General features: G+C 47.8%; 57 protein-coding genes and 1 riboswitch (1 of these 58 running past the window's edge). Of the genes, 48 read left to right on the top strand and 9 right to left on the bottom strand.

Features of this window, described 5'->3' with window-relative positions; translation table 11 throughout:
• Together NSQ39_RS11615 and NSQ39_RS11610 are read right to left on the bottom strand one after the other, a co-directional pair.
• Nucleotides 1–57, bottom strand: partial view of a YqhG family protein gene (locus NSQ39_RS11615; RefSeq protein WP_046129961.1) — the start only. It extends 738 nt beyond the left edge of the window; the window shows 57 of its 795 coding nt (coding positions 1–57); its start codon is at nt 55–57; its stop codon lies off the left edge, out of view.
• A gap of 3 nt (nt 58–60) precedes the next feature.
• The gene (locus NSQ39_RS11610) at nt 61–1,728 is read right to left on the bottom strand and encodes a DEAD/DEAH box helicase (protein WP_046129960.1); all 1,668 of its coding nucleotides are present in this window, start codon (nt 1,726–1,728) and stop codon (nt 61–63) included.
• A 242-nt stretch (nt 1,729–1,970) separates the two neighbouring features.
• Nucleotides 1,971–2,075, top strand: a riboswitch (glycine riboswitch).
• 232 nt (nt 2,076–2,307) lie between these two features.
• Between NSQ39_RS11610 and gcvT the strand changes: the two genes are divergently transcribed.
• From gcvT to NSQ39_RS11590, 4 genes are all read left to right on the top strand, one after another.
• On the top strand, nt 2,308–3,402 hold the full coding sequence (gene gcvT, locus NSQ39_RS11605; protein ID WP_175077035.1) for a glycine cleavage system aminomethyltransferase GcvT: 1,095 nt from the start codon (nt 2,308–2,310) through the stop codon (nt 3,400–3,402).
• A 31-nt stretch (nt 3,403–3,433) separates the two neighbouring features.
• On the top strand, nt 3,434–4,780 hold the full coding sequence (gene gcvPA / locus NSQ39_RS11600) for an aminomethyl-transferring glycine dehydrogenase subunit GcvPA (RefSeq protein WP_175077036.1): 1,347 nt from the start codon (nt 3,434–3,436) through the stop codon (nt 4,778–4,780).
• Entirely contained in the window at nt 4,773–6,233 is a 1,461-nt protein-coding gene (gene gcvPB, locus NSQ39_RS11595; protein ID WP_175077037.1) for an aminomethyl-transferring glycine dehydrogenase subunit GcvPB, read from the top strand. The genes gcvPA and gcvPB overlap by 8 nt, the downstream gene beginning before the upstream one ends.
• 88 nt (nt 6,234–6,321) lie before the next feature.
• A protein-coding gene (locus NSQ39_RS11590; protein WP_231947364.1) for an IS3 family transposase occupies nt 6,322–7,877 on the top strand; the annotation gives its coding sequence in 2 pieces (ribosomal slippage) (nt 6,322–6,979 and nt 6,979–7,877; 1,557 coding nt in all).
• A gap of 85 nt (nt 7,878–7,962) precedes the next feature.
• On the opposite strand, the gene NSQ39_RS11585 is transcribed toward NSQ39_RS11590, so the two are convergent.
• Nucleotides 7,963–8,439 (bottom strand): peptidyl-prolyl cis-trans isomerase, encoded by a 477-nt coding sequence (locus NSQ39_RS11585; RefSeq protein ID WP_175076866.1) that lies wholly within the window; start codon nt 8,437–8,439, stop codon nt 7,963–7,965.
• Between the two features lie 121 nt (nt 8,440–8,560).
• Here NSQ39_RS11585 and glsA point away from each other — a divergent pair, with 121 nt between their 5' ends.
• The 4 genes from glsA to pyc all read left to right on the top strand — a co-directional run bounded on the left by glsA (nt 8,561) and on the right by pyc (nt 14,874).
• Nucleotides 8,561–9,490 (top strand): glutaminase A, encoded by a 930-nt coding sequence (gene glsA, locus NSQ39_RS11580; protein ID WP_175076865.1) that lies wholly within the window; start codon nt 8,561–8,563, stop codon nt 9,488–9,490.
• A 117-nt stretch (nt 9,491–9,607) separates the two neighbouring features.
• The gene (locus NSQ39_RS11575; protein WP_046130768.1) at nt 9,608–9,889 is read left to right on the top strand and encodes a YlaN family protein; all 282 of its coding nucleotides are present in this window, start codon (nt 9,608–9,610) and stop codon (nt 9,887–9,889) included.
• Nucleotides 9,890–10,141: 252 nt separating this feature from the next.
• Nucleotides 10,142–11,353 (top strand): putative lipid II flippase FtsW, encoded by a 1,212-nt coding sequence (gene ftsW / locus NSQ39_RS11570; protein WP_046130767.1) that lies wholly within the window; start codon nt 10,142–10,144, stop codon nt 11,351–11,353.
• A gap of 77 nt (nt 11,354–11,430) precedes the next feature.
• Nucleotides 11,431–14,874 carry a pyruvate carboxylase gene (pyc, locus tag NSQ39_RS11565; RefSeq protein ID WP_175076864.1) on the top strand — a complete coding sequence of 1,148 codons (3,444 nt, stop codon included), beginning with the start codon at nt 11,431–11,433 and terminating at the stop codon, nt 14,872–14,874.
• Between the two features lie 91 nt (nt 14,875–14,965).
• Here pyc and NSQ39_RS11560 read toward each other — a convergent pair whose 3' ends face one another.
• Nucleotides 14,966–15,880, bottom strand: a complete 915-nt coding sequence (locus tag NSQ39_RS11560) for a COX15/CtaA family protein (RefSeq protein ID WP_175076863.1) — start codon at nt 15,878–15,880, stop codon at nt 14,966–14,968.
• A gap of 403 nt (nt 15,881–16,283) precedes the next feature.
• Between NSQ39_RS11560 and cyoE the strand changes: the two genes are divergently transcribed.
• The 6 genes from cyoE to ctaG all read left to right on the top strand — a co-directional run bounded on the left by cyoE (nt 16,284) and on the right by ctaG (nt 22,314).
• Entirely contained in the window at nt 16,284–17,210 is a 927-nt protein-coding gene (cyoE, locus tag NSQ39_RS11555) for a heme o synthase (RefSeq protein WP_048353091.1), read from the top strand.
• 272 nt (nt 17,211–17,482) lie between these two features.
• Nucleotides 17,483–18,550 (top strand): cytochrome c oxidase subunit II, encoded by a 1,068-nt coding sequence (coxB, locus tag NSQ39_RS11550; protein ID WP_046130763.1) that lies wholly within the window; start codon nt 17,483–17,485, stop codon nt 18,548–18,550.
• A gap of 31 nt (nt 18,551–18,581) precedes the next feature.
• Complete coding sequence (gene ctaD / locus NSQ39_RS11545; RefSeq protein ID WP_373688012.1) at nt 18,582–20,450, top strand: cytochrome c oxidase subunit I; 1,869 nt, start codon at nt 18,582–18,584, stop codon at nt 20,448–20,450.
• On the top strand, nt 20,450–21,073 hold the full coding sequence (gene ctaE, locus NSQ39_RS11540) for a cytochrome c oxidase subunit III (RefSeq protein ID WP_175076862.1): 624 nt from the start codon (nt 20,450–20,452) through the stop codon (nt 21,071–21,073). The genes ctaD and ctaE overlap by 1 nt, the downstream gene beginning before the upstream one ends.
• A gap of 1 nt (nt 21,074) precedes the next feature.
• Nucleotides 21,075–21,404 carry a cytochrome c oxidase subunit IVB gene (gene ctaF, locus NSQ39_RS11535; RefSeq protein ID WP_046130760.1) on the top strand — a complete coding sequence of 110 codons (330 nt, stop codon included), beginning with the start codon at nt 21,075–21,077 and terminating at the stop codon, nt 21,402–21,404.
• 19 nt (nt 21,405–21,423) lie between these two features.
• Entirely contained in the window at nt 21,424–22,314 is an 891-nt protein-coding gene (gene ctaG / locus NSQ39_RS11530; RefSeq protein ID WP_175076861.1) for a cytochrome c oxidase assembly factor CtaG, read from the top strand.
• A 47-nt stretch (nt 22,315–22,361) separates the two neighbouring features.
• Here ctaG and NSQ39_RS11525 read toward each other — a convergent pair whose 3' ends face one another.
• Entirely contained in the window at nt 22,362–22,721 is a 360-nt protein-coding gene (locus NSQ39_RS11525; protein WP_046130758.1) for a YugN family protein, read from the bottom strand.
• Nucleotides 22,722–22,883: 162 nt separating this feature from the next.
• On the opposite strand from NSQ39_RS11525, the gene NSQ39_RS11520 reads away from it, so the two are divergent.
• Both NSQ39_RS11520 and NSQ39_RS11515 read left to right on the top strand, forming a co-directional pair.
• A complete protein-coding gene (locus NSQ39_RS11520) occupies nt 22,884–23,330 on the top strand; it encodes a CBS domain-containing protein (protein WP_099047036.1) in 447 nt (148 codons plus the stop codon).
• A gap of 151 nt (nt 23,331–23,481) precedes the next feature.
• Nucleotides 23,482–24,525, top strand: coding sequence for a CAP domain-containing protein (locus NSQ39_RS11515; protein WP_175076860.1), 1,044 nt, complete (start codon nt 23,482–23,484; stop codon nt 24,523–24,525).
• A gap of 30 nt (nt 24,526–24,555) precedes the next feature.
• Here NSQ39_RS11515 and NSQ39_RS11510 read toward each other — a convergent pair whose 3' ends face one another.
• Nucleotides 24,556–25,434, bottom strand: coding sequence for a LysR family transcriptional regulator (locus tag NSQ39_RS11510; protein ID WP_175076859.1), 879 nt, complete (start codon nt 25,432–25,434; stop codon nt 24,556–24,558).
• Nucleotides 25,435–25,615: 181 nt separating this feature from the next.
• On the opposite strand from NSQ39_RS11510, the gene NSQ39_RS11505 reads away from it, so the two are divergent.
• The 11 genes from NSQ39_RS11505 (at nt 25,616) to coaD (ending at nt 32,397) form a co-directional block, all read left to right on the top strand.
• The gene (locus tag NSQ39_RS11505; protein ID WP_175076858.1) at nt 25,616–27,067 is read left to right on the top strand and encodes a sodium:solute symporter; all 1,452 of its coding nucleotides are present in this window, start codon (nt 25,616–25,618) and stop codon (nt 27,065–27,067) included.
• Nucleotides 27,049–27,813 carry a Zn-dependent hydrolase gene (locus NSQ39_RS11500; protein ID WP_175076857.1) on the top strand — a complete coding sequence of 255 codons (765 nt, stop codon included), beginning with the start codon at nt 27,049–27,051 and terminating at the stop codon, nt 27,811–27,813. The genes NSQ39_RS11505 and NSQ39_RS11500 overlap by 19 nt, the downstream gene beginning before the upstream one ends.
• An 8-nt stretch (nt 27,814–27,821) precedes the next feature.
• Complete coding sequence (locus NSQ39_RS11495; protein WP_175076856.1) at nt 27,822–28,292, top strand: M20/M25/M40 family metallo-hydrolase; 471 nt, start codon at nt 27,822–27,824, stop codon at nt 28,290–28,292.
• Nucleotides 28,293–28,294: 2 nt separating this feature from the next.
• The gene (locus NSQ39_RS11490; RefSeq protein WP_175076855.1) at nt 28,295–29,287 is read left to right on the top strand and encodes a dimethylarginine dimethylaminohydrolase family protein; all 993 of its coding nucleotides are present in this window, start codon (nt 28,295–28,297) and stop codon (nt 29,285–29,287) included.
• Between the two features lie 81 nt (nt 29,288–29,368).
• Nucleotides 29,369–29,767 carry a YlbD family protein gene (gene ylbD / locus NSQ39_RS11485; RefSeq protein ID WP_175076854.1) on the top strand — a complete coding sequence of 133 codons (399 nt, stop codon included), beginning with the start codon at nt 29,369–29,371 and terminating at the stop codon, nt 29,765–29,767.
• A gap of 14 nt (nt 29,768–29,781) precedes the next feature.
• On the top strand, nt 29,782–30,021 hold the full coding sequence (locus NSQ39_RS11480) for a YlbE-like family protein (protein ID WP_046130751.1): 240 nt from the start codon (nt 29,782–29,784) through the stop codon (nt 30,019–30,021).
• Between the two features lie 78 nt (nt 30,022–30,099).
• Entirely contained in the window at nt 30,100–30,252 is a 153-nt protein-coding gene (locus tag NSQ39_RS11475; RefSeq protein WP_175076853.1) for a hypothetical protein, read from the top strand.
• A gap of 27 nt (nt 30,253–30,279) precedes the next feature.
• Complete coding sequence (locus NSQ39_RS11470; protein WP_046130750.1) at nt 30,280–30,729, top strand: YlbF family regulator; 450 nt, start codon at nt 30,280–30,282, stop codon at nt 30,727–30,729.
• Between the two features lie 64 nt (nt 30,730–30,793).
• On the top strand, nt 30,794–31,066 hold the full coding sequence (locus tag NSQ39_RS11465) for a YlbG family protein (protein ID WP_046130749.1): 273 nt from the start codon (nt 30,794–30,796) through the stop codon (nt 31,064–31,066).
• 286 nt (nt 31,067–31,352) lie between these two features.
• Nucleotides 31,353–31,919 (top strand): 16S rRNA (guanine(966)-N(2))-methyltransferase RsmD, encoded by a 567-nt coding sequence (gene rsmD, locus NSQ39_RS11460; RefSeq protein ID WP_046130748.1) that lies wholly within the window; start codon nt 31,353–31,355, stop codon nt 31,917–31,919.
• Nucleotides 31,912–32,397, top strand: coding sequence for a pantetheine-phosphate adenylyltransferase (gene coaD / locus NSQ39_RS11455; protein ID WP_046130747.1), 486 nt, complete (start codon nt 31,912–31,914; stop codon nt 32,395–32,397). The genes rsmD and coaD overlap by 8 nt, the downstream gene beginning before the upstream one ends.
• Nucleotides 32,398–32,415: 18 nt before the next feature.
• Here the strand turns inward: coaD and ylbJ are convergent, their stop codons facing one another.
• Entirely contained in the window at nt 32,416–33,636 is a 1,221-nt protein-coding gene (ylbJ, locus tag NSQ39_RS11450; RefSeq protein ID WP_175076852.1) for a sporulation integral membrane protein YlbJ, read from the bottom strand.
• A gap of 298 nt (nt 33,637–33,934) precedes the next feature.
• Between ylbJ and NSQ39_RS11445 the strand changes: the two genes are divergently transcribed.
• On the top strand, nt 33,935–34,957 hold the full coding sequence (locus NSQ39_RS11445; protein ID WP_046130745.1) for a SepM family pheromone-processing serine protease: 1,023 nt from the start codon (nt 33,935–33,937) through the stop codon (nt 34,955–34,957).
• A gap of 19 nt (nt 34,958–34,976) precedes the next feature.
• Here NSQ39_RS11445 and NSQ39_RS11440 read toward each other — a convergent pair whose 3' ends face one another.
• On the bottom strand, nt 34,977–36,227 hold the full coding sequence (locus tag NSQ39_RS11440; protein WP_175076851.1) for a nucleotidyltransferase: 1,251 nt from the start codon (nt 36,225–36,227) through the stop codon (nt 34,977–34,979).
• Between the two features lie 218 nt (nt 36,228–36,445).
• Here NSQ39_RS11440 and NSQ39_RS11435 point away from each other — a divergent pair, with 218 nt between their 5' ends.
• The 3 genes from NSQ39_RS11435 (at nt 36,446) to gerR (ending at nt 37,904) form a co-directional block, all read left to right on the top strand.
• Nucleotides 36,446–36,961: a YceD family protein gene (locus NSQ39_RS11435; RefSeq protein WP_046130743.1), complete on the top strand. Its 516-nt coding sequence runs from the start codon at nt 36,446–36,448 to the stop codon at nt 36,959–36,961.
• A gap of 23 nt (nt 36,962–36,984) precedes the next feature.
• Complete coding sequence (gene rpmF, locus NSQ39_RS11430; RefSeq protein WP_046130742.1) at nt 36,985–37,158, top strand: 50S ribosomal protein L32; 174 nt, start codon at nt 36,985–36,987, stop codon at nt 37,156–37,158.
• Between the two features lie 140 nt (nt 37,159–37,298).
• Nucleotides 37,299–37,904: a sporulation-specific transcriptional regulator GerR gene (gene gerR / locus NSQ39_RS11425; RefSeq protein WP_046130741.1), complete on the top strand. Its 606-nt coding sequence runs from the start codon at nt 37,299–37,301 to the stop codon at nt 37,902–37,904.
• A 33-nt stretch (nt 37,905–37,937) separates the two neighbouring features.
• Here gerR and NSQ39_RS11420 read toward each other — a convergent pair whose 3' ends face one another.
• Nucleotides 37,938–38,417: an N-acetyltransferase gene (locus NSQ39_RS11420; protein WP_175076850.1), complete on the bottom strand. Its 480-nt coding sequence runs from the start codon at nt 38,415–38,417 to the stop codon at nt 37,938–37,940.
• Nucleotides 38,418–38,603: 186 nt separating this feature from the next.
• On the opposite strand from NSQ39_RS11420, the gene NSQ39_RS11415 reads away from it, so the two are divergent.
• The 17 genes from NSQ39_RS11415 to NSQ39_RS11335 all read left to right on the top strand — a co-directional run bounded on the left by NSQ39_RS11415 (nt 38,604) and on the right by NSQ39_RS11335 (nt 57,545).
• Nucleotides 38,604–39,488, top strand: a complete 885-nt coding sequence (locus NSQ39_RS11415) for a 2-dehydropantoate 2-reductase (protein WP_175076849.1) — start codon at nt 38,604–38,606, stop codon at nt 39,486–39,488.
• Between the two features lie 84 nt (nt 39,489–39,572).
• Complete coding sequence (bshC, locus tag NSQ39_RS11410; RefSeq protein WP_175076848.1) at nt 39,573–41,189, top strand: bacillithiol biosynthesis cysteine-adding enzyme BshC; 1,617 nt, start codon at nt 39,573–39,575, stop codon at nt 41,187–41,189.
• A gap of 125 nt (nt 41,190–41,314) precedes the next feature.
• Complete coding sequence (gene mraZ / locus NSQ39_RS11405) at nt 41,315–41,746, top strand: division/cell wall cluster transcriptional repressor MraZ (RefSeq protein ID WP_046130737.1); 432 nt, start codon at nt 41,315–41,317, stop codon at nt 41,744–41,746.
• 69 nt (nt 41,747–41,815) lie between these two features.
• The gene (gene rsmH, locus NSQ39_RS11400) at nt 41,816–42,754 is read left to right on the top strand and encodes a 16S rRNA (cytosine(1402)-N(4))-methyltransferase RsmH (RefSeq protein ID WP_175076847.1); all 939 of its coding nucleotides are present in this window, start codon (nt 41,816–41,818) and stop codon (nt 42,752–42,754) included.
• A gap of 29 nt (nt 42,755–42,783) precedes the next feature.
• The gene (ftsL, locus tag NSQ39_RS11395; RefSeq protein ID WP_175076846.1) at nt 42,784–43,140 is read left to right on the top strand and encodes a cell division protein FtsL; all 357 of its coding nucleotides are present in this window, start codon (nt 42,784–42,786) and stop codon (nt 43,138–43,140) included.
• Nucleotides 43,141–43,146: 6 nt separating this feature from the next.
• A complete protein-coding gene (locus NSQ39_RS11390) occupies nt 43,147–45,297 on the top strand; it encodes a penicillin-binding protein (RefSeq protein WP_175076845.1) in 2,151 nt (716 codons plus the stop codon).
• Between the two features lie 150 nt (nt 45,298–45,447).
• Nucleotides 45,448–47,370 (top strand): stage V sporulation protein D, encoded by a 1,923-nt coding sequence (locus tag NSQ39_RS11385; RefSeq protein ID WP_175076844.1) that lies wholly within the window; start codon nt 45,448–45,450, stop codon nt 47,368–47,370.
• 205 nt (nt 47,371–47,575) lie between these two features.
• On the top strand, nt 47,576–49,042 hold the full coding sequence (locus NSQ39_RS11380; RefSeq protein ID WP_175076843.1) for a UDP-N-acetylmuramoyl-L-alanyl-D-glutamate--2,6-diaminopimelate ligase: 1,467 nt from the start codon (nt 47,576–47,578) through the stop codon (nt 49,040–49,042).
• A 133-nt stretch (nt 49,043–49,175) separates the two neighbouring features.
• Nucleotides 49,176–50,150, top strand: coding sequence for a phospho-N-acetylmuramoyl-pentapeptide-transferase (mraY, locus tag NSQ39_RS11375; RefSeq protein WP_046130731.1), 975 nt, complete (start codon nt 49,176–49,178; stop codon nt 50,148–50,150).
• Nucleotides 50,151–51,506: a UDP-N-acetylmuramoyl-L-alanine--D-glutamate ligase gene (gene murD / locus NSQ39_RS11370; protein ID WP_175076842.1), complete on the top strand. Its 1,356-nt coding sequence runs from the start codon at nt 50,151–50,153 to the stop codon at nt 51,504–51,506.
• A 54-nt stretch (nt 51,507–51,560) separates the two neighbouring features.
• Nucleotides 51,561–52,661, top strand: a complete 1,101-nt coding sequence (gene spoVE / locus NSQ39_RS11365) for a stage V sporulation protein E (RefSeq protein ID WP_046130729.1) — start codon at nt 51,561–51,563, stop codon at nt 52,659–52,661.
• An 81-nt stretch (nt 52,662–52,742) separates the two neighbouring features.
• Nucleotides 52,743–53,840: an undecaprenyldiphospho-muramoylpentapeptide beta-N-acetylglucosaminyltransferase gene (gene murG, locus NSQ39_RS11360; RefSeq protein WP_175076841.1), complete on the top strand. Its 1,098-nt coding sequence runs from the start codon at nt 52,743–52,745 to the stop codon at nt 53,838–53,840.
• A 28-nt stretch (nt 53,841–53,868) separates the two neighbouring features.
• Nucleotides 53,869–54,780, top strand: coding sequence for a UDP-N-acetylmuramate dehydrogenase (murB, locus tag NSQ39_RS11355; RefSeq protein ID WP_046130727.1), 912 nt, complete (start codon nt 53,869–53,871; stop codon nt 54,778–54,780).
• Nucleotides 54,781–54,961: 181 nt separating this feature from the next.
• Nucleotides 54,962–55,753: a cell division protein FtsQ/DivIB gene (locus tag NSQ39_RS11350; protein ID WP_046130726.1), complete on the top strand. Its 792-nt coding sequence runs from the start codon at nt 54,962–54,964 to the stop codon at nt 55,751–55,753.
• A gap of 29 nt (nt 55,754–55,782) precedes the next feature.
• Nucleotides 55,783–56,442 carry a DUF881 domain-containing protein gene (locus NSQ39_RS11345; RefSeq protein ID WP_396335469.1) on the top strand — a complete coding sequence of 220 codons (660 nt, stop codon included), beginning with the start codon at nt 55,783–55,785 and terminating at the stop codon, nt 56,440–56,442.
• Nucleotides 56,443–56,466: 24 nt separating this feature from the next.
• Nucleotides 56,467–57,192, top strand: coding sequence for a DUF881 domain-containing protein (locus tag NSQ39_RS11340; RefSeq protein WP_175076839.1), 726 nt, complete (start codon nt 56,467–56,469; stop codon nt 57,190–57,192).
• Nucleotides 57,192–57,545, top strand: a complete 354-nt coding sequence (locus NSQ39_RS11335) for a small basic family protein (protein WP_046130723.1) — start codon at nt 57,192–57,194, stop codon at nt 57,543–57,545. The genes NSQ39_RS11340 and NSQ39_RS11335 overlap by 1 nt, the downstream gene beginning before the upstream one ends.
• Nucleotides 57,546–57,671: the final 126 nt, after the last annotated feature.

The following is a 57,671-nucleotide window of genomic DNA, read 5'->3' as shown; positions in this document are numbered from 1 at the left end:
GCACCCGTTTGCGGTGAAAAAACGTTCCAAAAACCTTTGAATTTCCTCCTGTCTCATGTATTAGCCTCCGATCTGTTTATGATCATGTCCGTAGGAGATGAACGATGCCAGATTTTCCATTTTAATTTTCATTTCCTCATCTGATGACGAATAAAAGAGAATGTCGTGCAGATGCTCTTCAAAATTGCCGACCTCTATTTTTGTTAAAATATCATCCAGGTCGCCGACGACTTTTTCGAATAAATGGATTTTTTCATAGAGAAGCTTCAAAATATGCTCTTCCACCGTGTGTTTTGTAGCCATATTGTAGATATACACATCGCGCTCCTGGCCGAGCCGGTGAATCCGTCCGATTCTTTGCTCAAGACGCATCGGGTTCCACGGAAGGTCATAGTTGATGATTTTGTTGCAAAATTGCAGGTTGATCCCTTCGCCGCCCGCTTCTGTGGCGATCAGCACCTGAACCTTGCCCCTGAACAAGTCTTTCATCCAGTCTTTTTTTCCTCTTTTAAAGCCGCCCCGAAACGGTACGGAACTGATTCCGTTTTGCTGGAGGAACCATTGGAGATAAATTTGCGTCGCTCTGTACTCCGTAAAGATAATGACTTTGTCATCCAGCTCTTCAATCAGCTCAACGACTTTAAGCGCCTTTGAGTTTTGCGTGACCTCATTGACCTTGTTGATCAGCCGGTGTATCGCGGCTTCTCCGATGACGGGCGCTTCGCGGTCTTTTTTGTCAAGCATGTTTTTTAAGGTCATGTAGACCGCTTCTCTGCTTGAGCAGCATTCGCGCTCCAATGTCATAATCGAAAACATGCCTGCAGAATGGCGATGATCTTTTTTTAGGCTTGTGATCTCGTCATATAAAGCCTGTTCGGTCGGAGAAAAGGAGATCGGCACCGTTTCGACGTGGCGCTTCGTCCATGTAATGCCGGTATCCTGCCGCCTGTTTCTGATCATCACTTTATTGATGAGCGATTTCAATCGTTCATGCGCCTCTTTCGAATCGATTTGTTTTGAATAATCTTTGTTGAAATTGCTTTCATTGCCCAAATGCCCCGGTTTTAACAGGGAGACGAGGTTGAAAATTTCGTCGATCTTGTTTTGGATCGGCGTCGCCGTCAGCATCAGGCAATATTTTTTCTTTAAATTGCGGACGAATTCGTAGTTTTTGGTTTTGCTGTTTTTTAGTTTGTGAGCCTCATCAATAATGACTACATCGTATTGAATCGATAATACGGTTTCCCGGTGCGGCGATCGTTTCGCCGTATCGAGAGAGGAGACGACAACGTCGCACTGCTCCCATACGTAGCTTTTTTTCTGTTCGACGGCCGGGATCAAAAATTTTTCGCGCAGCTCTTTGACCCATTGCGAGACAAGCGAAGCGGGCACGAGAATCAAAATTTTCTTTGCGAGTCCGCGAATCATGTATTCTTTTAAAATCAGGCCGGCTTCGACCGTTTTGCCGAGACCTACTTCATCGGCCAATATGGCTTTTCCGTTCATCTGTTCAACCACTTTTTGAGCGACCTCAAGCTGATGGGGAAGCGGAGTAAAGTCAGGCAGGTGATACGGCGCCTGCAGCCCTTCAAAGGTCGGTATGGCCAGCCTTTTTTGCACCTCGCATGAAAGCTGGTAAAGCTCCCAGTTTGCCCAGGGGCCGTCCTGGTCAAGGTGTTTTGCAAACTGTTCCGGCCACTCATGGTCAAAATGAATGTCTGGTATCATCGTAACGCCGCCTTTCCTCTCACACAAAATGTTCTTTTCTTCTGAAGATCACCATTTGTAAATCGGGCTGATGTGATAATCGGATTGATAAAATACGAACATTTTAGAGAAAAAATAATGGATTGTTAATGATTTTTCCTGTTGCCCAAACGCTTTGATGATGGTAGGATATTTGTAGATCATCAGCGAAAAAATCGAAAGTCCTTATGTAGTATGTCCAGAAATGAAGCGAATATGAGCGAATGACGGCAAGGGGAGAGACCGGTAAGGAATGCCTTATGACGGCGCCGAAGGAGCAAGCTCTTGAAACAAGCGAATCTCTCAGGCAAAAGAACTCTTGCTTGACGCAACTCTGGAGAGAGTTTGCACCATTATCATGTTTAGCAAACCACCAAAGGGGACATCTTTGCTTTCGTGCAAAGTAAACTTTCAGGTGCCAGGACAGAGAACCTCCGAACTGACAAAGGGGGTTCTCTGTCCTTTTTTGTGCCGTCTATAAAGAGCTTTTAATATTGGAATCTTTCGCGTTTTCTGATGATTGGCAAACTTATGGTGATAAAAAACGAAGGGGGAAAGAGGATGCTTAAACGAACGCCTTTATTTGACCTGTATAAGGAATACGGCGGAAAGACGATTGATTTCGGCGGCTGGGAGCTGCCTGTTCAATTTTCATCGATCAAAGAAGAACATGAAGCAGTGAGGACGAAAGCCGGATTGTTTGACGTCTCCCACATGGGGGAGGTCGAGGTCACGGGAGCCGGCAGCCTTCCGTTTTTGCAGAAGCTTTTAACAAACGATGTCGCCGCATTGAAAGAAGGCGGCGCCCAGTATACGGCGATGTGCGATGAAAACGGCGGGACGATCGACGACCTCCTTGTTTATCAAAAGGGAAGCGGCCGCTATTTGCTGGTCATTAATGCAGCTAACATTACGAAGGATATCGATTGGCTGAATCGGCACGCCGAAGGGGATGTCAAGATTCAAAACGTGTCTGGCGAGATCTCTCTGCTCGCCCTTCAGGGACCGAAAGCAGCACAGATTTTAAAGCAGGTGACAGATCTTGATCTCAATGCTCTAAAGCCGTTTACATTCCGCGATGAAGCCCCGGTAGGAAATGTACGGGCGCTTGTGTCAAGAACGGGGTATACCGGAGAGGACGGCTTTGAAATCTACTGCAGGAATGAAGATGCACCATACATTTGGAAGCTTCTTTTGGAAACAGGCAAGGATGACGGTCTCATTCCGTGCGGACTCGGCGCAAGGGACACGCTCCGCTTTGAAGCAAAACTGCCGTTATACGGGCAGGAGCTTACAAAAGAGATAACGCCGATTGAAGCGGGGATCGGCTTCGCCGTGAAAACGAATAAAGAGGCCGATTTCATCGGAAAGTCAGTATTGGCAAGGCAAAAAGAACACGGGGCTGCCAGAAAGCTCGCCGGTCTTGAAATGATCGATAAAGGGATTCCGCGGCACGGGTATGCCGTTTTTCACCAAGGCGAGCGAGTCGGCGAAGTGACGACCGGAACGCAGTCGCCCACTTTGAAAAAAAACGTCGGCCTTGCCTTGCTGGAAAAAGAAGCAGCCGAAATCGGCACCATTGTCGAGGTTGAAATCAGGAAGAAACGGCTGAAAGCGAAAGTTGTAAAAACCCCATTTTATAAACGGCAGTCATAAGTTTGCCACGATCATGAAAGGAGACGAAAAGATGAAGCACCGCTACCTTCCTGCGACAGAACAGGATAAACAAGAGATGCTTGAGGCGATCGGAGTCGAAAAGATCGACGACTTATTCTCCGATATTCCCGAGAGCGTTCGATTTAAAGGCGAATACCAAATCAAAAAAGCAAAGTCAGAGACGGAGCTTACGAAAGAGCTGACTAAGCTCGCGGCAAAAAATAAGGACACGGCATCATATGCCTCGTTTTTGGGAGCGGGGGTCTATGACCATTACCAGCCTGTCATTGTCGACCATGTCATTTCAAGATCTGAATTTTATACGGCTTATACCCCGTATCAGCCGGAAATTTCGCAAGGGGAGCTTCAGGCGATTTTTGAGTTCCAGACGATGATTTGCGAATTGACGGGAATGGACATCAGCAATTCATCGATGTATGACGGAGGGACCGCCTTGGCGGAAGCTGCGATGCTTGCATCAGGGCATACGAAAAAGAAAAAAATCGTCGTCTCTGAAACGGTTCATCCGGAATCGCGCGAGGTGCTGAAAACGTATGCGAAAGGGCAGTACATCGAAGTCATTGAAGTGCCTGCAGGTAAAGGGACGACAGACCTCGAAGCGCTTGATGCCGCAGTGTGTGACGAGACGGCAGCCGTGATCGTCCAGTATCCGAACTTTTTCGGACAGATCGAACCGCTGGACAAAATCGAGCCGATCGCACATAAAGGAAAAAGCATGTTCATCGTTTCCGCCAATCCGCTGGCGCTCGGTATTTTAACGCCGCCTGGAGTGTTCGGGGCGGACATCGTCGTCGGAGACGCCCAGCCGTTCGGAATACCGGCTGCGTTCGGCGGACCGCACTGCGGATATTTCGCCGCGACGAAAAAGTTGATGCGGAAGGTTCCGGGGCGCCTTGTCGGACAGACGGAAGACGAAAACGGCAAACGCGGCTTCGTCTTAACGCTGCAGGCCAGGGAACAGCATATCAGACGGGATAAAGCGACCTCGAACATTTGCTCAAATCAGGCGCTCAATGCGCTTGCTGCTTCCGTTGCAATGACAGCCCTCGGCAAAAAAGGCGTTAAGGATATCGCCTGGCAGAACGTGCAGAAAGCGGCCTATGCAAAAGAAGCCGCCAAACGGGCAGGCCTTGAAGTCGCATTTGACGGGCCGATGTTTAACGAATTCGTCGTCAAGCTGAAGGAGCCTGTCTCTTCGGTGAATGAACGCCTGCTTGGAAAGGAGATCATCGGCGGATATGACCTCGGTGCGGTATACACGGATTTAAAAAACCACATGCTGATCGCTGTTACCGAGCTCCGGACAAAAGAAGAAATCGATACACTCATCAAGGAATTGGGGGATCGCCATGCATAATCAGGATCAATCGCTTATTTTTGAAATATCGAAAGAAGGCCGGGTCGGCTACAGCCTTCCTGAGCTTGACGTCCCTGAAACAGATGTGTCGAACCTTTTCGACGAGACGTACATCAGGAAAGAGCCGGCTGAGCTTCCGGAAGTGTCTGAGCTCGATATCATGAGGCATTATACCGCTCTGTCAAAGCGAAATCACGGCGTTGATTCAGGCTTTTATCCGCTCGGTTCCTGCACGATGAAATACAATCCGAAGCTGAATGAGAAAATCGCGAGAATACCCGGCTTTGCGGCGATTCATCCGCTTCAGGACGAGCGTACGGTGCAGGGGGCGCTAGAGCTGCTTTACGATCTGAGCAAGCATTTGGAAGAGATTACAGGCATGGATGAGGTTACGCTTCAGCCGGCGGCCGGGGCACACGGAGAGTGGACCGGTCTGATGATGATCCGCGCGTTCCATGAGGCAAACGGCGATCATAAAAGAACGAAGGTGATTGTCCCGGATTCTGCGCACGGAACGAATCCTGCGTCTGCGACCGTTGCAGGCTTTGAAACGGTCACTGTTCAGTCGAATGCCGACGGGCTCGTCGATCTGGAAGATTTAAAACGGGTCGTAAGCGACGAAACGGCTGCATTAATGTTGACAAATCCGAACACGCTTGGTCTTTTTGAAGAGCATATTTTAGAAATGGCCGAAATCGTCCACCAAGCAGGAGGGAAGCTGTATTATGACGGAGCCAACCTCAATGCGGTGCTGAGCAAAGCAAGGCCCGGCGACATGGGGTTTGACGTCGTACATTTAAACCTTCATAAAACCTTTACAGGGCCGCACGGCGGCGGAGGTCCGGGCTCAGGTCCTGTCGGCGTCAAAGCCGAGCTTATCCCGTTTTTGCCAAAGCCCGTTTTAGTCAAAAAAGACGGCCGCTTCACGTTTGACTATGACCGCCCGCAATCGATCGGCAGGGTCAAGCCGTATTACGGAAACTTCGGCATCAATGTGAGAGCCTATACGTATATTCGTTCGATGGGTCCTGACGGGCTGAAGGAAGTTACGGAAAACGCCGTTTTAAACGCGAACTATATGATGAGGAAGCTTGCGCCGTATTATGATCTGCCGTATGACCGCCACTGCAAGCATGAATTTGTGCTGTCAGGCAGGCGCCAGAAAAAGCTCGGCGTCAGGACGCTCGACATCGCCAAGCGCCTGCTCGATTTCGGCTTCCATCCGCCGACCATTTACTTCCCGCTTAATGTGGAAGAATGCATCATGATCGAACCGACGGAAACCGAATCGAAAGAAACGCTTGATTCGTTTATCGAGAAGATGATCCAGATCGCCAAAGAAGCGGAAGAAACCCCTGAAATTGTTCAGGAAGCCCCGCATACAACGGTTGTGAAACGAATGGATGAAACAAAAGCGGCGCGCAAGCCTGTGCTTCGCTATGAAAGAGGATAAACATAAAGAAAACCGGCGGATTTGATATGCTCCCCTAAAGGTAGACAGATGAAATAAAAAAATCTGTTTGCCTTGGGGGAGTTTTTTCATGGCTGGAAAATGGTTTTCAAAAGAAGAAAAATTGAATATTCTATCAGAATGTGATCAGGGCAATAATTCGGTGAAGGAGATCGCAGAAAAATATGGCATTCATGCCGAAACGATTCGTGAATGGAGAACATCGCATGATATGGCGGGTGTGGAGAGTTTGGAACGTTCAAAGCGCCATAAGTTCTATCCCGCAGAATTAAAATACAATGCCGTGAAAGACTTCTTATCCGGACGCTACTCTCAAAGAGAAATCTCGAGAAAATATAAGATTTCCAGTAAATCCGTACTCATGAAGTGGGTTGAGCTTTATAATGGTCATAAAACGTTAAAAGACAGCGGGAGAGGAAGGAATCGTTTGATGACCAAACGGAAGAACGTTTCATTGGAAGAACGGATTGAGATTGCGAAGGATTGTCTAGCTCATGGAAAGGACTACGCCAGATCAATGGAGATTCATCAAGTCTCCTACCAACAGGTGTATCAATGGGTGAAAAAGTATCAAGAAGGCGGAGAAGAGGCCTTAAAAGACAACCGAGGGAAACGCAAAACCGAAGAAGAACTGACACCTGAAGAAAAAATTCAACGGGAAAACAAACGGCTGGAACAGGAAAATGAGCGTTTGCGCGCAGAGAATGCGTTCTTAAAAAAGTTGGAAGAGATCAAAAGGAGGCGGTTCTAAGTCAGGTTCGGTACGAAGATCGATATCTCGCCATTTTAGAGCTGAATCGAAAAGAAGGCTTTTCTGTCCAAATGTTATGTGAGATTGCCGAAGTTTCGCGCCAGGGGTATTACAAATGGAGGAGCCGAGTACCTTCAGCGAGAGAAAAACAGAATGAAAAGATTATCGCCAAAATGGCGCTACTTCACGAACAAATTGGCGGTATCTACGGATACCGCAGAATGACCTTAAACATGAACCGCCGCTTTAAAGAGCGCCTCAATCATAAGCGCATCTATCGGCTGATGAAAATTGCCAAGCTGGAGTGTGTCATTCGGCGGAAGAAAAAACGTTACGGCAAAGCGACGCCTCAACATGTGTCCGAAAATATCCTGAATCGAGAGTTTAAAGCGGACAAACCAAATCAAAAATGGGTGACTGATGTGACAGAGCTAAAATACGGCCATCGGAAAGCGTACCTCAGTGCCATTTTAGATCTTCATGAGGGAATGGTCGTGTCTTATGTGCTGGGGAAATCCAATAATAACGCCCTTGTGTTTAAAACCTTGAACCAAGCGCTTGAGGCAGCCCCAAACGCACGTCCTCTCCTTCACAGCGACAGAGGTTTTCAATACACGTCCCACCAGTTTAGAAGGATGATTGAAAACGCAAATATGACACAGAGTATGTCCCGCGTCGGCCGCTGTATTGATAACGGCCCCATTGAGTCGTTTTGGGGGAAATTAAAATGCGAGAAATACAGACGGAATTCGTACGAGACATTTGAGGCACTTCAAAGCGCAATTGATGAATATATCCACTTTTACAACCACGATCGTCTACAAGAAAAACTAAACGGCCTCAGCCCAGTGGAATACAGGGCTAAAGCCGTCTAGTGTGTTTTAGTTATTTCCACTGTCTACTTGACAGGGTGCAGATCAGGAATCCAGGTTTTTTCTTAGAATGCGCTTGATCATAGGCTTATTGGACATGAATTTCTTTTACGTTTTTGATCGGGTTTGTCCGGTTTGAGCCGTCTGCGAAATAAACATGGACGGGCCCGTCTTCTGTCAGCGGCTTTCCGTTTTTGCTGAAGCAGAGAAGGATGGCGCCTGCTTCCCCGATCGGAACTGAGAAATCTCCTTCTTCTGTTTTGAAGATGCAAAAAGCGGCAGTCTCGGACACTTCCGCGTTGTGTAAAAACGGTTCGAGCTTGATCGCGAATGTTCCGTCAAGCAACTTTTCCCGTTCGTATTTCTTCTCTGATTTTAGAGTCGGCGGCGATACGGCGCCTTCCCTGATGATGCGCTCACGATCGATGTCAAGGTACTCCTGTTCCTGTTCCGCCTCATTTGAAAAAAAACGGTCCAGTTCGAATTTTCGGTCGTCAAATATCCAGACGCTCGGATCTAGCGTAATCGAGTATTTCACATTTCCTGTTATCGTTATGATCTCCATTGTTTCTCACCACTCCCTCACAGAGATTATAAGCGCTTTCTTTTGGATTGTCACTTCTCATAACGCGGGCTTCCTCAGGGAAAGATAAAAGAAACTCATGCTTTGGATGGAGGGAAGAGACGTGAATTGCCGGCATAATGACGAGCTCGAACATTTTGTCACAGAAGCGAAAAAAGTAACCGCAAAAGGAAAAGTAGCCTCATACATACCGGCTTTGGCGGAGCAGTCGGGGGATGATTTGTCGGTCGCGGTCTACTATACGGATGGGACGTGCCTTTCGGCGGGGGATGTGAAAGAAGTCTTTACGCTTCAAAGCATCTCAAAGGTGCTGGCGCTGGCGCTCGTTTTGATGGAACACGGACCTGAAAAAGTGTTTCATTTTGTAGGGAAAGAACCGACGGGCGATCCGTTTAATTCGATCATCAAGCTTGAAACCGTTAATCCGGGCAAGCCGCTCAACCCGATGATCAATGCCGGCGCTCTGGTCGTAACCAGCATGATGAAAGGGGCGACATCATCTGATAGAATCGGCAGGCTTTTGGAGTTTGTCAGGGCGCTTGCAAACAATCGGAGCATCTCTTTTTGCAAAAAGGTCGCGGATTCGGAATTTCAAACGTCGATGGTCAACAGGGCGATGTGCTATTACATGAAAGAGCACGGGATTTTTCAGGCGGAAGTAGAGGACGTTATGGATCTGTATACGAAACAATGCGCCATTCAGATGAACAGCCTTGACTTGGCGAAGATCGGCTGTGTGTTTGCCTTAAACGGCAAACACCCCGAAACTGGGGAACAGCTTATTCCGAAAGATATAGCGAGAATTTGCAAAACGTTTATGGTGACCTGCGGCATGTACAATGCAAGCGGCGAATTTGCGATTAAAATCGGAATACCGGCAAAAAGCGGCGTCTCCGGCGGAATCATGGGGCTTGTTCCGTACAGCTTCGGAATCGGCATTTTCGGCCCTTCTCTGGATGAAAAAGGAAACAGCATCGCCGGAATCCGCCTGCTTGAGCTTTTGTCCGAAAATTACAGCTTAAGCATTTTTTAAGAATCCGAATGATCCTGAGATGCGCCGAAGGGGGCAGAAATAGCTTGCAATTTTATAGGTTAGGCTTTATTATAAATAGAAGAATTAGGTACTCGCCTGGGGAACGGAGGGATACTTTTGGCGTCTGAGATTGTAGTCGATCATCGTGAAAAAGCACTTGCTCTTTTAAAACGTGATGCTGATAAAATTTTGAAGCTGATTCAAGTGCAAATGGACAACTTAACGATGCCTCAATGTCCTCTTTATGAAGAGGTTTTAGATACACAAATGTTCGGACTCTCAAGGGAAATTGACTTTGCTGTCCGCCTTGGATTGGTAGAGGAACAAGAAGGAAAAGAATTGCTTTACAGGCTTGAGCGAGAATTGTCTGCATTGCATGAAGCCTTTACAAAAAAATAAACGGATAGCTAAAGGGGATGCTTCTTTAGTCTGAGTCAGCTTGTCGACGACGTGTCTGTAAGTACAGATGGCCGGCAGGCTTTTTTTATTATTTTTGAGAAATAAACGAAGACGCCCGTACTGCCGATAAAAAACAGACCGGGATATCGAAGGTTTATAAAAGGGTATCTTTCGTTCTTTTAAAGAAAGTGTAGTAAAATAACGAAAGATCATATCAAATATTTTAAGGGCAAAAGTAAGGAAGAGGATAATATGATAAAAAGAATGCTCAAATCGTATGATTATTCACTAATCTTCGCTGTATTTCTCCTGTGCGGGTTCGGACTCGTGATGGTGTACAGCTCAAGCATGATCACGGCGGTGACAAGGTACAATAAAGACAGCTCCTATTTTTTTGACAAGCAGCTCACGTTCCTGGTGTTCGGGACGATTGTCTTTTTATTCACGGCACTTTTTCCGTACAAGGCATTCGCCAATCAAAAATTCCAAAAAATATTGCTGCTTGCTTCCGTCATCGCCTTGGTCGCCCTGTTTGCAGTCGGTCATGTAGCGGGAAACGCCCAAAGCTGGTACAAATTGGGGGGCTTAAGCATTCAGCCGGGAGAGTTCGTCAAGCTGACGATCATCTTGTATCTTTCTTCCGTGTATGCCAAAAAACAAAGCTACATCGACAATTTGGGAGCGGGGATCGCCCCTCCGGCGCTGATTACGCTCGTCATCTGCGCATTGGTAGCCGCTCAGCCCGATGTCGGGACGGCGACGATCATCGGTTTGATTGCGTTGTGCATTATTCTGTGCTCCGGATTCAGCGGGAAGACGCTGCTGAAGCTCCTGATGCTGGCGGGCATTGTTCTTTTGCTTGTCAGTCCCTTGATTTTGTTGAATTTGGACAACATCTTAACTCCGGGGAGGCTGAGCCGGTTTGAAAGCTACCAAAACCCGTTTGAGGATGCTCAAAACTCTGGATTTCAGGTCGTCAATTCGTATCTTGCGCTCGGTTCCGGGGGGCTTTTTGGCCTCGGGCTCGGAGAAAGCATCCAGAAGTACGGCTATCTGCCCGAATCGCACACCGATTTCATCATGGCGATCATCGCCGAAGAGCTCGGCATATTCGGCGTTTTATTTGTCGTGCTGCTGCTCGGCTTCATCGTTTTAAAGGGTTTTTATATTGCGAGAAAATGCGATGACCCGTTTGGGAGCCTTTTAGCGATCGGGATATCAAGCATGATTGCGATCCAGTCTTTCATCAACCTGGGAGGCATCTCTGGCCTGATTCCTTTGACAGGCGTCACGCTTCCGTTCGTCAGCTATGGAGGCTCATCGCTCATATTGCTTATGGCATGCGCCGGGATGCTGGTGAATATCAGCATGTTCAATGAATATTTTGACAGATACAAGCGGAAAGAGCCTGTCAATACTACAAAGCTTAAAGAAAATCAATATAAAAAAAGTATAAATTTTTAAAAAAGTAATCGTGTACAAGCCTCATTTGATTCATTTAGAATAGATACATATGAAAACAGCGGATGAGGAGGAGCGACATGTCACAACAGCCTATACAAAAAATACTTGTTGCAAACAGGGGGGAAATCGCGATTCGGGTGTTTCGCGCCTGTACAGAACTGAATATTCGTACGGTGGCGATTTACTCAAAAGAAGACAGCGGATCCTATCACAGATACAAGGCTGATGAAGCGTATTTGGTCGGCGAAGGAAAAAAGCCGATCGATGCTTATCTGGATATTGAAGGCATCATCGAAATCGCGAAGCGAAACCACGTAGATGCGATTCATCCGGGTTACGGGTTTTTATCGGAGAATATCCAGTTTGCCAAGCGCTGTGAAGAGGAAGGCATCATTTTTATCGGTCCGACCTCAAAGCACCTCGATATGTTCGGGGATAAAGTCAAAGCCCGTGAACAAGCGGAAAAGGCGGGCATTCCGGTTATTCCGGGAAGCGACGGCCCTGTCGCAAGCGTCGAAGACGTCAAGCGTTTTGCTGAACAATACGGATATCCGTTTATCATCAAGGCATCCCTTGGCGGAGGAGGCCGCGGCATGCGGATCGTCAGAGACGAATCCGAATTGGAGGAGTCATATAACCGGGCGAAGTCAGAAGCGAAAGCCGCTTTTGGGAATGATGAAGTATACGTTGAAAAGCTGATCGAAAAGCCGAAGCATATTGAGGTTCAGGTGATCGGGGACAAAGAAGGAAATGTGGTGCACCTCTATGACCGCGACTGCTCCATACAGAGGCGCCATCAAAAGGTCATCGAAATCGCACCGAGCGTTTCACTTTCCGATTCTCTGAGGGGAAAAATCTGTGAAGCCGCCGTTGCGCTCGCGAAAAACGTTGATTACGTCAATGCGGGAACGGTCGAATTTTTAGTCGCAAACGACGAATTTTTCTTTATTGAAGTCAATCCGCGCGTTCAAGTCGAACACACCATCACGGAGATGGTGACGGGCATTGATATCGTTCAGACGCAGATTTTGATCGCCGGCGGGCTGAGCCTGAAGAGCAAAGAGGTGAACATCCCGGATCAGGATGCGATCACTTTGCACGGCTATGCGATTCAGTCGAGGGTGACAACAGAGGACCCGTCAAACAACTTTATGCCTGATACCGGAAAGATTATGGCATACCGGTCAGGCGGCGGATTCGGCGTTCGCCTTGATACGGGGAACAGCTTCCAGGGAGCGGTGATTACGCCTTACTACGATTCCCTGCTCGTCAAGCTGTCGACCTGGGCGCTGACGTTTGAGCAGGCTGCCGCGAAAATGGTCCGAAACCTTCAGGAATTCCGTATTAGAGGAATTAAAACGAACATTCCTTTTCTTGAAAATGTGGCAAAACACGAAAAATTCCTGACGGGGCAGTACGATACATCATTTATCGATACGACGCCTGAGCTCTTTGTATTTCCTAAACAAAAAGACCGCGGCACAAAGATGCTGACCTATATCGGAAACGTAACGGTTAACGGGTTCCCGGGCATCGACAAAAAGGGGAAACCTGAGTTTGACAAGCCGCGAATTGTCAAAACAGACGTTGATCAGCCGATTGCGAACGGCACGAAACAGATCCTTGACGAGCAGGGAGCCGACGGGCTGGTGAAGTGGGTGAAAGAGCAGGAATCGGTGCTTTTGACCGATACAACGTTCCGCGATGCCCATCAGTCACTGCTCGCGACAAGGGTCAGAACCCACGACCTGAAGAAGATCGCTAACCCGACGGCTGCGCTCTGGCCGGAGCTGTTCAGCCTTGAAATGTGGGGCGGGGCAACATTTGACGTGGCATACCGCTTCCTGAAAGAAGATCCGTGGAAACGGCTCGAAGAACTGCGGGAAGAAATTCCGAACACAATGTTCCAAATGCTGTTAAGGTCGTCAAACGCGGTCGGTTATAAGAACTATCCGGACAATCTGATCCGAAAGTTTGTCAGTGAATCGGCAGCTGCCGGGATCGATGTGTTCCGTATTTTTGACAGCCTGAACTGGGTAAAAGGCATGACGCTTGCGATCGATGCCGTCCGCGAATCCGGAAAACTCGCCGAGGCGGCGATCTGCTATACAGGGGACATTCTTGATCCGGCAAGAACGAAGTACAACCTCGAGTATTACACATCGATGGCTAAGGAGCTTGAAGCCTCCGGCGCCCATATTCTCGGCATTAAAGATATGGCCGGTTTGTTAAAGCCGCAGGCAGCCTATGAATTGGTGTCTGCACTGAAAGAGACCGTGGATATTCCAATTCATTTGCATACGCATGATACGAGCGGAAACGGCATTTACATGTATGCAAAGGCGATCGAAGCCGGCGTCGACATCGTAGACGTGGCCGTAAGCTCCATGTCGGGATTGACGTCACAGCCGAGCGCAAGCTCTCTATATCACGCGCTTGAAGGCCATAAACGCCGTCCTCAGCTAAATGTCGATGCGGTTGAATCGTTGTCCCAATATTGGGAAACCGTCAGAAAATATTACAGTGAGTTTGAGAGCGGAATGAATGCGCCTCATACCGAAATCTATCACCACGAAATGCCTGGCGGACAATACAGCAATCTTCAGCAGCAGGCCAAAGGCGTCGGCCTCGGCGACCGCTGGAACGAAGTAAAAGCGATGTACAGGCGGGTCAACGATCTGTTCGGGGATATCGTAAAGGTTACACCGTCTTCCAAAGTAGTTGGAGATATGGCGCTTTATATGGTGCAGAATAAACTGACTGAAGAAGATATTTACGAAAGGGGAGAATCCCTTGACTTCCCTGATTCGGTCGTTGAAATGTTTAAAGGGTACCTCGGCCAGCCACACGGCGGGTTCCCGGAAAAACTGCAAAAGCTCATTTTAAAAGGACAGGAGCCGATTACCGTCCGTCCCGGAGAATTGCTTGAACCAGTCTCCTTTGACGGGATAAAAGCGGAATTTTTGGAAAAACACGGTGTTGAGCTTTCTGATCAGGATGCCGTTGCTTACGCGCTCTATCCGAAAGTGTTTACAGAATATGTTCAAACCGCTGAGCTATACGGAAATATTTCCGTTTTGGACACGCCGACTTTCTTCTACGGCATGACGCTCGGCGAAGAGATTGAAGTCGAGATCGAAAGAGGAAAAACGCTGATCGTGAAGCTGGTCTCCATTGGGGAGCCGCGCTCTGATGCGACGCGGGTCGTCTACTTTGAGCTGAACGGACAGCCTCGTGAAGTGGTTATCAAAGATGAGAGCATCAAATCCTCCGTTCACCAGAAAGTAAAGGCGGATCGTTCTAATCCGAATCATATCGCGGCATCGATGCCGGGAACGGTGATCAAGCTCTTGGTCAGCAAGGGAGATCAAGTCAATAAAGGCGACCATTTGATGATCAATGAAGCGATGAAAATGGAAACGACCGTCCAGGCTCCGTTTTCGGGCACAATCGAAAACATTCATGTCGCAAACGGTGAAGCGATTCAAACCGGAGACCTTCTCATCGAAATGAAGAAATAAACAATGCAGGCTGCCGATAAAAATCGGCAGCCTGTTTTGCGCGGTTTAAAAGCCCCTGCTTCATAATGCAGGGGCTTTTGCCGTCTGTTTTTTAATGTTTTGTTTTGGATTGATGCCGGTAACGGGATGCGAGCAGCAAGAAGTAGCAGAAAACCCCGAACAAGCATGAGATAAAGAATGCGTGGGCGAGAGCAAGGCTCAGCTGCAGACGGGTCAGAACGACCAAAATTCCTGACACGGCCTGAAGGATGATCAATATAACCGAAATCATCCAGCCCCAATAAATCCGCTTCTGGTTTTTATAGTGTCTTGCCGCGTGAACAGCCGCTATGATGATCCAGGCGAACAGAAGAAAGGCTGCCGCCCTGTGGCCCATCTGCACCCATTCGTGGAACTGGGACGGCGCCCAGCCTTTCACCCTGCTGCACATCGGAAAGTCCAGGCAGGCGAGGCTTGACTCTGTATGCCGGACATAGGCTCCTGTATAAACAACGATATACGTGTATACGATGATTCCGGTCATATGAAACCGCATCGTTTTTCCTATATGAAAAGACTCAGACTTTTCATTGCTGTCCGCTTCGAATATGAGAAGCGTCAGCAGAAGGACCGAAGCGAATGAAATGAGTGAAATCCCAAAATGCAGAGCCATAATTAAAGCCGATGAGCCGAAGACGACAGCTGCGGCCCCGAGAAGCGCCTGGAGAATAAGAAAGACGACCGACATCACCGCAAGGAATTTCGTTTCCCTGATATGGCCGATTTTTCTCCAGCTCCATATCGCAAGCGCCAGCACGAGAATGCCGGAGGTTCCGCTAACAAATCTGTGGCTCCATTCGATAATCGATTCCAACGTCAGCTCAGGGAATATGCTTCCGTGACAGAGCGGCCACGATCTGCCGCAGCCCATTCCGGAACCAGTCTTCGTGACCAGAGCCCCGCCGATCAGCACGAAGAGCATGGCGATAGTCGTAATAATTCCCAGCCATTTTAATGCTTTATTCATAAATTCAATTCCCCTTTTAATCCAAACTGCCTGATAAAAAAATTTTTATCCACTCTCAAGTTTAAGCGAATTTATGTTCTGCTGCAATTCATAATGATTATTGTTCACAAAAATGCAATACAAACCGTTCACATTTTTCTTGAATTTGAAGACTTGATTATTCCGGTCCGGTTTGATAGAACTATATTTGAATAGAGGAGATTTTTTCGCTCTCGTTCACAATTTTTCCTTCATCTGTAATGAAAGTCATAAAAAGTTCACAAATATAAACCGGTTTGTCGATTAATATCTAATAGGATGTTTTTTTCCATCCGGTAATCTTGTATGATAGAGTTGTAGGTTTTTTATGAATATACGGCTTCTCTTGACGTGATGAAGGTTTGAGTAAGGGGGGTTAACGTTATTGGCTAATTCAAGAATTACGGCTGATACAGCAATGAATGGACAAATAGAAGAAACAACGGCATGGAAGGATTTCCTCGCCCTGATCAAAGTCGGGATTGTATACTCAAACCTGATAACAACATTTACAGGCATGTGGCTTGCCTTTTATTTATCAAATCAGAGCTTTCTTGGAAATCTGGATATCGTGCTGTTCACATTGGCAGGGTCGTCGCTCATCATAGCGGGGGCTTGCGTCATCAACAACTACTATGACCGCGACATCGACCGGCTCATGCAGCGGACGAAAACCAGGCCGACTGTAACCGGCAAAATCCAGCCCTCCCAGGCTTTGTGGTTTGGCATTTTGCTGATTGCGTTCGGTTTTATCATGCTTCTGATGACAACCGTTATGGCCGCTGTCGTCGGATTCGTCGGCGTCTTTACGTACGTTTTTCTTTACACGATGTGGTCAAAGCGCCGCTATACAATCAATACGATTATCGGCAGTATTTCCGGGGCCGTTCCTCCGCTGATCGGCTGGACCGCTGTCGAAGGATCGATCGGTGTTGTGGCGTGGGTTCTGTTTTTAATCATGTTTATATGGCAGATTCCTCACTTTCTGGCGCTTGCCATCAAGAAGACGGAGGAGTACAGAGCTGCGGACATTCCGATGCTGCCGGTCGTCCACGGATTTGAAGTAACGAAAAGGCAGATTATCATCTGGACCGCCTGCTTAATGCCGCTGCCGTTTTTCCTCGGCGGGCTCGGCATGCCGATCGTCGTCCTCGGGACGGTATTGAACATCGGCTGGCTCGTCTGCGGCCTTTTAGGCTTCAGAAGCAAAGATATCATGAAGTGGGCAACGCTTATGTTTGTATATTCATTAAATTACTTGACCATTTTCTTTGTGGCAATGGTCGTTCTTACGCTATTTAAGATTGGATAAAAACTCTATATTCATCACATTGGCTGTCACCTAAACACGGAAACAGACAACAATCTTGTAAAAGCCGCCTTAGACGATTACTCGGTCATCTGATATGGGCGGCTTTACGTTCATACATAGATGGTATTTTGAGTAAAAATGATCATTATTTAAGAAAAGAGGAAATGTAAGTGCTTTATTGGGTATGGGAGTCAGATGGGTGAATGGGTGTTCTAATAAAGATGGAGTAGTGAAAGTTTCAAAAGGATTCATTGAAAAGGGGTTGGGGTGAAATGTTAAAGAAATGGCGTCTGATTTCGCTGTTCACTATTTTGACGCTCGTTTTAGCAGGATGCGGAGAGCCGTTTTTATCAACGCTGAAACCCGCGGGAGAAGTGGCTGACCAGCAGTATTTCCTGATGATTCTCAGCACGCTGATCATGGTGGTCGTCGTCATCGTAGTGAGCTTCATTTTCATCTTTGTCATCGTGAAATACAGAAGGTCCCGTCTCGGTGAAGACCACATGCCGAAACAGATTGAGGGAAATCGCAATTTAGAAATTTTATGGACTGTTATTCCGATTATTCTATTGCTTGTACTGGTCGTTCCCGTGGTCGCGCAAACCTTCAGCCAGGCGGATACGAAACCGATGGATAAGAAGAACAGAGACCCTGAAAAAACGCTTGTGGTCAATGTCAGGGCAAATCTTTACTGGTGGGAATTCGAGTATCCTGATTACGGCGTCGTGACGAGCCAGGAGCTGGTCGTGCCGACGGATGAACGCGTCTATTTTAAACTGAAGGCTTCAGACGTGAAACATTCCTTCTGGGTGCCTTCGGCCGGCGGTAAGATTGATACGAATACAGACAATGACAACAAATTCTTTCTGACATTCGATTCAAAGAAGGCTGAACAGGCGGGCGAATATTTTTACGGCAAATGCGCTGAGCTTTGCGGACCATCCCACGCCTTAATGGATTTTAAAGTTAAGGCGCTTCCGAAGGATGAGTTCAAACAGTGGATGAAGAACATGGAAAATGATAAATCGAAGCCGAAAACAGACCTCGCTGTAGAAGGGGAGAAGGTTTTCAAAGAAAAAAACTGCCTGAGCTGCCATGCAACCGATGCGAAGGATCAGAGGGCGGAAGCAGCCAGAACGGCGCCGAATCTCGCCACTTTTGGCGAAAGGTCGAAAATAGCGGGCGTCAAAGACTTCAATGACGAGAACCTGAGAGCGTGGCTCAAGGATCCTGAGAGCATTAAACCGGGGAATAAAATGACGGGAACATACCCGGCTTTAAACGATAAGGAGCTCGATGCACTGACCGAATACTTAAAGGGGCTAAAAACACAAGATTAACGCTTCAAAGGGAGAAGAGGGAGGTTACATTGTGAGTACGCTTAGAAAAAAGCAAGGTTTTGGGGCTGTGTTATGGGACTATTTAACGACTGTCGATCATAAAAAAATAGCCGTGCTTTATTTAGTGGCCGGGGGATTCTTCTTTGTGCTCGGCGGAATTGAAGCGATGATGATCAGAATTCAGCTGATGTTTCCGCAAAACGACTTCGTCAGCGCCGGCGTCTACAATGAAATTATGACGATGCACGGGACGACGATGATCTTCCTGGCGGCCATGCCGCTGTTGTTCGCCTTGATGAATGCGGTCGTCCCGCTTCAAATCGGGGCGAGGGATGTCGCGTTTCCGTTTTTGAATTCACTCGGATTTTGGCTGTTCCTGTTCGGCGGCATCTTTTTGAACTTAAGCTGGTTTTTGGGAGGGGCGCCTGACGCCGGCTGGACGTCGTATGCTTCATTGTCCCTTCATTCAGAAGGGCACGGAATCGATTTCTTTGTGCTCGGTCTGCAAATCTCCGGGATCGGGACGCTGATTGCGGGCATCAACTTCATCGCTACGATCATCACCATGAGGGCGCCGGGGATGACCTATATGAGACTCCCGCTTTTTACGTGGACGACGTTCGTCTCCTCCTCCCTCATATTGTTTGCGTTTCCTCCGTTAACGGTCGGAATTGCGCTCTTAATGTTTGACCGCCTGTTCGGCACGAGCTTTTTCAATCCTGAATTAGGCGGAAATACGGTGATCTGGGAGCATCTGTTCTGGATTTTCGGTCACCCTGAAGTGTATATTCTCGTCCTTCCGGCTTTCGGAATTTTTTCCGAAATCATTCCGGTTTTTTCGAGAAAAAGGCTTTTCGGTTATTCGTCAATGGTATTTGCGACAGTACTGATCGGATTTTTAGGCTTCATGGTGTGGGCTCACCATATGTTTACGACCGGGCTCGGCCCCGTTGCAAACGCCATTTTTGCGGTCGCGACGATGGCCATCGCGGTTCCGACGGGGATCAAAGTATTCAACTGGCTGCTGACGATCTGGGGCGGCAGCATCAAGTTTACGACGCCGATGCTTTATGCGGTATCATTTATTCCGTCTTTCGTCCTCGGAGGGGTGACCGGGGTTATGCTTGCCGCCGCGCCTGCCGACTACCAGTTCCATGACACGTACTTTGTCGTCGCCCATTTCCATTACGTCATCATAGGCGGAGTGGTGTTCGCTATCTTAGCCGGAGCTCATTACTGGTGGCCGAAAATGTTCGGGAAAATGCTTTATGAATCTTTAGGAAAGATTACGTTCATGCTCTTTTTCACCGGCTTCCATCTGACGTTTTTTATTCAGCACTGGCTCGGGCTGTGGGGAATGCCGAGACGCGTGTTCACATTTTTGCCGAATCAGGGGTTTGAAACGGCGAACATGGTCAGTACGATCGGAGCATTTTTGATGGCTGTTGCCGTTATCATTCTGGTGATTAATATCATCGCAACGACGGTGAAAGGGGAAAAAGCCGGCAGCGATCCATGGCTTGACGGGAGAACGCTGGAATGGGCCGTTTCGTCCCCGCCGCCTGAGTATAACTTTAAACAGCTGCCTTTGGTCAGGGGACTTGATGCATTATGGATCGAGAAAAGGGCGGGGAAACGGTCATTAACGGCTGCGGAGCCGCTGCAGGATGTCCACATGCCGAACGGTTCCATTCTTCCTTTCTTTATTTCCTTCGGCCTTTTTGTATCGGCGTTCGGCTTTATGTACCGTTCGGAGTTTGCCTGGGGCTTGCCTGTCATCCTGATCGGACTCGGGATCACATTCTTTTCGATGCTCCTTCGTTCGGTTATTGATGATCACGGCTACCACATTCATAAGGAAGATCTGATGGACGACGATGACAAAGGGGTGAAGGCATAATGCACACAGAAGAGAAACTAACGGCTGAAACCTTCCCGGCTAATCCTGAAAAGGCAACCTTAGAAGGAAAAAACAAGTTTATCGGATTTTGGCTGTTTCTTGGAGGGGAGACGGTTCTGTTTGCGTCTCTCTTCGCAACCTTTATCGCGCTGAGGGACTCCACAGCAGGAGGGCCGAAAACGAGCGAAATGTTTGATCTCGGCCTTGTGTTTCTAGCGACAATGCTTCTGTTGATGAGCAGCTTAACAAGCGTGTATGCGATGTATCACATGAAGAATTTTGCCTTTAAAAAAATGCAGATTTGGCTCGGGATCACCGTTTTGCTGGGCGCAGGCTTTCTTGCGCTTGAGATTTATGAGTTTACACATTACATTCATGAGTATAAATTCAGCATTACGAGCTCCGCTCTCGGCTCTGCTTTTTATACGCTTGTCGGCACGCACGGAGCCCACGTAACCTTCGGGCTTCTCTGGATTCTTGCGCTGATGATCCGGAATATGAAACGGGGATTGAACCTGTACAACGCTCCGAAGTTTTATGTAGCGAGCCTTTATTGGCACTTTATCGACGTTGTCTGGGTGTTTATCTTTACCGTTGTATATTTAATGGGGATGGTGGAATAACATGGTCAATAACGAAAACAGAGGGAACCCCAAAACAGATCTCGTATACCGCAGAAAGAAAAATGCGGAGGACATGAGATATCAGGTGATTTCATTCGGCTTGATGATCGGTTTGACCGTTGTCGCATTTTTAGCGGTGGCCGCTGATGCCGGGGTATGGTTTACGGTTCCGTTCATTCTTCTGCTTGCGGTCATTCAGGTTGCATTTCAGCTGTATTATTTTATGCACATGAGCCAGCGGGGGCATGAAGCGCCTTCCTTGTTTCTCTACGCAGGGATTTTGGTCGCTTTCGTCACCGTCTTAGCGTTTATGACCTTGATCTGGTGGTAAAGAAAGGAGGATGCTCACAATGGGCACCCTTGAGATATTCGGCTTTCGCGCCCTTTGGAGCCCCTATTTCCTAGGGGCCGTCCTTTTCCTGACCGCACTTTATTTTGTGCTGATCAGACGTTTTGGTTCTGACGACGAACGGGCTTCCCGGAAAGAAATCACCCTGTTTTTGTCAGGCATGGTTCTTTTATATGTTTCCAAGGGAAGTCCGCTCGACTTACTCGGCCATATTATGTTCAGCGCGCATATGGCACAGATGGCGATTTTATACTTGGTCGTGCCGCCGCTTCTCATCCTTGGAGTGCCGGCCTGGTTCTGGAAAAAAGCGATTTTTCGTCCGGTTGTAAAACCCTTGTTTCAATTTTGTTCCAAGCCATTAATCGCGATCATCGTTTTTAACGGTTTATTTTCGATGTACCATATTCCGCTCGTGTTTGATTTTATTAAAACAAACGCAGTTTATCACGCGGCTGTTACCGTTTTGATCTTTGTCGCCGCATTTTTCATGTGGTGGCCGCTTATTCACCGGGTGAAAGAACTGCCGCACATGAACGGACTCTTGAAAATGGGCTACATCATGGCTGACGGCATTTTGCTGACGCCTGCCTGCGCATTGATTATGTTTAGCGATACGGCCCTGTATTCGACGTATTCGGATCCTTCGGCATGGGCGGAAGCAATGAAGCTGTGTGTTCCGCTTGACATGCTGAGCGGCATGACGCTCACAGGACCGGAGATGTTCAGCAGCTTGCCGGTCATTGAAGACCAGCAGCTGGGAGCGATCATTATGAAGATCATCCAGGAAATTGTGTATGGAACATTTTTAGCGATCGTCTTTTTCAGCTGGGCTAAAAAGGAGAGGGCGAAAGATGAGCTGGAGGAGCCTTATTCTCCGTCGACGGTTCATTGAAACGAAAAAGGGTACAGCCGGGTTGGGCTGTACCTTTTTATGTAAGCTTAAACGTTGAGAGCGGATACTTTTTCTTTTATTTTTTTTAAAACGTTCTCGCTCGTTTGCAGCAATTGCTTTGGAAAATACTCTTCTTCACCATACTCGACACCGTGCGGGTAATAATATTTTCCTAAAAGCGGTGTCAGCAGTTTGATGACTGCCCGTCTTGCGCCGACATCGCCTTCGACTGCATATCCGAAAACGCGCAGGTAATATCTTCCCTCCACCATGTCAAACTTGCGGTCATAGGTAACTCGTTCATAATCCCATTGTCCAGCCCTGACGAATCCTTCTTCTTTCATGATATCGTCAAGCCGGTTGAGTTCAGCGGTAAGCCCTTCAATACCGGATTCTTCAAATTTCATCCCTTAAAGCCCCCTTTTTAAAAAAATTACCTTTACTGACAATCATAGTATGAAAGCGTTAAACTTTCAATCCTGCTGAAGTCTGTAATCTAAATATTTTTGTGAAAGTATGAATCATGTAAGGCTTGACGACAATAGGAACAAAAAGAGGAGGTCTTTGTTTTGGCAAGTGTTAAGGATATCATGACAAAGGATTTGTTATATTGTACGGTTCTCGATAATGTATACGAAGCAGCGGTGAAAATGAAGGAAGGCAACATTGGTGCGGTTCCCGTCGTTCGCGATGACAGCCTTGAGCTTGTCGGCATTGTGACTGACAGAGACTTGGTGCTGCGGGGCATAGCCGACAGAAAGCCGAATTCGCAAAAAGTAACAAATGTTATGACGACAGATCTTGTAACATTGCAAGAAGATGATTCCCTCGAAAAGGCAATCGAACTCATGGGAGATCATCAGATCAGGCGGATCCCGGTTACAAACGGGAAAACTTTAACGGGAATCATCACGCTGGGGGATGTCTCGACTTACGAAAAATCAAACCGTCAAGCAGGCGATGCCCTGACGTTTATTTCGGAAAATGAAGAGAGATCAGGCGATTTTCTTCATTAAAAAACATATTTGCGATCATTTGCAAATAGGCTGTATTGTGATTGAAAATTCGTCCGAGTTCTGTTTAAATGACACTAAAGATAAGTTTTTCGGCGGAATGCGATGTATGCCGTTTATGTGATATATTGATCCGTTGGCAGGAGGTGGAAATTTGAAGAATGTATTAAGGGCTTTCTTGATCCTTCTCATTGTTGCGGCATCGTATGCTCTTTTTATCCAATACGGTTCAAGTCCTGAAAAAATCGTCAAAGAAGACAAGCCGCAAGTATCAAACGATGATGCGAAGAAGGAAAGAGCGCTGAACATCCCTTCATCCGGCTTGCTTTCATTCGTCGGGGAATCAGCTGATACGGTGGAAAAGAAGCTGGGCAAACCGGACAGGATCGACCCGTCTGCTTACGATTACAAATGGTGGGTGTACAATAAGGGGCCGAAACAGTACGTTCAAATCGGCATTCTGGATAATAAGGCTGTCACGCTTTTTGCGACAGGCGACAAGATCAATACGGCACCGTTTAAAATCGGGCAGCAGGCAAGGGACGTGTTTAAGAAAACCCAAATTGCTCCGTACGTTAATGTCAAATACGACGGCAGCTCGTACCGGTTTGAATTTTCAGAGGAAGATATGAACACGAGGCCGACTGTAAAAGCAGGCGATCTTTATGTTCAGCTGTATATGGATAAATTCGAAGGAACGCTGTCAAGCGTCAGGGCGTTCGATGCCGAAACGCTGATCAAGCAGAGGCCGTATGAGGTCGTCTACAGGGGAACGCTGATCGAACCGAAGGCGCTGACTGAATCTGATTGGCAGCAAGTCGAGAAAGCAAATGAAAAACAGATCTTTGATTTGACAAACGTGATCCGTGCAAAGCACGGACTTTCCCGGCTCTCCTGGGATGAAGCCGTCGCAAAGGTCGCCTACGGCCACAGCCGCGATATGAAAGAACACAACTATTTCTCCCACGTTTCCAAAACGGACGGTACGTTAAAGGACCGTCTTGAAAAAGGACGCGTGAATTTTGAGCAGGCGGGGGAAAACATCGCCCTCAATTACGTTGACGGCCCGGCTGCGGTTGAAGGCTGGCTCAACAGCGAAGGACACAGAAAGGCTCTGTTAAACGCCGATTATACCCATCTGGGGGTAGGCGTGGATCAGAAGTATTATACGCAAAATTTCATTAAACAATGGAATTGAGAAAGAGCCCGGGGATGCCCCGGGCTTTTCTCATATGCGATTCCACAGCAGTTCGATCGTCCTGATAAACGTTTTTATTGTGACGGTATCTTTTTTATGCGCGGGCGCAATCAGCGAAGTTTTGACCTGGATCGTATCGTTTGCCCCCTGAATCGGAACAAGCATGCCTTTTTCAATTTCTTCGTCGACCAGGTTGCTGCTTAATAAGGCAACTCCCATTTCCTTTAAGACCGCCGCTTTAATCGCTTTCTCGCTTTCTACTTCAACGGTTTTTTCCGGTGAGTATCCGGACCGGGACAAAAATTCCTGCATCATCGTTTGATAGTATCCGTCTGTCCTGTACTTGAAAAAGGGAACGCGCTTCATCAATTCTTCAGGCGTATAGCGCTGATAGAGCGTTACTCCGCAAACGAGAACGAGTTCTTCTTCTTCAAGCAATATATTTGTAATGCTTTTTCTCGTGATTTCCCCGGCAATGATGCCGACGTCATATTGATTGTTTTCGATACCGGCTATGACTTCATTGTTTGAACGCGACAAAATGTGAATGTCGACTTCCGGGTGCTGTTTCAAATACTCGGAAACGATCGGAATCAAATAATTGGCGCAATATATTTCCGAAGCGGCAATGAGCAATTGGCCGTTCGGCTTTGCGAGCATTGAAAATGACTCTTCCATCTGCTCGATGATGAGAAACAGCCGGTCTGTATAACTTTTCAGCAGTTCACCGGCCGGGGTGAGATATGTCTGTTTTCCGATGCGGAAAAACAGCTGCTGTTTTAATTCGCGCTCAAGCGAATGAATCTGGGCGCTGACAGCAGGTTGACTGAAATTTAAGTGCTCTGCGGCTTTTGTAAAATGAAGAAGGTCGGCAGCCACTTGAAACGTTTTTAAATGTCTTAATTCCATTTGGGGCCTCCCGAATCGTGTATCATTTTCATATTTTTAAAGCGTATTTTCGAAAAAGCAACCGAAGCGTGAAGAAATATAACATAAAAAAATGTGATGAAACGATAAAGAACGTCGATTTTTCAGGCGCAGCCTTCTGTGATAAATTACAGACAAGTCAGAAAAATAAAAGGAGGGGCGCATGAAACAAATTGATCTGTCCGTTATGATCGTTTATTTCTTCGTGATTTTGCTTGTCGGGTTTTTAGGGTCAAAAAAAGTCAAAACCTCTGAATCCTATGCGGTTGCTGAACGAAATCTCGGTTTCTTCATGTACCTGTCGTGTATGGCGGCGGTCGTCCTTGGCGGCGCTTCTACAATAGGGACCGCAAAGCTTGGCTACATGCATGGCATATCAGGTGCATGGATGGTCATCATGCTCGGGGCGGGAATCATTTGCCTCAGCCTTTTTCTCGCCAAAAAGATTTACGGTTTGAACGTTTTGACGATCAGCGAGATGCTCAGCCGGCGATACAAAGGGGAGACAAGGATGATCAGTGCAGTTGTCGCCTGCACGTATACCTCTTTAATGGTCGTCACGCAGATCATCGGGATGGGGACGATTTTAAACGTTTTTCTCGGATGGGGTCTTTTTCCTTCCATATTAATAAGCGGCGGGATCGTCCTGTTTTATACGCTTCTCGGCGGGATGTGGGCGATTACTATGACGGATGTCGTTCAATTTGTGATCATGACGGTGGGCATTTTCTTCATTATGCTGCCGGCAAGCCTTCTCGAAGCGGGCGGGTGGACAGGCATTGCGGAACGGCTTCCTGAATCTTATTTTAATATAGGAGCGATCGGAAGCGGAACGATTTTTCAATACTTTTTGTTGTTTACCCTTGGGATGATCGTCGGACAGGAGCTTTGGCAGCGGACGTTTACGGCAAAATCGCTGAACGTCGCCAAAGCCGGCGGAATAGGCGCCGGAGTTTACAGCATGTTATACGCCGTATGCGTCAGTGTGATCGGGATGTGCGCCTATGCGGCGTTTCCCGGACTTGAAGACCCGCAGGATGCATTTGCTTACATGGCGCTTCACACCCTGCCTTCAGGCCTTTTAGGGATTGTGCTGGCAAGTGTGATGTCTGCGCTGATGTCGACGGCGTCGGGATCGCTTTTGGCATCCTCTACGCTTCTTGTCAATGACATAATCAAGCCGAAGCTTGTTCCTGAGATGACAGAAAAACAGTTTCTCTTTTTCTCGCGGGCTATGACGTTGATCATCGGGCTGTTTAGCATCTTTTGCGCGCTTTGGATCCAGGATGTCCTTACGGCTTTGGATATCGCTTATGCCATTTTGTCAGGCGCGATGTTTTTTCCGATCATCCTCGGATTCTTCTGGAAGAAAGCGACAGCTTATGCTGCTTTCTGGTCGATTCTGATCAGCTCCGGAGCCGTTATCGCCGGGCTTGTCTGGAAAGGCGCCTCTTCCAGCGAGCCGATTATATACGGACTTGCCGCCGGCTTAAGCACGATGGCGGTTGCCGCGTTTCTGCCTGCGTCAACATCGGACGGCAGGGAATCCTCGCCGGAAGCGGCCCGTCTGCAGGATGGAAATAAAGGAGGAGACGTATGGAAGCGATCGATATAAACCCTTTAAGATTAACAGAATCCTTGAGAGAAATGTCCATGATTGGAAAAAGCGAAAACGGCGGAATATCAAGGCTTGCTTTAACCGATGAAGACAGGAAGGCGCGTCTTCTGTTTAAAAGCTGGTGTGAAGAACTCGGAATGGACGTCAGAGTCGATGACCTCGGAAATATGTACGCCGCATATGAAGGCTTGAAGGATGAACCGCCTATTCTGATCGGTTCCCATTTGGATACGGTTGAAAACGGCGGTGCTTATGACGGGGCATATGGCTTGATTGCAGGGCTTGAAGCGGTGAGAGTATTGGTCGAAAGCGGCAAAAGGCTGACGCGTCCGGTCGAGCTGGTCAATTTTACGAATGAAGAGGGGGCGAGATTTGAACCATCGATGCTTGCATCGGGAGTTCTTGCCGGGCGATATGCGAAAGAAGAAGCATACGCTAAAACAGATCGAGCGGGGATTTCGTTTTTAAAGGCTTTGGAGGACACCGGCTTTAAAGGAGAGCAAGAGAACAGGATCCGGCACGCTTCATGCTATATCGAACTGCACGTTGAACAAGGTCCTGTTCTTGAGCGGTCCCGCCGGCAGATCGGGATCGTCGAGGGAGTTGCCGGACTGACGTGTGTTGAAATCGCGATTAAAGGAACGGCTAATCATGCCGGAACAACGCCGATGCTCATGAGATACGACGCTCTCGTCACAGCCTCAAACGTCATCAGCCGGATTCCGGCGCTGGCTCTTCCATAGATGACGGATTGACGGCGACTGTCGGCCGTTTTTCTGTAAAGCCAAACATCTATAATGTCATACCGGGCGAAGCCGTTTTCACAGTCGATGTCCGCCATATCAAAACAAAAATCCGGGAGGAAGCCGTCCTCCAGATCAGCCGGCTTGCAGAAGCTGCAGCCGGTGAAGCGAAAGCGGAGTGCGCCGTGAAGGTGCTGTGGAAAACGGAGACCGCATTGTTTTCAAAAGAGATGCTCGCCGCTGCAAGTGATGCGGTCTGCCGGCTGGGCTACTCATCCCGGCGGATGTTCAGCGGGGCCGGGCACGATGCGCAATATATCGCTTCTTTGTTTCCGTCGCTCATGCTGTTTATTCCGAGCGCCGGCGGGAAAAGCCACTGTCCTGAGGAATATTCCTCACCTGAAGATTGTGCAAGGGGGGCAGCCGCGCTGCTTCAAACCGTTTTGCTGTTGGACAATCAATATGTAAAGGAGATGTAACAATGCCTCTGCCGACACAGGAATTTTTAGGAGAAAGCATGATTCAACACAGCTTCCATGATGAAGAGACGCTAAAAAAAGTATGGGGCAGAAAATGGGGAGTAACGAACCACGTAGGCGCCATACAAACCGTTTTGCTGCACCGCCCGGGAAAAGAGCTTGAACTGCTCCGGACGGGAACGTACGAAGAGCAGATCGATGCCATGGTGCTCAGGGACCGGGAGTCGCAAATTCGGGGCTATACGTACGGCTCTGAATCGATCAACCCGGAGCTCGTCAGGCGCCAGCACGACGGCTTGCGCAGCGCGCTTTTGGACGCCGGTGCCGAGGTCGTCGATTTGGCGGAGACAAGTCCGTTTCATACGAAGTCAATTTATACGAGGGACATCGGCCTCGCTGTTCCCGGGGGAGTGATTTTGACCAGGTTCGCATTGAGAATGCGTGAAGGGGAGGAGGCCTCCGCTTATCAAACCTTTGCGAAAATGGGCGTTCCGATTTTGGGAACGATTCAGGGGACCGGTTTTATCGAAGGAGGCAGCTTCTGCATGTTTGATCGGAAGACTGCTTTCATCGGGCGCTCGGTACGCGTCAATCAGGATGGGATTGACCAGCTCGCGCAAATTCTCTCATGGCAGGGAATCGAGCTGATCGCAGTTGATTTGCCGGCTGACAAGATCCATCTTGATGAAGTCTTTCTGATGGTGGACACAGACGCTGCCCTCGTTGATCCGGCAAGGCTGCCGTACTGGTTTATGGAAGAGATGCGCGCACGCGGGCTCAGGCTGATCTTTGCCGATCCCGACGACCCGATCCTATCCGTTAATTGTTTAGCCGTTTCGCCGGGGAAGGTACTATTTTCCGCCGATGCGCCGCGGACGATGGAGGTTTTGGAGAAAAACGGCATTGAGACGATTCCGGTCGACGTTTCAGAGATTCGAAAAATGGGAGGCGGCATTCACTGTTCGACGCTTCCCCTTTCAAGGGAAGACGTGTAATGGGTGAATTTTAGGCGAACACATTTCGGCTGATCAGGATACATTATAGTAGGCACTTGTTTTTCGGAGGGGGTGTAGACGTTGGCAAATCAAAACGCAAAATCATCAATCGATGAATTCAAGCGGTTTATTAAACGGCATCCTAAGCTGATTTCCGCGGTGCGGAAGGAGGAAAAAAGCTGGCAGGAAGTGTATGAGAACTGGGTTTTGCTAGGGGAAAACGACGCGGTTTGGGAGCCGTACAGAGAGGAAAAAGAGATGAAAGAAAAGCCGTCCGACGGGGGCGGGAAAAACGATTTCATTTCGAAAATGGTGACGGCCGTCAAAAGAATGGACGCCGACCAAATGAATGAACAAATCAATAAAGTGAGCCAGTCTATTTCTTCACTGCAAAGCTTGCTCAGTCAGTTTTCCGGAAGCGGCCAAAAAAATGTGAACCATAGCGGGGGACAGCATCCGTTTTCTTTCCGAAAAGATTAACAAAGGAGTTTGTCATGCGTAAAGAAGTGCAGGAATATGTGTTCGCAAGCGAGGAGCGCCGCCGCTTTATCCGTGAGCAGCCGATCTGGTACCGCAGGCTTTCGCGCCGTCCGGATGATTTGTCAGAGTTTCAGCTTGATATGATGAATTTTTACGAAAAAACGATTCCCCACCGTGTAAGCCAGTTTTCAAGCAGCCTACAGATGGCCCAAATGATGATTCAAATGTTTCAGGCCATGCGAACTCAGGACTAATCGGACCCCTGAGTCTTTTTTTGTGATCATAAAACATCCCTCATCAGTCAAGACTAGCCGGTAAGGGAGTTGATCTACATGAAGAAAAGGTGTCTGATTGCCTGCGTTTGCCTGCTTTTGGCCGGCTGCACGACATATAAGCCGAAGCCTAAAGGCATCACACAAGAAGATGCGCTAAAAGCTTTCGATGTATCAAAGGCAATAGACATTTTGAAAAATGCCGTTTTATGATACACTAATATTCGGAGGTGCATGTCAATGTATGCCACAACGGAATCCTTGCGGCTTCAAAACGAAGCGGATGTTTTGGCCAACATGATTCTTCAATCAGAGGCGGCTGAACATTACAGAATGTGCTACAAGCGTCTCCAAGAAGATGAAGAGGCCGGGCGTATCATCGCTTCATTCACAAAAGTAAAAGAACAATACGAGGATGTACAGCGTTTTGGAAAGTATCATCCTGATTATAAAGAGATTTCAAAAAAAATGAGGGATATCAAACGAAAGCTGGACCTTCATGATACGGTCGCCGATTTTAAAAAGGCGGAAACCGAGCTGCAAAGCATACTTGATGAGGTCAGTGTAGAGATCGGCCGGGCGGTGTCAGAACATATCAAAGTACCGACCGGAAATCCTTATTTTGACAATCTTTCATCCTGCAGCGGCGGCTGCGGATCAGGCGGAAGCTGCGGCTGTAAAGTATCCTGACGAGACCCTTTTTAGTCTCGTCCTTTTTCTTAGAACGTGACATAGCGACAGGCAGGTGAAAAATATGGAAGATAGGCGTCAAGGTTTAATCGTCTGGCTCCATTCCTTAAAGCAGGCGAAAATGCTCAGGAAATTCGGGAACGTTCACTACGTCTCAAAACGTTTGAAATATGTAGTTGTTTACTGCAATATGGATGAAGCTGAAAGAATCGCGGCCAAGATTCGCTCGTATTCTTTTGTCAAACAGGTGGATCTGTCCTATAGACCGTTTTTAAAAGTGGAATTTGAATCTAAGCTCGATAAGGCAAAAGAGTACGATTATAAAGCAGGAATCTAATATTTTGTTAAAAAAATCCCCGCAGAAAACCCTGCGGGGTCCTTCTATTCCTTAACGATTTAAGGAGAAGGCAAAGGGAGAGGAGAAACCGGAGGAAGAACTTATGGGGAAACGTAAGTCTTCTCCGCGGTTGGCAACAACATCAATCGATGCTGTTGCTACTAGTATCACCAGGTGTTCAGTCTCCTATACATAAGAAATCACACTTTGGCTGTTTGTGCCAAAAAACACTTTATGATAAGATAGTGATGATTTTTTCGAGTTTTAAGGAAAAAGTGGTGGAAATATGAGAGTGATTTCTGGGACTTATAAAGGGCGTGCATTAAAGGCGGTTCCCGGCACGTCAACAAGGCCGACGACTGACAAAGTGAAAGAATCCATTTTTAATATGGTCGGCCCTTATTTTGACGGCGGAGACGGCCTTGATCTGTATGCAGGAAGCGGCGGATTAGGCATCGAAGCGCTCTCCAGAGGCTTTGACCGGATCGTTTTCGTTGACCGGGATTTTAAAGCGATTCAAACCGTAAAAAACAACCTGCAAACATTGGGGCTCCAAAAGCGCGCAGAGGTCTACAGAAACGACGCTGAACGGGCTTTGCACGCATTGGTGAAAAGGGGCTTGACGTTCGATGCGATTTTTTTGGATCCGCCATATCGGGAGCAAAAACTGGAAGCGCTTCTTTCGATCGTTGACAAAGCCAATATGTTGACTGATAAAGGGTTTATCCTGACGGAGCACGCAAAAGAAGTGGTGCTGCCGGAACAAGTGGGCGAACTCCTGAGAACACGTCAGGAATTGTACGGTGTAACAGGAGTGACGATCTACAGAAAGAGAGGGAATGGGGATGGCTAGCATTGCCGTTTGTCCCGGAAGTTTTGATCCGGTGACCTTTGGACATTTGGATATTATCAGACGCGGAGCGAAAGTGTTTGACCGGGTCTATGTATGCGTTTTAAACAATTCTTCAAAACAGCCGCTGTTTACGGTCGAGGAGCGCTGTGATCTGCTGCGTGAAGTCACGCAGGACATCCCGAATGTCCATGTTGACTCATTTCAGGGGCTTTTGATCGAATATGCGAAAAGCAAGGATGCGAACGTCATCTTGCGGGGGTTGAGAGCTGTCTCCGATTTCGAATATGAGATGCAGGGGACCTCGATGAACAAGGTGCTTGACGAAAATATTGAAACGTTTTTCATGATGACAAACAACCAGTATTCATTTTTGAGTTCAAGCATCGTCAAAGAGGTGGCGAAATACAAAGGATCAGTAGCAGAACTCGTGCCGGAAGCGGTCGAAGCTGCGCTTGAAAAAAAGTTTGCAAAAGAATGAGCGGCCTAAAACGGCTGCTCATTTTTTCGCAGTTGACAAGCGTTTTGTGTAAAGAACGATGTAAAGCAACAGGGTTGCAATCGTAAGAAGCGGGCCCGTTTGGACGATGGCATTCCACGTCTGTGTAAAAAGCGTTTCAGGGTTCCCGTCCCGCAAAAATGAGAAAGCCGGCTGATTCGGGTAATGGAAGGCTGTGTAAAGAGGCTTCCAAAGGATAAGGGCAAAAACGGCAGCATAGATTCCCTGCAGGAGCCGCGCGAAAAAAAACGGTTTGAAACGAATGTCCGTTTCGGCCAAAATGCCGGCGACCTGCGCCTGTACACTAAACCCGCTGAAGCCTAAAATGAAGCTGACAACAACGGCTTTTTGCAGCAGGTCGGCATCTGTTGCGCTGACCAGCTTGCTTCCGAGCGTGATCTCAAACAAGCCTGACAGTAAAGGTTTGTCAAAGCTTGCGGGAAAATGGAGCGCTGTCATGATCGAACGGGTGGCATAAGAAAGAACGTCGGCAATTTTCACGGCGGAAAGAATGTTGTTGAAGACAGAAAAGAGAATGATGAAACCGCCGACCATGAGAAGCGTCTGTACGGAAGAAATAACAGCATCGCTCAATAGTTTTCCAAGCGGTCTTTTTTCTTGAAGCCTTGCCTGGTGAAGGGCTTTGAAGGCTTCTTTCATGGAAGGCAGGGGAAGCTTCTTTTTTCTGGCGTGGAGGATTTCTTCTTTTCTTCCATAGGATCGCATTGTCAGCCCGACAGCCAAATTGCCTAAATAGTGAGCCGCTGCAAGCAAGATGCCAAGCGACGGATTATGAAAAAAGCCGACCGCGACAGCCCCGAAAATAAAGAGCGGGTTCGACGAATTCGTAAATGAAACGAGCCGCTCGGCTTCAACCCGGGAAATCTGCCGTTCCTGTCTGAGCCTTGAGGTGAGCTTTGCGCCTGCAGGGTTTCCGGAAGCCATGCCCATCGCGAGAACGAATCCGCCGACGCCGGGAACCCGGAAGACGGGTCTCATAAAAGGCTCGAGGAGGAGTCCGACAAACTTGACGATCCCGAACCCGATCAAGAGCTCTGATAAAATGAAAAAGGGCAATAAGGAAGGGAAAACGACTTCCCACCACATGGCAAGCCCGCTTTTTGAAGCATTAAGCGATTCCTGCGGGTGGGTGATGACGGCAGCGGTAAACATAAGCAGCACACCGGCAAAAAGTATAGTCTTTATCTTTGACATGTCCATTTCTATCCCTCCTTACGGCTAACTACACACCTAAAAGAACCGGATCATGGTAAAATAAACGGGAGCGAAGAATCCTCCCAAGAAACTTCTTTATCATTATACGAGGCTTGGTCTACATTTTAGACCATCAGATTCTCTCCCGTTTTTTGACAAAAAGCTGAACGTCTTGACCATACTAAACCAGAAAAGCCCTTCTCTTGAAATGAAGTCAATAGAAGGTATTCGGACATTCAAGCAGGCGGGCGCGATCCCGGTCAGCTGTCAGCACGTTAATTTAAAGATGGAGGGTTACATATTCATGTTAAAAAGAAGATTTATCCGTATCGCATTATTGATCATGATCATCGGGGCCGCCCTGACATTTGTCAAGCTGCCGTATTACATTACAGAGCCCGGCGAAGCGACGGAGCTCAATCCGTTAATCAAGGTGGACGGCGGGTATTCCGAAAAAGGCAGCTTTTCTTTGATGACCGTAAAAGTAGGGCCCGCAAATCCGATTACATACCTATGGGCAAAGGTGCGCCCTTATCATGAAATTCTTCCTGAAGACAATTTTAAACAAAAGGGCGAATCTGATGAGGAATATATGAAAAGACAGCTGCAGATGATGAGGGATTCCCAGGAGAATGCGATGATCGCCGCCTATAAGCGGGCGGGGAAAAGCGTCAGCTACACATCGGACGGCGTTTATGCCATGGCTGTTGTTGACGGCATGCCTGCCAAAGGAAAGATAAAGGTCGGAGACAAAATCAAAAAAGTTGACGGAAAAACGTTTCAGTCGGCGGAGCGCTTTGTCCGCTATATCGAAACGAAAAAAGCCGGGGACACAGTCAAAGTCGTCATTGAACGGGATAACAAAGACGCGACATACGACATGAAGCTGAAAACGTTCAAGGATGATCCGAACAGAGCGGGACTGGGCGTTTCCCTCATAACGGACCGGAAAGTGAAAGTAAAACCGGCTGTTAAGATGGATATCGAAAACATCGGCGGACCGTCAGCAGGGCTTATGATGTCCATGGAAATCTACAATCAGCTCACAAAACAAGATGAAACAAAGGGTCATCACATTGCCGGAACGGGAACGATCGACGATGAAGGCAAAGTCGGACCGATCGGAGGAATCAGCCAAAAAATCGTTGCCGCAGACCGGGCGGGAGCCGATATCTTTTTTGCGCCGAATGAAGGAGGCAGAAAAGGGTCAAACTATGAGGAAGCGGTCAAAACGGCGAAAGATATTAACAGCGACATGAAAATCGTCCCCGTGGATACGATGGATGACGCGATCGAATATTTGAACAAAAAAGTAAAAAGCGCCTGAATGAATGACAGGCGTTTTTTTATGTTCGCAAAAATGTCCGGTTTTCTTCATCATATATGACTGGTGACAGCGAATACTCCTGCCCGGTCAGCATCGTTTGTGCGGGCTCCTTCAGCGGTGCGCTGTAAACCCGTCCGGCTTTGATGTCCAGGTCGAGGGACGGGTGGGAAAAGGCTCCGATTTTGGTGATGAGCGGAACGCGCAGCTCCTTTTTCTTTTTCGAAAGATACGCCTGCCCTTTTTTTGTCATTCCGAGAAGCCTGATGTAGGAAGGGCGATTTTCGGCAAGGATGGAGCGGATATCGGCTTTTTTTGCCCTCGTTAAAATGTGTGTGTTCATTCGCTGCAGCCTCGTCCATGTGTACCGTTTCGTTTTTAGCTGCTCCATGTACTCCGAATAAGAACGGGCAGTGCGGATTGCTTTCGCAATGCGGTGCTCAAGGCCTTCTTCAACCTCATAAATCCCCTCCAGCTCTTTTGTATCCATCGTATGGATGCTGTATTTCAAAAACGGAAAGTAATCTTCCGGCGAGTGCCAAAGGCCGAAGGTTCCGGCGTATTCCTTGAGCTCCTCGGCCGATGCTTCAGGGAGAAAGGAGCTGCTGTCTGAAAGGCTCATCGTTTCCAGGATCGATTTGCGGATTGATGTCGCGCTTGCGATTTGGCTTGGTCCTTCGGGGAGATCGATATCATGATAGTCGGACGAAAGGCGCGTTAAGGTTGCAGGTTTCATCCCGATATCATCCTGAAGGATCGCTTTGACATAGTGAAATCCGAGAATATTGTTCGGTTTTGACAAGTCGAGCGCGCGCCTTCCGTCTGACACGTTATGAAACGCTTTTGCCATCGCAGCGGGATAGCTCATTCCTGTTGATATGTGCCGCTTCACTTCTTCGTCGAGCTCATCTTTATGCTTAATCGTATATGTTGCTGTGTCAAGAAACGAATCAATATCGCCGTTTTCGCTTCCGAAAAACAGGGAAGTGCACTTCAGTTCGCCAAGGATCGAAACGGCGCCTTCGGCAAACGTTTCGGCCTTTTGGACGGCGAAAGCGTACGGAAGCTCAACGACGATATCAGCATGGGACCTGAGCGCCATCTTCGTCCTCGCCCACTTGGAGACGATGGCGGGTTCGCCCCGCTGCAAAAAGAAGCCGCTCATCACCGCGATCGCAACATCGCTGTGAGTCTGTGCCTTTGCCTCTTTTATATGGTATAAGTGACCGTTGTGAAAAGGGTTATATTCGACGACAACGCCGACCGCTTTCATTTTTCCACCTCTCTTGCATCTCTTGAAATAGTTGTGATACATTTACACAAGGAATGTACAGATGCCCGCTGTCAGCGGTGTTTTTTCTAAGTGTATGAATTGTTGTTCACGATGTCAACGAATGACTGAAGCGGGCCTGTGATCTGTAAAGAAAAAATATTGACAAAAAACATGATGAAAGCTATAATCATGTTTGTTGCTCTCTTAGAGGTGATACAATGAAATGGACGATACATCAGCTGAATCAAATGCCGAAGACGGGCTTTGAATTTGATGAAACAGTTGATCTGAGCGAACTCTCTCAACACTCGGATATACGCAGCATTTCACCGGTGCGGGTGAAAGGAAATGCGGAGATCGGATCAAAGCAGGCTGCATTTGATTTTACCATTTCGGGCGAGATGATCTTGCCTTGCTCCAGAACGCTTGTTGATGTTCGTTATCCATTCAGTATTTCAACAAAAGAACTGTTTATATTTCATAAGACCGACGAAATGGAGGATGAAGACGTCCACATCGTTGAGGATGATCTGATCGATTTGACGCCGGTCGTAAAAGAAGAAATCCTTCTTGAGATCCCTATGCAAATCTTTTGTGAATCTGTTCAAAACGAAGAAGGTGCTCCACAGGAAGGCAAGGATTGGAAAGTCATTACAGAAGATGACCGGAAAAATCAAATCGATCCCAGACTTGCCGGTCTTGGGAAGCTCTTAAAACAAGAAGATGAATCTTAACGCTCTTTAAGGAGGTGGGAATAATGGCTGTACCTTTTAGAAGAACTTCTAAAATGAAAAAAAGACTTCGTCGTACTCACTTTAAATTGCAAGTGCCTGGTATGGTAGAATGCCCAAACTGCGGTGAGATGAAACTTTCACACCGCGTCTGCAAAGCATGTGGATCATACAAAGGAAAAGACGTAAAAAGCAACTAATCCATAAGAAACGAAAACACAAGACTTCCTGTCTTGTGTTTTTTTGCGCGAAATCCCCTTCTAAAAAGAAAATAGTCTATCTACTCTATTAGCCGCATATGTATGAATTAAATTCATAAAGTCATGGAGGGGGATAACTTTTGACGGTTACAAGACAGGATGCATGGACGCAGGATGAAGATATATTGCTGGCTGAGGTCGTATTGCGGCACATCAGGGAAGGCGGCACACAGCTGTCGGCATTTGAGGAAGTCGGCAAAGCGCTGAGCAGGACGGCTGCTGCCTGCGGCTTCCGCTGGAATTCCTTTGTCAGAAAGCAATACCAGTCGGGCATCGAGCTGGCAAAAAAACAGCGCAAAGAATTGCGGAAAAAAATAGGGGTCCACTCGGCCAACATGCCGAATACGGTAAAAAGCATTTCCGGAGGCGCGGCGGACGGCCTGACGATTGACGACGTCATCCGCTTTTTGGAAAAATTGAAACATGCACCCGGCCACAAAGATGCGAGCGATGAAAAAGAGCGGCTTATCGAAGAAGTCAACGCCTTGAAGGAAGAGGTTGAAAAACTCAAGAGTGAAAACGAATCGCTGAAGAAACAGCTTGAACTGACAGAGGAGGATTATAAAGCGCTGATCGAAATCATGGAGCGGGCCAGAAAAATGGTGGTTCTTCAGGAGGACGAACGGAACAAAAAAGCCAAAATTCAAATGGAACCGAACGGGAGTTTCGAAAAAATGGAAAAGTAGAGAACCGGCCATTGTTTTCGGCCGGTTTTTTGCTTAAGCGGATTCAGAGCTTTGTTTAGTTTCGCTGTCAGGATGCCAAACCAGCGGATTTTCCCCTTTGTCGCGGGCCATGTCGTATTTGACTGATTGGAAGCCCATTTTGTTCCAGAAGTCTGAAGATTTCACGCGCGGACTTGTGCGAATCGGGAGCCCGAACGATTTAGCGAATTCCACCAGCATTGTCCCGTACCCGTTGCGCTGATAGCCCGGCAATACTTCGAGCTTCCACAGCTCAAGGTAATCTTCTCCTTCATCGAAATATTGATTGTATTTCCCATCCACTTTATACAGGCTCATCCTTGCCACGAGCCGATCCCCGTAATAGATGCCGTAAAACGGCGAGTCGCTGTCGTTTTCGATCATATTGCTTTCAAGGTCCTCCAGCATGGAAAGCTCTTGAATCCCGTATTCCCGGAATTTTTTAAATTCCTCAAGCGTTTTATAATTGATCCGCAAACGTTCGACTTTGACCATTTTGTTACCCCCTTGTTTGTGGTCTATCTATATTGTAATCGCTTTATTGGAAAAATCCAAATGATAATAAATTTTCTAAATAAACGCGCAAAACGATTTTCTGAAAATTTGAAACGCCCATGAAGTCAACCGTTTAAATTTTTGCTATGATATACAGTATATAAAAAACGGGCAGGATGTGAGAGTTTGAAAATCGGAGTAATTGGAGGAGGATCGGTCGGGCTCCTTTTTGCGTATTATTTTTCGTTCCGCCATGAAGTGACGGTGATCACAAGAAGGCGGGAACAGGCGGACGCGATCCGGCAAAACGGCATCCGCCTTATAGCGGACGGAAAAGAGGGGACCGCCAAAACGGAAGCAACCGTAAAACCTGATGCGGCATACGACCTTCTGTTTGTCGCGGTAAAGGCGCATCAGCTCGAATCCGTTTTGCCGCAATTGGATAAGGCGGCTCCCCGGAATATCATGTTTTTGCAAAACGGTATGGGCCACATTCCCGAACTTGAGAAATGGGATGCCGGACACCGCGTTTTTGTCGGGGCCGTGGAGCACGGAGCCGTTAAAGAAAATGACTATACGGTCCGCCATACCGGAAAAGGGGCCGTCAAATGGAGCGCGTTTACAGGGAATTCGGCTCCGGAGGCGCTTATTAAAGAGCTGGCATCCGTTCATGAAGCGTTTCCTTTCTTGTGGCAGGAAGACTGGTACGACATGCTTGCCGGCAAATTGATCGTCAACGCGTGCATCAATCCGATGACTGCACTTTTGCGGGTGAAAAACGGCAAGCTCGTCGAAGAGCAGGCATATTTTTCATATATGAAGCTCGTTTTTGAAGAAGCGAGCCGGATTTTAGCTATTGAAGATCCGGAAGCGTCTTGGGAAAACGTTCTGTCGGTTTGCCGAAACACAAAACGGAACACGTCTTCGATGCTTGCGGATGTCGCGGCAGGAAGGAAAACGGAAGCTGATGCGATTATGGGCTATTTGCTGAAACGGGCGAAGGAAGCTGGGGAATCCGCTCCCCATCTCGCCTTTTTATACGACAGCATCAAGGCGCTGGAAAAGGGATGAAGCTAAATCTTTTGACCAAAACGCCGAACGTGCTATACTCTTTTCGGAAAGCTAACTATTTACTGGAGAAAGGAAGTTCGAAAGATGCAGCTTACTGAACTTTCCATAAAAAGTCAAAACCCGTTTGTACGAGACTATCTAGATGGAAAAGAGGAGACAACTCCATTTTTTGATTACGGTTTAAACAGAGAAGATTGGGAAGTCCGGTTGTGCGATCTTTCCTCAAGGACATATGACCGCAGCGCCTTAGCCGATTATCTGCTCAGCTACCACAGCAAATTCCGGTCAAAAAAGATGAATGAGGCAATCGAGCGGCTGCGCGACCACGCGAGCGTCGCAGTCGTCGGGGGACAGCAGGCCGGTCTTTTGACAGGGCCCCTATACACCATACATAAAATCGTATCGATCCTAGTGTTTGCACAAGAGAAAGAACAAGAGCTGAACGTTCCGGTCGTTCCTGTTTTTTGGGTGGCGGGGGAAGACCACGACTTGGACGAAATCAATCATCTGTATGTATCAGACGGCGGACATGTGAAAAAGCACAAGCTCGCTCAAGCTCATTGGAAGAAAAGCCAGGCCGCAAAAACGGCGCTTGATTCCGATAAAGCCGAGCAATGGCTGAACAGGGTGTTCGCTTCCTTTGAAGAAACCGAGTACACGAACGGACTTCTCTCAAAGCTGAAGCGATGTTTGCGGCAATCTTCTTCCTTTGCCGAGTTTTTTGAATATATCATCGCCGATCTGTTCGAGAATGACGGACTCGTCTTGCTGAATTCGGGCGATCCTGGACTAAGGTCTCTTGAGGTTCGTTTTTTTCAGGAATTGCTTGAGAAAAACGATGAACTCGCCCAAGCCGTGAAACAACAGCAGGCGCACATGGAGGAACTGGGCTATTCCCCGATCATCGAAGGGGCGGCTGAGCATGCGAACCTTTTTTACGAACACGATGGAGAGCGGTTTTTGATCGAAAAAAAGGACGGCGCTTTTTTCGTAAAAGAGCTTGAACTCGAGTGGACGCAGGCAGAGCTTCATCAGCTGATGGGCGAACAACCTGAAGCTTTCAGCAACAATGTTGTCACAAGACCGTTAATGCAGGAATTTCTCCTTCCGACTCTGGCATTTATCGCAGGGCCGGGCGAAATCAATTACTGGGGAGAGCTGAAAAGCGCTTTTCAAGTGATGGGCTTTAAAATGCCGCCTGTTGTGCCGAGGCTGAACATCACGTTTTTGGAACGGCATATCGAAAAAAAGCTGGCTGAGCGGGACATTGACATCAAGGAAGCGCTGGAACAGGGATCTGCCGCCAAAAAAGAGCAGTTTTTCGAAAGCAGGGTGCCAAGCGGGTTTACTGACGCCGTCAAACGGGCGAAAGAAGAAATCGAAAGCATTCATTCCGGCATCCGGAAAGAAGCGCTCGACATTGACCGCAGCCTTGAGCCTCTTCTTGAGAAAAACGCCGGCTTTATTCAGGATCAGCTATCATTCGTCGAAAGAGCGGTCATCAGAAGGATTGAAGAAAGGGAAAACAACATTCTGCGCGATTTTGACAAAATTCAAACGAGCATCAGGCCGTTGGGTGCTCCGCAAGAGAGAATTTGGAATATCATGTATTATTTGAACAAATACGGTCCTGATTTCTTGGAAAACTACAAAAAATTGCCATATTCTTTTCAGAATATGCACCAAGTTGTCAAACTTTGAAATAATTTTTTAAAAAACCTTGACTAGTTCAGGGTTTTTTTTTGTTCTAAAACAGTGTAAAATGAATTTGTGGAGGGAAGTGGTGGATAGTGGTGAGTTGAGGAACGAAAATGGGGGCCGAGATCATGTTTATGGGTGAATATCAGCATACGATAGATGCAAAAGGCCGCATGATCGTTCCGGCAAAGTTCAGAGAAGGCCTCGGCGAGCAGTTTGTACTGACGAGAGGGCTTGATCAGTGCCTGTTTGGCTATCCCATGTCCGAATGGAAACTCATCGAAGAAAAATTGAAGGCTCTTCCTCTCACGAAGAAAGATGCACGCGCGTTTACCCGCTTTTTTTTCTCCGGCGCCACGGAATGCGAGCTTGACAAGCAGGGCAGAATTAACATTGCCTCTCCGCTGTTAAGCTACGCGAAGCTTGAAAAGGAATGCGTGGTCATCGGGGTTTCAAATCGAATTGAATTGTGGAGCAGAGAGATTTGGGAACAATACGTAGAAGAGCAGGAAGATTCATTTGCCGAAATTGCTGAAAACATGATCGGCTTTGATATATAATGAATCTTTGCGAGATAAAAGCAACGCTCACAGCCAGTTCATTTGAAAAAAAGGTGGGACAAGTTAGAAATGTTTCAGCATACAACAGTACTATTAAAGGAAACAGTTGACGGTTTAAACGTAAAAGAGGACGGTACATATGTAGACTGCACGTTAGGCGGTGCAGGACACAGCGCATATTTGCTTTCCAAACTGTCAAAAGACGGCAGATTAATCGCTTTTGATCAGGATGATACAGCGCTCCGCCATGCGCAGGAAAAACTGGCGGATGATGAAGGGAAAGTGACTTTCATAAAAAGTAATTTTCGGTATTTAAAAGACCGTCTAAACGAAATCGGCATCACAAAGGTGGACGGTGTTTTATTTGATTTGGGCGTCTCATCTCCTCAGCTGGACACGCCTGAAAGGGGATTCAGCTATCATCATGATGCCCCGCTCGATATGCGTATGGATCAATCCGCAAGCCTTTCGGCGAAAGAAGTCGTCAATGAGTGGCGCTACGAGGATCTGGTCAGAATTTTCTTCAAATACGGCGAAGAAAAGTTCAGCAAACAGATTGCCAGAAAAATCGAAGAGGCAAGAGACAAATCGCCTATTCAAACGACAGGTCAGCTTGTCGATATCATTAAGGAAGCAATTCCGGCACCCGCAAGACGCAGCGGCGGCCATCCCGCCAAGCGGATTTTCCAGGCGATCCGGATTGCGGTAAACGATGAGCTGAAGGTATTTGAAGAAGCGCTTATACAGGCGGTTGACATTCTCAAACCGGGAGGAAGGGTGTCTGTCATCACATTCCACTCGCTGGAGGACCGGATCTGCAAAACGACGTTTAAAGAAATGTCTTCACTGCCTGAACTGCCTCACGGATTGCCGGTGATTCCAGAGGAGTTTGAACCGAAATTAAAATTAGTCAATAAAAAGCCGATCACTCCATCGAAAGAGGAGCTTGAAAACAATAACCGCGCCCGTTCAGCGAAGCTGCGCATCGCGGAAAAAGCACGAGAATGAGCGATGAATAAAAAGGAGGTCATCAGTCTATGAGCAATTTAGCTTATCAAGCGGAAAAACAGCAAAGACAGACACAGCAAAGCCCTGAAAAATCCGTTGTCATCCGGAGAAGGGCATCGATTACATTGGGGGAAAAGGTGCTGATCGTCCTGTTCGCCCTGGCTGTTCTCGGCGGTTCGCTCTTTATGATTTCAAGAGCGTTCGCTGCGTATCAGACGAATATCGAAATCCAAAAACTCGAAAAAAAGGTTGAAACGGAAGGCAATAGAGTTGATGACCTCAAAAAGACGGCAGATGAGCTGAAGGAACCTGAACGGATCATGAAAATCGCACGGAAAAAAGGCCTTCATTTAACAGACAAAAAAGTGAAAAACATACAGGAATGATGCAAAATGCCGAAAAAGAATAAATTTATGAACAGAGGAGCGGCAATACTCAGTATTTGTTTTGCCCTCTTTTTCTTTGTCATTTTAGGAAGATTCGCCTTTATTCAAGCGACAGGCAAAGTCAACGGGGAAGTTCTTGCCGTCAAGGCGAAAGAAAAGTATGAAAAAAAACGGATGATCGAAGCGCATAGAGGATCGATCCTTGACCAAAACGGAAAAGTGCTGGCAGAGGACACCTCGACCTATAAGGTGATCGCGATTTTGGATAAAAAGATGACAGTGGATATAAAACACCCTCAACATGTCGTCAACAAGGAAGAAACGGCGAAAAAGCTCGCGCCGATCCTAGGAATGGATGAAGGGAAAATACTCGACATCCTCAATAAAAAAGGGTTCCAGGTCGAATTCGGCGCAGCTGGCCGCGACATTTCGTACAGCCAAAAAGAAAAAATCGAAAAGCTCAACCTCCCGGGCATCGCCTTTATCCGCGATACAAAACGATATTATCCGAACGGAATTTTCGCTTCCAACCTGATCGGCTACTCTCAGGTGAATGAAAAAACGGGCGAAATGAAAGGCATGATGGGCCTCGAAAAAACGCTGAACGACTATTTGAAGGACACGGACGGCTATGTCACATATGACACGGACAGGTCTGGATGGCGCCTGCCGAACAGCGGCGAAAAAGTGACAGCGCCTAATAACGGAGACAACGTGTACTTGACGGTCGACCAGAAGATTCAAGCCTTTTTGGAAGACAGCATGACGACGGTTCAGAAGGAGTATCAGCCTAAGAAAATCATGGCGGCGGTCGTCGACCCGAAAACGGGCAAGGTGCTTGCGATGGGGCAAAGGCCGAGCTTTGACCCGAACAAGCGGGATGTCACCAACTATTACAACGACCTGATCTCCTACAGCTTTGAGCCGGGATCGACGATGAAGATGTTCACCCTGGCGGCCGCGATCGAAGAAGGCGTCTATAACGGAGGGGACTGGTACAAGTCGGGCAGCTATTCGGTCTCCAAAAAGGATAAGCCGATTAAAGACCACAACAACGGCAACGGCTGGGGAACGATCACGTTTAATGAAGGTGTTGAACGCTCTTCAAACGTCGCCTTTGCGATCCTTGCCAACGAAAAGCTCGGAACCGACCGTTTCAACCAGTATTTAAGGAAGTTTCATTTTTATGATAAAACAGGCATCGATTTGCCTGGAGAAGCGTCCAGCAAAATCAACTTTGAATATTTGCGGGATAAAGTATCAACTGCTTTTGGTCAAAGTTCAGCGGTAACGCCGATTCAGCAGCTCCAGGCTGCGACAGCGATCGCCAACAACGGAAAGATGATGAAGCCGTATGTGATCGATCATATCGTTGATCCGGATGACAAGAAAACGGTTCTGCAAAATAAACCGAAGCAGGTCGGCCAGCCGATTTCCGCAAAAACGGCGAAAGAAGTGCGCGATCTTCTCGGTAAAGTCGTCACCTCCAAAAAAGGAACGGGGCAGCCGTATCAGATCGAAGGGTTTGACGTCGCCGGAAAAACCGGAACGGCGCAGATCGCAGGCCCTGACGGCAAATATTTAACCGGAAAGGACAACTACGTGTTCTCCTTCATGGGAATGGCGCCGAAGGACGATCCGAAACTGTTGATCTATGTCGCGGTCCAGCAGCCGAAGCTGAAAAATACCGAAACGGGATCAGCACCTGTTGCAAAGATTTTCAATCCGGTTATGAAAAACAGTCTTCACTACTTAAATATCACGCCGTCGAGCAGCAAGAAGGACGGCGAAAAAGACCAGGACAAGGAAATATCGATGCCTGAGCTGACAGGCAAACGAACAGAGTCTGCGGTAAAAGAGGCGAAAGAGGAAGGCCTTGATCCGGTTGTGATCGGCGACGGAACGGCCGTGAAAGAACAGTACCCGAAAGCAGGCGAAGAAGTGCTCCCGAATGAACGGGTATTCTTAAGAGCAGACGGGAAGATCACCATGCCTGACATGACGGGCTGGTCAAAACGCGACGTCCTCCGCTTCGCTTCGGTTTCGGGGATTCACTTCGAAACGAGCGGACAGGGGTATGTGACAGGTCAAAGCGTGAAAAAAGGCAAGACATTAAAAACGAAAACAGTCATAAAAGTGACTTTAAAAAACTCTTAAAGCAAATCTAAAAGGCTGTCGGCTAAGGTCGATAGCCTTCTATATTGCAAGAGGCGGCACCTGGCCTGAAAATAGAGAAAACGAGGCCGTTCTATCAAAACGCTCCAAGGCATAAAATGAAACAAGCCTAAATAAGGAGTGAACGGTCTCTTGCGCGTTTCTAATGTGACTGTCAGAAAACGTTTAATCTTTGTTCTGATTTTTGGCGTGATCATCTTTTTGATTATCGATACAAGGCTTGGATATGTTCAATTTGTGCTGGGAGATAAGCTGACGTCTTTGGCAAAGGATTCGTGGAGCCGGAATCTCCCCTTTGAACCGGAACGCGGGGAAATTCTTGACCGGAACGGGGTCAAGCTTGCGACAAATCAAAGCGCGCCGTCTGTTTTGGTCGTCCCGAAGCAGGTCGACAACCCCATCAGAACGAGCAAACTGCTGGCCAATGTATTGAATATGTCAGAGGAAAAAGCGTACAAACACGTGACGAAAAAAACTTCCATTGAAAGGATCAATCCGGAAGGGCGGAAAATATCCCACGAAAAAGCAAAAGAAGTCAGGGATTTGAATTTAAAAGGCGTTTATATCGCAGAAGACAGCATCCGTCATTACCCGTTCGGCAGCTATCTGTCCCATGTCCTCGGTTTTGCGGGGATCGACAACCAGGGGCTGCTTGGACTTGAAGCGTTTTACGATGACGATCTGAAGGGCGAAAAAGGCTATGTGAAGTTTTATTCTGATGCAAAGGGAAAAAGAATGCCGGGCGAAGCTGATGACTATACGCCGCCAAAAGACGGTCTCGATATGAAGCTGACGATCGATTCGCGGGTGCAGACGATCATGGAGCGCGAGTTTGACATCGCTGAAGCCAAATACAACCCGGACGGGATGGTCGGCGTGGCGATGAATCCGAAAAACGGCGAGATTTTGGCGATGGTGAGCAGGCCGGATTTTGATCCGGCAAACTATAAATCTGTCGATCCGAAAATCTATAACCGGAATTTGCCGGTATGGAGCACATACGAACCGGGGTCGACATTCAAGATCATTACGCTTGCGGCAGCCCTTGAAGAACAAAAGGTCAATCTGCAGAAAGATCATTTCTATGATAAGGGATCTGTTGAAGTCGACGGGGCGAGGCTGAAATGCTGGAAGCGGGGCGGGCACGGATCGCAGTCGTTTCTCGAAGTCGTCCAAAATTCGTGCAACCCGGGCTTTGTCGAGCTGGGCCAGCGGCTCGGCAAGGAAAAACTGTTCAGCTACATTAAAGATTTCGGCTTTGGCAAAAAAACCGGGATCGACCTTCAGGGGGAAGGTACAGGCATTTTGTTCCCGCTTGACCGCGTCGGCCCCGTCGAACAGGCGACAACAGCCTTCGGGCAGGGTGTATCAGTGACGCCGATTCAGCAGGTGGCAGCCGTATCAGCGGCGGTCAACGGAGGAACACTGTATACGCCGTACATCGCGAAAGAATGGATCGATCCAGTCACAAAACAAACCGTCAAAAAACAGACGCCGATGCCGAAAAAGAAGGTCATCTCTGAAGAAACGTCCAAACAAATCCGCTATGCGCTCGAGAGCGTCGTCGCCCAAGGGACGGGGCGGAATGCGTTTGTCGACGGCTACCGCGTCGGCGGCAAAACGGGTACCGCGCAAAAAGTAAAAGACGGAAAATACTTGAAAAACAACCATATCGTTTCATTTATCGGCGCTGCGCCTTCTGACGATCCGAGCATCGTCGTCTACGTTGCCGTCGATAATCCGAAAGGAACGATTCAATTCGGGGGTACCGTCGCGGCTCCGATCGTCGGCAATATTATGAGAGACAGCCTTCCGCAGCTCGGCATTGAAAAGCGGAAAGACCAAATCGAACGCAAGTACCAGTGGCTGGACAAAAAACTTGTGGAAGTCCCGAACCTTATAGGGCTGTCTGTGACAGAGCTTGAACCGCTGCTTATCAATCTCAACCTGAAAGCGTCGGGGAAAGGGGACGTCGTCGTTCAGCAATCCCCGAAACCGGGCGAGAAGGTAAAAGAGGGTTCGACCATCCGCATATATCTTGACGACCAAGATTGATATAACGATAGACAAAAACGGCAGCCGGCTTTCTCAGCGGTTGCCCGTTTTTCAAAAAATGCATAGATTTTAAAGGATTAGCTGGATGTCTCCTCTTTTTTGCGCTAAAATATGAACTGTATGTCTGGCGCACCTTAAGTGGGCGCAAACCGTAAAAAAACGGGACAGCGAATGAGATCCAATAGAACGCGAGAGGTTTGATACAATGAAATTAACGAAGCTTCTTACATACTTAAAAAACGAACCTTCCTATAAAGGACAAGAAGACCCTGACATTACTTCGATCGAAATGGATTCAAGGGAAGTCAAGACAGGAAGTCTTTTTGTTTGTATAAAAGGATATACAGTCGACGGGCACGATTACGCCCGGCAGGCGGCTGAAAAAGGAGCGGTGGCGATCGTGGCCGAAAGGCAGGTCGATGCCGATGTTCCCGTGATTATCGTCCGCCGTTCGAAAAGGGCGCTTGCCGTGCTTTCCGATGCCTTCTACGGCCAGCCGACCAAGCGGCTCAGACTCGTCGGCATCACCGGCACGAACGGGAAGACGTCGACGTCCCACATGGCTGAAGAAATCTTCAGGAAAGCGGGCTGCAAGACGGGTCTGATCGGCACGATGTACACGAAGATCAACGATGAGACATTCGATGTGAAAAATACGACGCCTGAAAGCGTAACTCTCCAAAAAACGTTCAAAAAAATGGTTGACCGCGAAGTGGATACAGCCATTATGGAAGTTTCTTCACACGCTCTTCATATGGGCCGGGTGCACGGCTGTGATTACGATATCGCCGCTTTTACCAACCTGACGCAGGATCACCTCGATTATCATCAGACAATGGACGAATACAAGCATGCGAAAAGCCTTCTTTTTTCACAGCTCGGCGGTTCTTTTAACCACGAACATCCGAAGTGGGCCGTTTTAAATGCAGATGATCCTGCTTCAGAATACTTTGCCCAGGTCACGTCAGCCCATCTTCTGACTTACGGAATCTCCAATCGTGCCGATATCATGGCAGACAATATCGAGATGGCCCCGAAAGGGACAACCTTTGATCTCGTGACGCCGAAAGGGACGGAACGGGTGACGATCCCGCTCGTCGGCCGGTTTAACGTGTATAACGTGCTGACGGCGGCAGCGATCGGCTTTGCCGCGGATATTCCGTTTTCCGTGATTGTCGAAGCGATTAAGGGTTTGAAGGGCGTGAGAGGAAGATTTGAACTCGTTGATGCCGGACAGGACTTTCCGGTGATCGTCGACTACGCCCATACGCCGGACAGCCTTGAAAACGTCCTGAACACGTGCAGGGGCCTGACGGAAGGGAAGCTGTTTGTCGTCGTCGGCTGCGGGGGCGACCGCGATAAGACAAAGCGCCCGAAAATGGCGAAAATCGCGGCTGAATTGGCGGATGAGCCGGTCTTTACAGCCGATAACCCGAGAAGCGAGGATCCGCTCGCGATTTTGCGAGACATGGAAGAAGGGGTCAAAGGCGCTTATTATCACAGCATCGTCAACCGCGAGCAGGCGATCTTTTTCGCAATCGCAAACGCCAAAAAAGGCGACGTAGTCCTCATCGCCGGCAAAGGCCATGAAACCTATCAGCAAATCGGCGGCGAGACCTTCGACTTTGACGATGCCGAAGTGGCGAAACGAGCTGTTCTTGAGCTGAAATAAAACGAAAAAGATCTAGAGGAAAGAGTTGTTAAAGTGATGGATGCGTTCAAAATAAATCAACATATGAAAAAAAACGGTGAATATGATAAATGCGTATGCTGTTTCTTAAAAATCGGGGAAGGAGAGGAAAACAATGCTTGAACAAGTGATTTTGTTTACGATCATCATCGGCTTTTTAATCAGCGTTGTTTTGTCTCCGGTGTTCATCCCGTTTTTAAGAAGGCTGAAATTCGGTCAGAGCATCCGCGAGGAAGGGCCGAAGTCCCACCAGAAAAAATCGGGTACGCCGACGATGGGCGGCGTGATGATCATCATATCGATCATCATCACAACGATTGCCATGACGATCAAATTTTCCGAAGTCAGCATGAATATGTTCATGCTGCTGTTCGTTACGGTTGGGTACGGACTGCTCGGCTTTTTGGATGATTATATAAAAGTTGCGATGAAGCGGAACCTCGGCCTTACGTCAAAGCAAAAGCTCATCGGGCAAATCGTGATTGCCGCCGTGTTCTACGCCGTCTACTATGCTCAAGGGCTGCCGACGGACATCCGCATTCCGGGCACGGACGTATCGTTTGATCTCGGCTTTGTTTATCCGATCCTTGTGATCTTTATGCTTGTGGGCGGCTCAAACGCCGTCAACTTGACAGACGGGCTTGACGGGCTTTTGTCCGGGACAGCGGCGATTGCTTTCGGAGCATTTGCAATTTTGGCATGGAATCAGTCGCAATACGATGTCGCGATTTTCTCGGTTGCCGTCGTCGGGGCTGTTTTAGGCTTCCTTGTCTTCAACGCACATCCTGCGAAGGTCTTCATGGGAGATACGGGATCGCTTGCCCTTGGGGGCGCGATCGTGACGGTTGCGATTTTAACGAAGCTCGAAATTCTGCTCGTGATCATCGGCGGTGTATTCGTCATCGAAACCCTTTCTGTCATCTTGCAGGTAATCTCGTTTAAAACGACAGGTAAACGAATCTTTAAAATGAGCCCGCTTCATCATCACTATGAGCTTGTGGGCTGGTCGGAGTGGAGAGTTGTCGTCACATTTTGGACAGCGGGTCTTCTGCTTGCCGTCTTAGGAATATACATCGAGGTGTGGTTATAAGTGGATACTCAAGATTTATTACAAAATAAAAACGTCCTTGTTTTGGGACTGGCAAAAAGCGGATATGCGGCTGCTTCGATCCTGCATGAAAGAGGCGCACACGTTGTGGTGAACGACCAAAAGCCTTTTGAAGAAAACGAGGAGGCCCAGATTCTTGCCGAAAAAGGGGTCGAAGTCATCTGCGGCTCCCATCCGACGGAGCTGTTCGACCTCCATTCCATCAGCATCCTGATCAAAAATCCGGGCATTCGCTATGAAAACCCGATGGTCGAGGAAGCGATGAAAAGAAACATTCCCGTCTGGACGGAAGTCGAGCTCGCCTATCATCTGACCGATGCGCCGTTCATCGGCATTACAGGTTCAAACGGAAAAACGACAACGACAACGCTTGTTTATGAAATGCTGAAAGCCGATTCCAAAAAAGCGCTTGTTGCGGGAAATATCGGAACGGCTGCGAGCGATGTGGCTAACCGGGCGAAAGGGGACGAATGGATCGTTACAGAGCTTTCCTCTTTTCAATTGATGGGGACGCATCAATTCAGGCCGAAAATCGGTTTATTATTAAACGTATTTGACGCCCACCTTGATTATCACCATTCACGGGAGAATTACGAGCTTGCCAAGCAGCAGATATACCGAAATCAATCGGAAACAGACGTTGCCGTTGTCAATTTGGACGATGATACCGTTGTGAGGCTCGCCGAGTGTTCAAAAGCGGAAAAGGTCTGCTTCTCTGTCAGACAAGAGCTCGAACACGGAGCATGTGTCAAAGACGGAATCATCATGTTTAACGATCAGCAGGTCATGCCGCTGAAAGATGTCGTGCTGCCGGGCGAGCACAATCTTGAGAACATTTTGGCCGCAGTGTGCATCGTCAAAACGGCGGGAGTTTCCAATGAGGCGATCCGCCGGGTGCTGACGAGCTTTACAGGGGTTAAGCACAGAATGCAGTACGTGGCCACGATTCAAAACAGAACGTTTTACAATGACAGCAAAGCGACGAACATCCTCGCGACGAAAAAGGCGCTATCTTCCTTTGAAAAACCGGTGATTTTGCTTGCGGGGGGGCTTGACCGCGGAAACGAATTTGACGAATTAAAGCCGCACATGTCCTCGGTTAAAGCGATCATCACATTCGGCGAAACAGCGCCGAAGTTTGAGAAGCTGGCTGAGGATTTGGGAATACAACAGGTTAAACGTGTCGATAATGTTGAACAAGCAGCATCTGCGGCGTTCAGCCTGTCAGACGAAGGAGATGTCATTCTTCTGTCACCGGCATGCGCAAGCTGGGATCAGTACAAAACATTTGAAGAACGTGGTGACATGTTTGTAAACGCCGTGCATATGCTTAAATAAGGGCTTGTCTTTTAGTCTGAAAGCCCAAAGAAATGAAGCTTGGGGTGTTCGGCTTTGCAAACAAAAAAAACGTCACCGGATTTTTTACTGGTTATCATTACGTTATTACTGTTAACAATCGGGCTCATCATGGTATACAGCGCCAGCGCGGTATGGGCGACATACAAATATGACGATTCCTTTTTCTTTGCCAAACGGCAGCTGTTGTTTGCCGGCATCGGGATCATCGCCATGTTTTTCATTATGAACGTCGACTACTGGACGTGGAGGACGTATGCGAAAATCCTGATTATCGTTTGTTTTTTTCTCTTGGTCATCGTTCTCATTCCGGGGATCGGCATGGAGCGAAACGGATCGCGGAGCTGGATCGGCGTCGGCGCGTTCAGCATTCAGCCGTCCGAATTTATGAAGCTTGCGATGATCGCGTTTTTAGCCAAGTTTTTATCGGAAAGGCAAAAGAACATCACATCGTTCAGAAAAGGCTTTGTGCCGGCGCTCGGGATTGTCTTTTCCGCGTTTCTCATCATCATGATGCAGCCTGACCTCGGAACGGGAACGGTCATGGTCGGCACGTGCATCGTCATGATCTTTGTGGCCGGGGCGAGGATTTCGCACTTTGTGTTTCTCGGTCTGATCGGCCTCAGCGGCTTTGCCGCCCTCGTCCTGTCGGCCCCATACCGGATCAAAAGGATTACGTCTTACTTAAACCCGTGGGAAGACCCTTTAGGAAGCGGCTTTCAGATCATTCAGTCGCTTTACGCGGTCGGCCCGGGCGGACTTTTTGGCCTCGGACTCGGCCAGAGCAGACAGAAATTCTTTTATCTCCCTGAGCCGCAGACGGACTTTATTTTTGCGATTCTGTCGGAAGAGCTCGGATTTATCGGAGGATCGCTCATTCTGCTGCTCTTCAGCGTCCTTTTATGGAGAGGCATCAGAATCGCGTTGGGCGCGCCCGATTTATACGGCAGCTTCGTCGCTGTCGGAGTCATTTCGATGATCGCGATCCAGGTGATGATCAATATCGGAGTCGTCACCGGATTGATTCCTGTAACAGGCATTACCCTCCCGTTCTTAAGCTACGGAGGGTCATCGCTTACCCTGATGCTGATGGCGGTCGGCGTGCTGCTCAATGTCAGCAGGTATTCAAGATATTAGCGTCAACATCGTTTTGCCGGATAACCCTGTTCGAAAAAGCAGGGTTATCGTCATGTACATAAGAAATGAGGGGGAAACCAGATGCGGATCGTTGTAAGCGGAGGCGGAACGGGCGGACATATCTATCCCGCCCTCGCATTTATTAAAGAAGTCAAACAGCACCATCCCGACGTGGAGTTTTTGTACATCGGAACAGAGAAGGGCCTTGAGAAAAATATCGTCGAGCGGGAAAACATCCCTTTTAAAGCGATTGATATCACGGGCTTTAAACGAAAGCTTTCATTTGAAAACGTCAAAACGGTGATGCGGTTTTTAAAAGGAGTCAAGGAGTGCAAGAAGGAGCTAAAACGCTTTAAGCCCGATGCGGTGATCGGAACGGGCGGCTACGTGTGCGGACCGGTCGTGTATGCCGCTTCGAAATTGGGAATTCCGACGATCATACACGAGCAGAACAGCCTTCCGGGACTCACCAATAAATTTTTATCCAAATATGTTGATAAGGTAGCCATTTGTTTTGAAGAGGCAAAAGCACATTTTCCGGCTGAAAAAGTTGTATTCACCGGAAACCCGAGGGCCTCTGAAGTCGTCTCAATAAAAGGGGCCCAGTCTCTCAAGTCCCTCGGGCTTCAGGAAAACAAGAAAACGGTTCTCATTTTCGGAGGAAGCCGCGGCGCCGCTCCGATCAACAAAGCTGTGATCGGCATGCAGCAGGAGCTCAAAACACGGGATTATCAAGTTCTTTATGTTACAGGGGAAGTTCACTATGATAAAGTAACGGAAGAGCTAAATAAACAGGGCGCGGCCGAAAATATGGCCGTCAAACCGTTTTTGCATCAAATGCCGGAATATTTAAAAGCGCTGGATGTCATCGTGGCGCGGGCCGGTGCGACGACCATCGCCGAAATCACCGCGCTCGGCATTCCGAGCGTCCTGATTCCGAGCCCGTATGTTACCGCCAACCACCAGGAAGTCAATGCGCGCTCGCTCGGCGACCGGAACGCCGCAGTCGTTTTGAAAGAATCAGAGCTTAATGGACAGCGGCTCATTCAGGCGATCGATCATATTTTACAAGACGAAGAAACGTTACAAGAGATGAGCGAGCGTACAAAGTCCCTCGGTGTTCCAGACGCGGCCCAGCGTTTGTATCAAGTATTGAATGAACTAAAGCAAGCGAAATAAGTTTATAAGAGTTTTTGGAGGTTTTTCGATGGATAAGGTGATACAAGAATTAAAAGATCTTCAAGTCGGCAAAGTTCTGGAAAATGAACCGCTCGCAAATCATACGACGATTAAAATCGGCGGCCCTGCCGATTGTCTCGTCATTCCAAAGGACATTCAGGCAGTCCGCGATACGATGGAAGTCGTGAAAAAGCATGGCGTCCAATGGAGGGCGATCGGCAGAGGCTCAAACCTTCTCGTTCTTGATGAAGGCATTAGGGGCGTCGTCATCAAGCTTGGAGCAGGGCTCGATCATATGGAAATCGACGGCGAGCAGGTGACGGTCGGCGGAGGCTATTCCGTCGTGCGGCTGTCTACTGGCATCAGCAAAAAAGGGCTTTCAGGCCTTGAATTTGCTTCAGGCATTCCGGGATCTGTCGGGGGAGCGGTGTACATGAACGCCGGCGCCCACGGCTCAGATATCAGCCGGATTTTGGTTAAAGCTTTGATTCTCTTTGAAGACGGGACGATGGAATGGCTGACGAACGAAGAGATGGAATTCAGCTACCGCACATCAATCCTGCAGAACAAGCGGCCGGGCATTTGCCTTGAAGCGGTTCTGCAGCTCGAACAAAAAGAGCGCGATGCGATCGTCGCACAAATGCAAAAAAACAAAGACTACCGGAAGGAAACGCAGCCTGTCTCAAACCCTTGCGCGGGAAGCATCTTCAGAAATCCCCTCCCGGATCACGCCGGAAGGCTCGTTGAACAGGCCGGGCTGAAAGGGCATCAGATCGGCGGAGCAAAGGTTTCCGAAATGCACGGCAACTTCATCGTCAACGCAGGCGGCGCAACCGCAAAAGACGTTCTTGATTTGATTGCGTTTATCCAAAAAACGATTAAAGAAAAATACGATATCGACATGCACACGGAAGTTGAAATCGTCGGAGAAAAACGGTAAACGACAAGACCGCCTTATGATATAATGTAACAAAAACAAACGGCATCTTTAGTATGTCGTTTGTTTCGCTAACGGAAGTTTTTCATTTTCAAGGTTTGGAGACTTAGCGTCTTCTTCCCGAATAAATATAAGCAAATAAAAGTTTTTTTGTCTGCTTGATTGAACCTGAGGTGAGCCCAACGTGAAACCCGGTATTGATAAGGAAAAAGTAGTAAATATAGAAGAGCGGATTCCAAAAATCAAAGAACAGAGAAAGCAAAAGGCGAACCGCCGGCTGATCACATTTATTCTGCTTTTTTTTACGATGATGCTGATCATCATCTACCTTCAGACCCCGATCAGCAAGGTGTCCGAAGTCGAGATCAAAGGCAATCAAAACGTTCCGGCAGACGACGTCATTTCACAGTCCCAAATCTATAAAGGGCAGACGGAATTCTGGAGCCTCAGTAAAGAAAAAACCGAAAAAAGGCTGGAGGAAAATAAATTAATAAAAAAAGCCGAAGTATCAAAAAAGCTGCCCAACAAAATCGCAATCTCGATCGAAGAATATAAGAGTATCGCGTTTTTGCAAAAGCATAATGTGTATTACTCGGTGCTTGAAAACGGGACGGTCCTCCCTGAAGAAGTGACGCCGACTGACAACGGACCGATATTGAACGGCTGGACGGAGGACAAAAAGCTCGTTCAAATGGCCAAACAGCTTGACAAACTCCCTGATTCAGTAAAGGATTCGATTTCTGAGATCGACTACGCCCCTCAAAAATCAAACCCTTGGCTTGTCAGGCTTTATATGAATGACGGCTACATCGTCACGGCTTCAATTAAAACGTTTGCGAAGAATATGAAGAACTATCCCGCCATCGTCAGCCAGCTTCCAAAAGGAGAAAAAGGCATCATCCATTTGGAAGTTGCGGCATACTTCGAATCTCTGCAAAAGAAATCCAAAGACAGCAAGAAGGAAGACGGACGTTGAAGAGACATACGGTCAACCTCTCACTTGCCATGCTCGTATTGGGTTTCCTTTTGTCTTTTTCCTACCAGTTCACAAAAGAAAACAAAGGCCGCGGAGAAGCCGCAGAAGACTGGAAAACGGAATATTCCCTCCGCGACCGGCTGATAACGGAGGAAAAGCAGAACAAAGCGCTGGAAAAGGAATTATACAAGAAACAGCAGGAAGTACAAAAAACAGAGGCATCGCTCAAAAACGAGAAAAAGGAATACTACAACATTGTTGAAGATGTTGAAAGATACAGAATGTTTGTCGGCGAAATCGGCGTTCAGGGAAAAGGCATTGAAGTCACGCTGAAAGATTCATCATATGTGCCGGAAGGGGAGAATGTAAACAATTATATTGTTCATGAAAGCCACATTTTCCGCCTGCTGAATGAATTGTGGATCTCAGGCGCGGCCGCTGTATCGATTAACGGACAGCGCGTGACGCATCATTCCTATATTTCCTGCAACGGACCGGTCATCACGGTTGACGGCACCCAGCATCCGGCTCCGTTTGTCGTTTCGGCCATCGGGGAGGCAGACGTGCTGTTCTCTGCGCTGAACATAGAGGGAGGCATCGTCGACCAGCTGACCCGTGACCATGTTTCAGTCAGCATCGAGAAAAAAGATAAAATCGAGATGGAGCCTCTTTTGAAACAAGGGGAATGAAGAAGAAAAGTTGGTGGGCGGATCTTGAAAAAACACGATCGTTCCGTCAGTTTAAGCGCTTTGATGCTCATATTCGGGATCATGCTGGCCGTACAGTTTAATTCCTTGAAGGAGCCCGAAGTCCGCGACACAAGGGATATTTGGCAGCTTCGCGAGGATTTAAAAAAGGAACAGAAAAAGCAGCTTGAATTGATCGGCGAAATCGACAAATACGAAAACATGCTCGGCACGTACAGCCGGGAGGAAGACCATTCGCGGACAAAAGCGCTGAATGACACCCTTCAGCACTTAAAAAAACAGGCCGGCTTCACCGATGTCACCGGCAGCGGCATCACGATCACGATCTCCCGGCTGTTCTCCGATGAATTAACGGGAGAGCCCCTCAAAAACCCGCCCCCTGATCTTTTGAAAAAGCTGATCAATGAATTAAACATGTATGAGGCGGAGGACATTTCCATCAATGACAGGAGGGTTGTCAATACGACCGTGATCAGAGACATCAATGGAACGACGAAAATAGACGGTTATCCATTGGACAACTATCCGATAACAGTAAAAGTCATTGGGAAAGACGCCGATAAACTATATAGCCGAATGAATGCTTCATCCCTTCAAGATCTGTTTGCGGGAGAAAATCTGGATTTGCAAATCAACAGACCTGAAAAACGCATCAAAATCAAGGCTTACGACGGTCAAATGCAAGTGGCACCATTGAAACCGCTCGAAAAATCAAAAGGAGAGAATTCCTAATGTGGCTTCCGGTTTTAGGGCTTTTGCTCGGAATTGCCATCGGGTTCAGCACGAACTTAACAATTCCGGAAGAGTACTCGAATTATTTGTCTTTAGCCATTCTCGCATCGCTTGATACGCTGATCGGGGGAATAAGGGCCCATTTACAATGTGTATACGATGAACTAGTTTTTGTGTCGGGCTTTTTTTTTAACATCATTCTCGCGATAAGTTTGGCTTTTCTGGGCGTTCATCTTGGTGTAGACTTGTATTTAGTCGGCATGTTCGCATTTGGCGTCAGACTGTTTCAAAACATAGCGGTCATCAGAAGAATATTGCTCGCCAAATGGACGGCCACAAGGAGAAAAAAATAAAAAAAATCGGATTTAAAAGAGGATATACATAGGATATAACGAATATTCACAGTAATCCTAAAAACTAAACAGAAGCGTGTTGGTTCGTTATTTATTGTTACACACTTGTAAAACCAGATTCATTGT

It is taken from the genome of Bacillus sp. FSL W8-0848 (assembly GCF_038007805.1).
In the GTDB taxonomy this organism is placed as follows: domain Bacteria; phylum Bacillota; class Bacilli; order Bacillales; family Bacillaceae; genus Bacillus; species Bacillus glycinifermentans.
This window is presented reverse-complemented; position numbering and strand designations above follow the sequence as displayed.

Bases quoted from the DNA above. Each gene is read 5' to 3' on its own strand.
- rsmD (WP_046130748.1), top strand. From the start codon at position 31,353: ATGAGAGTGATTTCTGGGACTTATAAAGGGCGTGCATTAAAGGCGGTT.
- NSQ39_RS11470 (WP_046130750.1), top strand. From the start codon at position 30,280: ATGTATGCCACAACGGAATCCTTGCGGCTTCAAAACGAAGCGGATGTT.
- gcvPB (WP_175077037.1), top strand. From the start codon at position 4,773: ATGCATAATCAGGATCAATCGCTTATTTTTGAAATATCGAAAGAAGGC.
- NSQ39_RS11435 (WP_046130743.1), top strand. From the start codon at position 36,446: ATGAAATGGACGATACATCAGCTGAATCAAATGCCGAAGACGGGCTTT.
- NSQ39_RS11560 (WP_175076863.1), bottom strand. From the start codon at position 15,880: ATGAATAAAGCATTAAAATGGCTGGGAATTATTACGACTATCGCCATG.
- pyc (WP_175076864.1), top strand. From the start codon at position 11,431: ATGTCACAACAGCCTATACAAAAAATACTTGTTGCAAACAGGGGGGAA.
- gcvT (WP_175077035.1), top strand. From the start codon at position 2,308: ATGCTTAAACGAACGCCTTTATTTGACCTGTATAAGGAATACGGCGGA.
- NSQ39_RS11420 (WP_175076850.1), bottom strand. From the start codon at position 38,417: ATGGTCAAAGTCGAACGTTTGCGGATCAATTATAAAACGCTTGAGGAA.
- NSQ39_RS11465 (WP_046130749.1), top strand. From the start codon at position 30,794: ATGGAAGATAGGCGTCAAGGTTTAATCGTCTGGCTCCATTCCTTAAAG.
- NSQ39_RS11505 (WP_175076858.1), top strand. From the start codon at position 25,616: ATGAAACAAATTGATCTGTCCGTTATGATCGTTTATTTCTTCGTGATT.
- murB (WP_046130727.1), top strand. From the start codon at position 53,869: ATGGATAAGGTGATACAAGAATTAAAAGATCTTCAAGTCGGCAAAGTT.
- NSQ39_RS11500 (WP_175076857.1), top strand. From the start codon at position 27,049: ATGGAAGCGATCGATATAAACCCTTTAAGATTAACAGAATCCTTGAGA.
- NSQ39_RS11585 (WP_175076866.1), bottom strand. From the start codon at position 8,439: ATGGAGATCATAACGATAACAGGAAATGTGAAATACTCGATTACGCTA.
- ctaE (WP_175076862.1), top strand. From the start codon at position 20,450: ATGCACACAGAAGAGAAACTAACGGCTGAAACCTTCCCGGCTAATCCT.
- coxB (WP_046130763.1), top strand. From the start codon at position 17,483: ATGTTAAAGAAATGGCGTCTGATTTCGCTGTTCACTATTTTGACGCTC.
- NSQ39_RS11510 (WP_175076859.1), bottom strand. From the start codon at position 25,434: ATGGAATTAAGACATTTAAAAACGTTTCAAGTGGCTGCCGACCTTCTT.
- NSQ39_RS11335 (WP_046130723.1), top strand. From the start codon at position 57,192: ATGTGGCTTCCGGTTTTAGGGCTTTTGCTCGGAATTGCCATCGGGTTC.
- ctaG (WP_175076861.1), top strand. From the start codon at position 21,424: ATGGGCACCCTTGAGATATTCGGCTTTCGCGCCCTTTGGAGCCCCTAT.
- ftsL (WP_175076846.1), top strand. From the start codon at position 42,784: ATGAGCAATTTAGCTTATCAAGCGGAAAAACAGCAAAGACAGACACAG.
- NSQ39_RS11475 (WP_175076853.1), top strand. From the start codon at position 30,100: ATGAAGAAAAGGTGTCTGATTGCCTGCGTTTGCCTGCTTTTGGCCGGC.
- NSQ39_RS11610 (WP_046129960.1), bottom strand. From the start codon at position 1,728: ATGATACCAGACATTCATTTTGACCATGAGTGGCCGGAACAGTTTGCA.
- murG (WP_175076841.1), top strand. From the start codon at position 52,743: ATGCGGATCGTTGTAAGCGGAGGCGGAACGGGCGGACATATCTATCCC.
- NSQ39_RS11440 (WP_175076851.1), bottom strand. From the start codon at position 36,227: ATGAAAGCGGTCGGCGTTGTCGTCGAATATAACCCTTTTCACAACGGT.
- ftsW (WP_046130767.1), top strand. From the start codon at position 10,142: ATGATAAAAAGAATGCTCAAATCGTATGATTATTCACTAATCTTCGCT.
- NSQ39_RS11390 (WP_175076845.1), top strand. From the start codon at position 43,147: ATGCCGAAAAAGAATAAATTTATGAACAGAGGAGCGGCAATACTCAGT.
- NSQ39_RS11525 (WP_046130758.1), bottom strand. From the start codon at position 22,721: ATGAAATTTGAAGAATCCGGTATTGAAGGGCTTACCGCTGAACTCAAC.
- mraZ (WP_046130737.1), top strand. From the start codon at position 41,315: ATGTTTATGGGTGAATATCAGCATACGATAGATGCAAAAGGCCGCATG.
- coaD (WP_046130747.1), top strand. From the start codon at position 31,912: ATGGCTAGCATTGCCGTTTGTCCCGGAAGTTTTGATCCGGTGACCTTT.
- rsmH (WP_175076847.1), top strand. From the start codon at position 41,816: ATGTTTCAGCATACAACAGTACTATTAAAGGAAACAGTTGACGGTTTA.
- gcvPA (WP_175077036.1), top strand. From the start codon at position 3,434: ATGAAGCACCGCTACCTTCCTGCGACAGAACAGGATAAACAAGAGATG.
- rpmF (WP_046130742.1), top strand. From the start codon at position 36,985: ATGGCTGTACCTTTTAGAAGAACTTCTAAAATGAAAAAAAGACTTCGT.
- ylbJ (WP_175076852.1), bottom strand. From the start codon at position 33,636: ATGGACATGTCAAAGATAAAGACTATACTTTTTGCCGGTGTGCTGCTT.
- NSQ39_RS11380 (WP_175076843.1), top strand. From the start codon at position 47,576: ATGAAATTAACGAAGCTTCTTACATACTTAAAAAACGAACCTTCCTAT.
- bshC (WP_175076848.1), top strand. From the start codon at position 39,573: ATGCAGCTTACTGAACTTTCCATAAAAAGTCAAAACCCGTTTGTACGA.
- ctaF (WP_046130760.1), top strand. From the start codon at position 21,075: ATGGTCAATAACGAAAACAGAGGGAACCCCAAAACAGATCTCGTATAC.
- mraY (WP_046130731.1), top strand. From the start codon at position 49,176: ATGCTTGAACAAGTGATTTTGTTTACGATCATCATCGGCTTTTTAATC.
- NSQ39_RS11480 (WP_046130751.1), top strand. From the start codon at position 29,782: ATGCGTAAAGAAGTGCAGGAATATGTGTTCGCAAGCGAGGAGCGCCGC.
- NSQ39_RS11490 (WP_175076855.1), top strand. From the start codon at position 28,295: ATGCCTCTGCCGACACAGGAATTTTTAGGAGAAAGCATGATTCAACAC.
- NSQ39_RS11445 (WP_046130745.1), top strand. From the start codon at position 33,935: ATGTTAAAAAGAAGATTTATCCGTATCGCATTATTGATCATGATCATC.
- NSQ39_RS11345 (WP_396335469.1), top strand. From the start codon at position 55,783: ATGCTCGTATTGGGTTTCCTTTTGTCTTTTTCCTACCAGTTCACAAAA.